The organism is Gracilimonas tropica DSM 19535, assembly GCF_000375425.1.
In the GTDB taxonomy this organism is placed as follows: Bacteria; Bacteroidota; Rhodothermia; order Balneolales; family Balneolaceae; genus Gracilimonas; species Gracilimonas tropica.
This window is the reverse complement of record NZ_AQXG01000004.1, coordinates 230,685-280,641: the sequence shown is the minus strand read 5'-3', so window position 1 is coordinate 280,641 and position 49,957 is coordinate 230,685. Positions and strand designations below refer to the sequence as shown.

The following is a 49,957-nucleotide window of genomic DNA, read 5'->3' as shown; positions in this document are numbered from 1 at the left end:
GGCTGGTCGTTAAGTTCTTCGGAAAGAGAAGCGTCGGTAACGGAAGCACATCCAAAGGAAAGGGTAACGATGGCAAAAAGGGCGAAGACAGATTTTAGTGATTTCATGATAGATAGAGTTTTTAAGTTATATTTTAGGTTAAGTACAAGAGTGTGTGTAACTCTTTTTGTTACAAACTTTTTTTACCAGCAAATTTTATTTTTTGAGCATAACAAAGCTCGACTATAAGAGTGATTTAAAAGGTATTTGTTACACATCTAATCTAAATTTTAATATTTATAGCTGCCACTAAAAGATTAAAAGAGATTAATAATTCGAAAAAAATCGCTTATTATTGAGGCTGTTGTCATATTGCTGAATTCAATAAGGCAGTTGCAAAATTTATTCTTTTGTATTTCAGGAAGGACTTTATTTTGATGATAATTTTTAATTAGTGGTTGGTTAGTTTGGCACAACTAAGAGTAGATTATTCGGAATTGGTAGATGCACTCCACAAAGGGGATGATATAAAAGCCGGTGAGCTTTTAGAAGAAGTTATTCCAAGGCTGGAAGACTATTTACGTGTTGTTATGCGAGCTGAAGCAAATGCTGCACGAGAATGTGTACAACAGGCCTTTTTGGATGTCTTTGAGCAGGTCCGAAAGGATAACATCAGAAATAGCCAATATATTTTCAGTTATTTGATCAAAGCGGCCCGGCATGAGTATATTCGATATGTGAAACGACAACACAAGTTTGACTATGATGAAGGGGCGTTCAATGAAGTGTATGAACCTGAAGAGCAATTGTCACAACTATTGGATAAGGAGCGACAGCGAATACTGGAAGAATGCTTATCTGAACTGAGAAAGAAATCACGCGAGTTTATCGAGTATTTCATGAATAAACCCGAAGCTACCACAGAAGACGCTGTAGGAGAATTTGATCTTTCCAGCGCCAATGTTAGAACGAAGAAGCACCGTATTTTAAGCCGACTGCATCATTGTTATAAGCGGAAATCCAACCAATGATCAGAAGTTAATTCTAAAACCTGAAGCGGTAAGCTCAAACTGATCGGATAGTTGAATCAGGTTGTTGGTAAGGGGAGAGTGAATTAGGTACAGCACCAAATCGAAAGCGAATAGGAATCCTCCCTGCAGAATCAATGATTTTCCATATCCTTTTAGCCTTTGAGAATCCTTCCTGATGCCCCGATCCCAAAGCCATGCTCCCGTTGCCATATAGCCAATATCGAGCCCGGCATTAAAAAGCAAAATTTTATCAAGATTTTTAAGCTCTGTAACAGATTTAGAATAACTTAGAGTGGAGATATCCATTTGACTAATACTGTAAAGGGCAAAACCTGAAATTCCAAGGTTTACAAGGTTCCAGCCCGCATTCATTTGATGGAAATATTTTGAGTCATTCTCGCTCAAGAAGTACCCGGCTGAACCAGATAAAATATTTAAGGTGGCCCAACTTCCGAGCAAAATCATTCCCTTTTTTTGGAGATTTTGTGATTTTTGTGCGTAAAATTGGGGGTCAAAAGTACCATTTTGAGCATGTAACAATTCAGTAGAGAGCAGGAAAATGAGGATAAAAAGTAAACCTGCAGAAAGCAGAAATTGGTTGTAACGCATTTTTAGTCGGGACTAAATTAATGGGGAAATATCGATCACTCTTTCCTCAACCACACCATATACCAAATCATTCTGTGCGGGCTGAATGCGATAATTTCCGGTGAAACTCCCAAAAGCAGGTAACATGCAGTGAGTTTTCCCAAAATAGAAACAGGGGATATACATTCGTTGCCGACCTTTTGTGGAAAGCTTTACAGCTGGATGTATATGTCCCGCTATGGGATAATATTCAGAACTGGTTGAATCATATTCATCATGCATAAATACAAACGGTTTCATTTCATATTGGTTCACACATTGTAAACCCATTTTTTCGTATTGAAAACGGGTTAGTATATCATGGTTTCCGATGGTCAGTATCATCTCAATATTAGCGTGTGATTTTCTCCATTCCTTGAATTGTTCAACTTCGGCATTCATTTCACTGTGGAAAAGATCACCTAAGAATAAGATTTTTTGGGGTGAAAGATGCTTGATGAGATGATCAAGTCTCTGAATATTGTTAGCATTCACGGTATCAGGAACGGCAATTCCATGTTTTCTAAAATGACCTGCTTTCCCAAAATGAACATCCGAAACCACTAAGATTTTTTGTTCTTCCCAAAACAGAGCTTTTTGAGGAAACAGTATAAGGGATTGATCTTTTATAATGATTTGTAGCCGCTCCTTCATCATTTAACGTGTTTTTCTAATTGACTTTGCATTTTCTGAATGCGATCAATGAGTTTTTCCGAACTTAGCTTTTCTCGCAATCGATCAACCATTATCGGGAAGGCATACGGTGTGAAGCGTTCGGTAAGATTGAAGACAACCTCTTGCTCAGAGATCTTTTTCAAAGCTTTTCGCAGACGTATTTCATCCAATTGAATGCTCATTACCTCATCGAAGGCTTGTTGGATAAGCAAATGATCCGGTTCGTATTCCATAAACACATCAAAGAATAAACTGCTCGACATTTGAAGATGCTTATTCGACTTGACTTGCCCGGGAAATCCCTGGAAAACCAATCCGGCGATCTGACAGATTTCTCGGAACCGCCGCTTCGCTAATTCGGCGCTGTTGATACTCGCCATAATATCTTCCACCAAATGATCTGGTGAAAACAGATCCTCTACCAGCGCTTTCTCGATGGGAATATCCTGATCCGAAAGTAACTCAAACCCATAATCATTCATGGCAATGGAAAAGGTGATGGGCATCATTTTGGACAGCCGGTGAGCGATCAATGCCGACATACCCTCATGCACATAACGGCCTTCAAACGGAAAGAAAAACACGTGGCAACCTTCACGTGAAAAAGATTTCTCAATAAGAAACTGATCTTCATCCGGTAATATTGACCAATCACGCTGAATCTCAAATAGCGGCTCCAGCGTTTTGAGCTCGATATCATCAAAATCACCGGCAACGGCCTGGTGCATTTTCTTGCGGAGAATGTGCGTCATGTTGGAAGAAAGAGACATGCGTCCGCCCATATAAGCCGGAACTTTAGATGATTTTCCCTTGGCTCTTTTTACATACACCGTCATATCTTTGATCTTCACCAACTCCAGGTTTCGCCCCGCAAACCAAAAAGTGTCACCGGTATTCAGCTGCGCAATGAACCACTCCTCAACTGCCCCAAGCGACTTCCCGCTCATATATTTAACCCGAAGCATGGCATCGCTGGCAATAGTGCCTATACTCATTCGGTGCCGCCGGGCGATCTTCCGGCTGTTCACTTTGTAGAGTCCATCTCCTTCAATGTCCACTTTCGAATATTCATTATATCGGCTCAGCGATTTTCCTCCTTGAGTGATGAATTGCAAAATCGAATTCCATTCCTTTTCCGAGAGCGTTTGATAAGCGAAGGTCTTCTTGATCTCCGGGAAGATCTCATCGGGATGAAATCCATCAGAAACGGCCAATGTGACCAAATACTGGACCAAAACATCATAAGGCTTGAGAATTGGTTCGCGACTTTCCATCTCTTCGGAATTGATAGCTGACTTTAGAGCCGCAGCTTCCACTAATTCCAGTGCGTGAGTCGGTACAAAATATATTTTACTGGTTGAGCCGGGTTGATGTCCGCTGCGCCCGGCACGCTGCATAAATCGCGCAACGCCTTTGGGACTTCCGATTTGAATCACCGTTTCCACCGGACTGAAATCAACTCCTAAATCCAAACTTGAAGTGCAAACAACGGCTTTCAATATGCCTTCATGCAGTGATGATTCCACCCAATCCCGGACTTTTCGGTCGAGAGATCCATGATGAATCGCTATAGCTCCGGCAAGATCGGGTCGAGTTTCCAGCAAGTTTTGAAACCAAATTTCAGATTGTGCCCGCGTGTTAGTGAAAATCAGTGTAGAACGGCTTTCATCAATAATGGGCAAAATTTTGGGAAGCAATTTCAGTCCTAAGTGACCGTGCCACGGAAAGTTTTCCATTTCATCAGGAAGGATGGATTCGGCCTGAATATTTTTCTGGATATTGGCTTTGATGATGACCGGTTGGTCTTCCTGATCAGGGCCGAGAAGCACATCCAAAGCTTCATCCAAATTTCCAATGGTTGCGGATATTCCCCAGATAGAGAGGTTGGGACGGAGTCCGCGAAGTCGGGATAAGCCCAGTTCAGTTTGAATACCACGTTTTGAACCGAGGAGTTCATGCCATTCATCCACAATAACTGCATCCAGGTTTTTGAAGTGTCGTTCGTACTTTTTTTGTGCCAGCAAAATGTGCACACTTTCCGGAGTCGTAATGAGAACCTCCGGCATTCTGCGGTTTTGTTTTTGTTTAACGGATTGAGAAACATCCCCGGTTCGGCGGCCAATTTCCCATTGGATGCCCAACTCGTTCACGGAATTTTGCAGGGCTTTTTGAATGTCTTTAGCCAATGCGCGCAGTGGAGTGATCCACAGAACCTTCAGTCCGTTATTCGTTTTTTCCTGGTAATCTTTCGGATGCTCATCGATCCACTTGATTAGGTTCGGCATCCAAAGAGCAAAGGTTTTTCCGCTGCCGGTTGGAGCGTTCAATAAACCATTTTTGTCCTTTAGAAAAGCATCCCAAACCTCCTGTTGAAAGGGAAAAATTTCCCAGCCTCTGGAATCGAACCATTCACGTATAACTTTCCGACCTTTCGTGGACAATGCGTTCTAATTTGATGAGAAAATATTCAGCAATAGTAAAACTGTTGCCGGAAAAATAGTTCAATTTTTGATTGAATATTTGGACTGTGAGGCATGGCTATCGCCGCTGCTTTTTGATTGTGATACCGCGATGTATCAAGACTCTTTTGCATGGACATTGGCAACTTTTTAAAGGTGGGCGAATTTATTGAACTAACAGAGAGATTTTGACTTTGAAGATGATTCATTCATATTTATAGATTCATGAGTGCAATACGAAGTGAGTGGCAGTAGCCACGTTTCGCATCGTAACATCGGGTGCGAACCCGATGGAAAACGCATGAATAAAATCCAAGTGGCAACGCCACGATCCACAAAAAAGGGGTAAAAAGGATGGCTAACACATATCACCAACTTTATATACAAGCCATATTCGGGGTAAAATTCAGAGCAGCTTTAATTCAGTCAGATTGGGAACCTAAGCTCCACTCCATAATTGGAAATTTGATAAATCAAGCAGGAGGAAAAGCCATTCTTGTGAATGGTACATCAGACCATATTCACTGTTTCTTCCATTTGAAACCATCGGTGAATATTTCTGATATCATGCAAAAGGTGAAGTCCAATTCGTCAAAATGGATAACTGAGAATAAACTGGCATCGCATCGTTTTGAATGGCAAAAGGGATTTGGCTGCTTTTCTTACGGACATTCGCAAAAGAATCAGGTGTATCAGTATGTCAAAAATCAGAAAGAGCATCATAAGAAGTATACTTTTCGAGAAGAATATCTGATGCTGTTGAAAAAATTTGATGTCAATTTTGATGAGGCTTATGTCTTTAATGAACCTGTTTAATATGGGGCGTACCTACGGCACTTAACATTTTTTCTGATTTCAGACATCGGGTTATCACCCGATGCTATGATGTTGGTCGTGGCTATTGCCACTTTTTTCTTGTACGAAACACTATTGATGCTTTTATAGCTTCTAATGATTTTTTAATTGCTCAATAGAAATACGATTCGTTAACCAGTGGAGGTTGCCACGACTAACATAGTAACCCCAGTCGAGAGCCTAAGGGAAGTAAAGAATCATACTAAAACTGAGTGGCTGAGCCACGAATCACAGTTCTTGCGTACACTCAATTCCCAAAAATGATAAAATCCATCAAAAAAGCGTTTGCACTTGATTCTCCGCCTAAAAAATCCCAACATCAAGCAAAATTATTAATCAATAAAAATTTACTATGTGGCTAAATATCAAATCATTTGAGGATTATCAGCAGACCTTTAAAGAAAGTGAAAGGGATCGGCTTAAATTTTGGGAACACGAGGCTGGAACTTTTTATTGGAGAAAGCGATGGGATAAGACTCAATCGGGCAGTTTTGAAGATGCAAATATCAAATGGTTTGAAGGCGGTAAGCTGAATGTAACTGAAAATGCGCTCGATAGGCATTTGAATACCATCGGGAATAAGACAGCTTTTATTTTTGAACCGAATCACCCCGATTCATTCCGTCGAACGCTTACCTACAAACAGTTGCATGAAGATGTATGTCGATTTGCTAATGTGCTGGAGGATAAAGGAATCAAGAAAGGTGATCGCGTAGTCATTTATATGGCGATGACACCTGAGTTGGTTATTTCTGCTTTGGCTTGTGCCCGAATTGGGGCGGTTCATTCCATTGTATTTGCAGGATTTTCTGCACAGTCGCTTTCGGAGCGAATCAATGATTGTCAGGCCAAGATGCTGATCACGAATGATGGACTTCGTCGTGGTGATAAGCACGTTCCCCTTAAAGATATTTCTGATGAAGCGCTGGAAGACTCTCCATCCGTAGAAAGTGTGATCGTTTGTCAGCGTACTAACCGAGATATTGATTGGAAAAAAGGGCGGGACGAATGGTGGCATATGCTCATCCGAAATGCTTCCAAAGAACACGAAGCTGTGGAAATGGATGCCGAAGATCCACTATTTATACTTTATACCTCCGGCTCTACCGGAAAGCCCAAAGGAGTGGTTCACACGTGTGGTGGATATATGGTGTATACGAGTTATTCATTCCGACAGGTATTCCAGGTAGGTGCCGATGACATCTATTGGTGTACCGCTGATGCAGGCTGGATCACCGGACATAGTTATATCATTTACGGTCCACTTTTCAATGGAGCAACAGGAATTATTTTTGAAGGAACGCCTACATATCCTGATGCCGGCCGCTTATGGGAAGTGGTTGAGAAATATAAAGTCACGCATTTCTATACAGCGCCAACTGCAATACGCGCATTGATGTCCTATGATCTGGATTATGTGAAAAAGTATGACCTGAGTTCTTTGAAAGTACTGGGTACAGTGGGCGAGCCGATCAATGAAGAAGCCTGGCATTGGTATCATGATCAAATCGGTGGTGGAAAATGCCCAATTGTGGATACATGGTGGCAAACGGAAACCGGTGGAATTATGATCTCGCCGCTGGCCGGAATCACCCCAACCAAACCTGGGTTTGCAACGCTTCCACTTCCGGGAGTTTTCCCGACGCTGATGGATGAGAATGGCAATGAAATTGAAGGGAATGCCGTAGAAGGAAATCTGTGTATCAAGCACCCATGGCCGGGAATTGCCCGAACGGTTTACGGTGATCACGAGCGTTACAAACAGACGTATCTTAGTGCATATAAAGGCTATTACTTCACAGGTGATGGCTGTAAACGCGATGAAGACGGCTATTATCGAATCACAGGCCGTGTTGATGATGTGCTGAATGTGTCTGGCCACCGCTTGGGAACGGCCGAGATCGAAAATGCACTTGATGAGCATCCAAAAGTGGTGGAAACGGCGGTGGTTGGTTATCCGCACGATATAAAAGGGCAGGGTGTGTATGCTTTTATGATCTGTGAAGAGGATATCAAGAATCCGGAAGAATTCAAGAAAGAACTGCTTGACCTGGTGACGAAGATCATTAGTCCTATTGCCAAACCGGATAAAATTCAGGTGGTGAAAGGACTTCCGAAAACACGTTCCGGTAAGATTATGCGCCGAATTTTGAGAAAGATTGCGGCCGATGATCTCGATAATCTTGGTGATACTTCTACACTACTTGATCCAAGCGTGGTGGATGATATCAAGAATGGGAAGGCGATATAAGGTCAAATGATGCTCAAAAGGCACTAAAGCAAGCGTCTCGCTTGTACAGTGTTTGGCAAATATGTTGGCCTGCTTAGGCCAATTCAATAAGTGAAATAAGCTACAATCCTGTCAGGTTTTAAAAATCTGACAGGATTTTTTGTTTTAAAGTCCAAGCAAATAGCCGACCGGCAAGATCAACAAACTTACCATCAACAATATCAGTCGGAAGCGGGTTTTTACGAAGCTGGGATGAAAAAATAATCCGTAGGTAAGAGGTTTTTCGTTATTCATCCAATCGTAATAGTGATGCCGGTGAACCGAACCCAGCGCCATCGTTACATGACCGTGTAAAATGGTGAGCATAAAAGGAATGGCAAAAATGAAGGCCCCGATGTACCTTATAACGATATCCAGGCCGATCAAACCTGCTCCATAAAAATAGGGCCAGGCAAAAAGCACCATCATAGGCACCGTTAGCAGCCAGTTGATGATGGAAATGCGTTTGTAATTGGATTCTGATAATTCATTCATAGGATAAGGTAGATGAATGATGATTTTTGAATGAATTTCGAAATCATCCATTATAAATCAAAAATTCTAAATTTGAGAGGCGATGAGCATTTCAATTTCACGGAAATTCATGTCAAACATTTTAGCCAGCGACTTCTTGGTGATGTGTTTTTTGTAGGAATAGGTTCCGTTTCTGAGGGCTACATTCTCCCAAAGGCATTCCTTTACGCCACCGGCATCCCCAATGGCCAGAATATAGGGAACCAATACGTTATTTAGTGCATAAGTAGCCGTTCTTGGTACATTAGCAGGAATGTTAGGCACGCAATAGTGAATGACATCATGTTCGGTATAAACCGGGTTGGAATGGGTGGTAGGTTTGCTCGTAGCTACACATCCGCCCTGATCGATCACCGTATCTACCACCACACTGCCCGACTTCATATTCATGATCATTTCTTCCGTTACCCAGCAGGGGGAACGTTCGCCTTCCGCCATGGCTGCGCCAATGATGATATCAGCAAACTTAAGTGCCGAATTCAAATATTGATGATTAGCAACCGCGGTAATAATGCGTCGGTCTAAGGCATTTTCAAGTCTGCGAAGAGCGGTCAGATCGGTATCCATTACAAAAACTTGTGCACCATAACCAAGGGCAGTGCGAGCGGCATATTCGCCGGTAATGCCGGCTCCCAAAATAACAACCGTTGCAGGAGGAACCCCCGAAATTCCACCCAACATAATACCCTGTCCGCCACTCATGCTTTCCAGGTAATGAGCCGCGATCTGCACCGACATTGACCCGGTGATCTCATGCATCATGCGTACGATGGGAAATTCCTTGTCTTCACCCCGAATAAATTCATACCCAATTCCGGTAATGGATTTTTTGGTCAGTGTTTCCAGGTATTTCTTGGTTTGACTGCCTATGTGGAGTGCAGATATCAGCGATTGATCGTCTTCCAGAAACTTGAATTCTTCTTCTGCAAGCGGTGCGATCTTCAGGATGAGGTCTGATTTTTTAAATATATCTCCGGCACTGTAAGCAATTTCAGCTCCTGAATCGGCATATTCCCGATCGCTGAAATTAGCGGCTTCACCGGCTCCTTTTTCGATAAAGATTTCGTGGCCGTTGGCCTTCAGGATAGAAACTCCACCGGGAGTCAGGGAAACACGTCGTTCATCATTGGATATCTCCTTGGGCAGCCCGATCTTCAGCGATACCTCACTCTTAGAACGCATGAGGTGCTTCTCCAGCGTCTTCAATCCAATTTGTTCTGTGTCCAGGGGTTTGATATCCATGCCGTGTTACCGTGTGGGCTTAGAGTGGTTTTTCCGAAGATAGGGAAATTTAGGGAGGAGTGAAGCAGGGAATCGAAAGTTGATTTAATACAAAAGACTCATATTCATCTGAATATGAGTCTTTCATAGGTTGAGAAAGTACTCTCAGATAAGGTTTACTTTACCAACTGCATTTTCAGTTCTTTTGTAAATACTTCACCGGATTGCCCTATGGCTTCCATACGTGCTATGTAAAAGCCACTGGGTAACTGTTCTGCATCAAATGTTAACTCATGGAAACCAGCATTCACAGAGCTGTTCAGCAGGGTACGTACCTGCTGTCCCATGACATTATAGATCTTCAAGGAGACTTCCGAGGCTTCGGGCAAAGCATAACTAATTTTTGTGGATGGGTTAAAAGGATTTGGGTAATTATTACTTAAAGAGAACTCCTGCGGCAAACTTGCAATTTTACACCCAATACATCCATCTCCAGAGGACACAATGATATTCCTGAGGCTTTGGGCCGTATTGGAGTTGTCGTCGGTTACCTGTACCCGCAACATAAAGTCATCGATGTATGTACCGCTGTAACTTTGCGAGCTTCCTGCGGGATTCCAGGTAGCACCTCCATTAAAGGAACGGGACCACTGATAACTATAGGGAGGCACTCCTCCAGAAACATTAGCCGTCCATTGCCCGCCTTGGGTGTCTTGAATAATTGTAGGGCCGTTAATAGTTACAGATAGAGGAGGTGTCCCAGGAATCCCATGTACGGTATATGCGAATTCTACATTGGATGCTGAAGTGGGGTAGGTGCCACGAAAATTTCCTTTTTGACCTAAATAATTTGTTTCCCATACATCATAAATATAGGTCCTAAGGGTAGCACTGGTATTTGTGACGGTACCAAGAACCGGTTCACAAAAACCTTGACCGTAATTTCGGGCAGAGCCTGTATTATCCTCTTCTTTGTTCCAGCCTGTTGATTCCACACCTCTGCACCATACATTCGGTTCGTCCAGATAGGAAAAACTGATATTTTTTCTTACTTCTTTTCTTTTAACCCGGTAATAGGTAGTAGCGAGTCCGCTTACATCATAAATCCACATATTGTGTTCAGAGCTGGTAGAGTATACAGACCCTCCAGTCGTCTCATTATAATTCATTACATATGGAGTCTGTAGCAATTTTAAAGCTTCATAGGCGTTTACACGGCCGTGGCCCATACCATTATCAAAACCACCACCATTTACATCTTCTGCTGAAATTTCAATTAAGTTTTCGATGTCATCATTGTATAGGTTTTGGTTTTCTGATAGTAATAAAGCGGCAATCCCTGATACGTGTGGGGCAGCAAAAGAAGTGCCTGCAATAGTTTCATAGCTAAACAACTCTTCGTATTGATCTCCATAACCGCCACCGTTAACGGAAGATGATCCATAGATGGTAGTAAATATTGCATCACCGGTACCCGGACTTTCACTACCTCCGGGCACTACCACATCAATCCAATTTCCTGTATTCGAATAAGAGGCTTTGGCATCCGTATTGGTTGTAGCACCTACTGTAATCATACCATCTTTGATTGCTGCAGGATATTTTTTACTTGAATTCCCATCATTTCCAGAGGATGTAATAAAAGTATGATTAAGCATATAAGTATCTCTGATGGCTCTCCTTCTCGTTGGGCTGTAACTTCCTCCAAAACTATAATTCATTACCCTGGCGCCCCTGTTATTTGCACTTATAAGTGCACTTGCAACATTGGAAGGGGTTGCTGAGCTGAAGCTTTCATTTATAAGGTTAGCGCCATATGCCACACCAGCTATTCCATTGCTATTATTGCCTTTAGCAGCAATAATTCCGGCAATAGCGGTGCCATGGCCGCTCTCTCCCGTATCTCCGGTTACTTTTCCACTTAGGTCTTCATGATCTGTATCAATGCCGTAATCAAGCACAGCTACCTTTACAGAACTGCTGCCTGTGTTAATATCCCATGCCTGATCGGCATCAATATCTGCATCCGGTGTTCCGCTGCCTTGTGCGGATGAGCCGGTATTTTTTAGCGCCCATTGTTTGTTAAAATACTGATCATTTGGCATAACCAGCATGTGTATAAACGGTGTGTTTCCCTGATAATATTGGGTGAAGTTTTTTAATGCGTGGTCTTCTGAAGGATCATTTACTTCCGCATAAGCTACACCTGGTAATTTTTCGAGCCGTTTAATAAGTTGTTCCCTCGAACCATTTTCAGGTATTCTCATGAGAAACGTATTGGACCAATCAGAGAGTGTAATCTGTTTTCCCTGCCTTGTTTGAACGATGCGGTCTTCCTTTTTAAAGCTTGGAATAAGTTTTCCAATAGCTTCTACACTGGCCGAATCCAGGCTGCGCCGGAGTACGCCCGATGATATGGCATAGTCAGCCAAGGCGCCCGAAGCTGCCTGCTGTTGGTGGGTCAAAACATTATCATTAAATTGAACAATAATTTCCCGTTCCGGATTTGTGGAAAAGGATTTTTGAGCATAGCTAATCTGTACGAAAAGCAGACTTAAAAGAAGTGTTGAAATGAGTATATTTGGTTTCAAAACGTTCCTGTTTTTGATTAAGAGTTAAAAACAGGAAAACAACAGCCCTGCCGGACTCTGTCTTCCCGTGGTTTATTGATCGTGTCGGATCAAACTGTTGGACGACCCCGGCGGGGCTTTTAATTTCTTAAGGCATAGTTGGCTTGAAATTCGTTAGCTGTTTCTTATTGCTTCCGTCGGCATTCATTATCCAAAGCTGTCCATTGCCCGGCCGGTCATAATATTGGTTGGAAAACACATACACGATTTTCTTTCCATCCGGGCTCCAGGCCATGTCGGAGGCCCAGTTTTTTGCAAGTACTTTCTTGCCATCTCCATCCGAATTCATAATTCTTATCGACTTATTAATCCCATCCCAGTGTTCATAGATTATTCTCCGGCTATCGGGTGAAAATTTTGGATGGTAGTTTTCACCTTTAGTTGTTAATCTTTTTAAACTGTTACCTTCACTATTTGCTATGAAAATATTCCAGTCAACTTCTACATCGTACTTTCTGAATGCAATTATATCATTTTTCTTGGACCAATCACCTTGTCTCCAGGCCCCTTGACTGCGATATTTAGTAATATCAATTATCGTGTTTTCATTAAGTTTCTTTTTTACTATACCATAGGTACCATTCGGATCCTCATAGTTCGTATCAAAAGCAATCCACTCGCCATCGCCGCTCCAGGTTGGATAAAAAGCCGGGGCTTCAAAATCGGTGATTAAGTTGATGCTGGATGTGTCATAGCGAGCAGGATGCAGAGAAGCTATCTCTACAGTATAGATTCCTCCCCCGGCGTGTACCGCTAAATGCGTGCCGTCCGGGTTCCAATCCGGGGCATCGCCAAAGGGCAGCAGTGGCTGGGTTTGGCCGCTTTGGGCATGTACCAGCCATATGCCAACAAACCAGGTATCTTTTTTTCCATCTTTATTAGTATCCACACTATCTGCGTGTTCGGCGGCTATCCACTCTCCCGCGGGATGCCAGTCAGGGCGGCTAAAGAATAATGGGTTACTACATGTTACTATACCCGGAGAATCTTCTCCTTTTTTGGTTTTCAAACAATCAGGCATTTGGTTGTTGTCGAACAGAGAGCAAGAGTTAAGCCCAAATATCAAACTTAAAGCTATTAATAGAAAAATCGAAAATTTCATATACCCCTTAACTATTTTTTTTTTTTGAGGTTAGTTCTACGTAATAGATACACAAACCAACCATTTGTTACAAAATAATTTCAGATTCTATTGTAACGGAGAAGGTAGCGAAGCAAGAGGATGGGGTGGGATGATATAGTGTTTTGGCTGTTAAAAACCTTGATAGCAGAAACAATTGAGCAAACAAATTTAGGTTTGGGCTATAGAGGAGACTGTTCAATTAAGTGTGCCATAACCACCATATCACCCAATCATTATATTACCATCACTACTCCCCAATCATTTCACGGAATGTTGCTTCGTCGAGGATTTCAACGCCCAGCTCTTTGGCCTTATCCAGCTTGCTGCCGGCCGATTCTCCGGCAAGCACATAATCTGTATTACTGCTGACAGATGAAGCCGTTTTTCCTCCGTGTTTTTCAATAAGATCGGTCGCTTCTTTACGGGTGTAAGTTGGAAGTGAACCGGTGAGCACAAATTTCTTTCCATTAAAAATATTGGAGGCTTGTTCTTCCTCTTCCTTCTCAAACTGAAGTCCATGTTCGCCCAGTCTTTTTACAATAGCCTGATTCTTTTCATTCTTGAAAAACTTGACTACAGATTCTGCAATTCTCGGACCGATGGAATCTACAGCCTCCAATTCTTCTTCAGAAACAGATTGCAATGTGTCCATGGTTTTGAAAGCTTTGGCCAGGTCTTTGGCAACGGTTTTTCCTACAAAGCGAATTCCCAATGCGTAAATAACCCGTTCAAAAGGTTGTGCTTTGCTTTTCTCAATGGCATCGATCAAATTTTGAGCACTTTTGTCAGCCATACGTTCAAGCTCTATGATCTGCTCTTTTTTGAGGTCGTAAAGATCTGCATAGGTGGAAATCAATTCAGCGGAAACCAACTGATCAACTACCGATTCGCCTAATCCTTCAATATCCATGGCATCACGGGAAGCAAAATGCTCAATTCTAATGCGTACTTGCGGCGGACAAGTAGGATTCACGCACCGCCAGGCCACTTCATCGTCATATTTAATAAGCTCAGAATTACAGGCCGGACAGTTTTCCGGGAATTTGTACGGCTCATTCCGATCGGCTCGATCGGGATTGACCACGCTGATGACTTGAGGAATAATTTCTCCGGCTTTTTCAACCACCACGGTATCGCCAATGCGAATATCCTTGCGTTGAATTTCATCTTCATTGTGGAGTGATGCCCGCTTTACCGTAGTGCCGGCTAATTCTACCGCTTCCAGCTCTGCTACCGGGGTAATGGTTCCCAATCGCCCAACTTGCAGCGTAATATCGTTGATGGTGGTGGTAGCCTGCTCGGCTTCAAACTTAAAAGCGATGGCCCAGCGGGGGAATTTTGAGGTCGTCCCAAGCTGCTCCCGCAAATCACTTTGATTTACTTTGATGACCACACCGTCGGTCTCATAGGGAAGCTCGTGCCGCAGTTCCCCCCATTCATTGATCACTGTATGCACTTCGTTAATGTTGCTGCACACTTTGTGATACTCTGATACAGGAAGCCCCAATTCCTGAAGTTTCTCAGCTTTCTCAAATTGGGTGAGGGCATTTTCTTCGTCATCCAGCAGCAGGTCGAAAGCAAAAAAACGGATGGGGCGTTGAGCTACTGCTTTAGGATCCTGCATTTTCAGGGAACCGGCTGTCGAATTTCTTGGATTGGCAAAGACATTGAGTCCTTCTTCCTCACGGCGTTCATTCATCCGGGCGAAGGCTTCGCGCTCCATGTAAGCCTCACCGCGGACTTCCACAACCGCAGGTGATTCGCCCTTCAGTTGAAGCGGAATATCACGGATGGTTTTCACGTTGGTGGTAATATCATCTCCTTTTTCTCCATCTCCACGGGTTGCGCCCAACACCAGTGCTCCGTTTTCATAACGAAGACGGATGGCAGCTCCATCAAACTTGAGCTCCACCATATAATCGTAATTCTCGTGCTCAAGGATCTTTTTTACCCGGCCATCAAAATCGTTGAGTTCTTCCTCATTGTAGGTGTTATCAAGGCTGAGAAGTGGAACCGGATGCTGTACCGTTTCAAATACGGAAGAAACTTCACCCCCTACGCGTTTAGTTGGGGATTCGGGATCGTGTAAGTCAAATTCCTCTTCCAGCTTTTCGAGCTCTTTGAGCTTTTCATCGAACTCTTTATCGCTCATAAAAGGCTGAGCTTCCTGGTAATAGGCTTGATTGGCTTTGTCAAGAAGGCCACGGAGTTCAGCTACCCGCTCTTCTGCTTCTCGCTTGTTCATGGAATAATAATTCTAAAATCTGATTCGGTAGACAGTACTGTCCGGAGGTCCCACTTCAAGAGGAAATTGTGCGGGAGGAGGAGCCAAATATTGGGGCTGATCCAGAACCTCCCGGGTTAACATGATGGAGTTAAAGGAAGGACTAAAATTATTTTGCCTTGGATTTTCGATCACATGTCCGTTGAAGAGTAACAGGAAGCGGCTGTACTGGCCACGAACCAATAAGGTATCACTGAAATCAAAATAGTAAGATTCTCCCTCTTCCATCCAAAAAGGATTGGTTCGCCAATTGAGATCACTTGTCACCCGAACCGGTTCAAGCTGACCGTAAGCTGCATAAACGGCCACGGTCAAAGTATCGCCTAACGTAATAGGTTGTTGTTGTGACTGTGTTTCCGGTTCTGATTCTGCTTGCTCTTCCGGTTCATTTTCCAATGCAGGTATTTCTGTATCGGAAGAATCGGCCGTTGTGGGAGGAATTGGAATGCCTTGATCATTATCCAAGGATTCTTGCGTCATTTCAGGTTCTGATGATCTAAACAGGGCTCCGATATCATCCCAGAAAAAGTAACTTCCTCCACCAATGGCTCCAATTATTACAAAAAGCACAATGATAAGCCACACTTTGGAGCTTTTCCCGGCCGTAGTGAAGCGGCGGCCCATATCTGCCCAGTTTACAGAGTTGATTTCAGGTGTATCATTTTCGGTTTTTTGGGGCGTCTCCGGTTTAGGAGCCGGTTTCTGTATGCTTTTTGATGGTTGATCGTCAGGATCGGGCTTTTTGGGAGATACTTCCTCAACAGGAGCGGTTATGTCGGATTGCTTTTCTTCTGATTCCTGAGACTCGGGAAACAAGTTTCCTGAATAAGTCCCTGCTTCCATTTCGTCCAGGGCGCGCACAATATCCTTATCATCAATCTTAAGAAGCTTGGCATAGCTGCGAACAAAACTGCGTATATAGGTTTTGTTGCGGTTCGGTTCTGAAAATATACTGTCATCCTCAATACTGTTGAGCGTATCAACCGGTATTTTTATAGCATTTTGGACATCCTCAAGGGTGAGGTTCTTGCTTTTTCGGATGGAGGCGAGGTCTTTTCCCAGAGACATAGGTACATTTTTAAATCTGCTTGCAAAATTATAAGAAGCTAAGTAAATAAATGTGACAGGAAAAGCAAACTTTTAGCTTTATTAAATCGGGGGAAATATGGCGTTCAAATATATAAAAGAGGGAATTTTAGAGGTTCTGTTTCCGAGGGTTTGCAGCGTATGTGGGTTGCATTTGTCGGATAATGAGCATTTTGTGTGCATGCAATGTCTAAATCATAAGTTTGAGGAAGCTTACAGACCGGGAAAATCAAATTCCGGTGATGTGATTCTGCCGGAAAGTATTTCGATACAGCACGCACTGTGGAATTTTGATAAAGGCGGGTATTTGCAAGAACTGCTCCATCAGCTTAAGTACCATCGTTTAACCGGAGTTGGCGAAGACATTGGGAGGCAGCTGGGGAAAAGTTTGTTGCAAAATCCCGCATTCATAAAATCTATTGAACGTAAGAAAGTTCGTTTGGTGCCGGTTCCTCTTCATCCTCGAAAAAGAAGAATGCGCGGCTACAACCAGGCATTTTATATCGCAAAAGGAGTGGCTGAAGTGACCAACCTAAAGATCTTGCCGAAAGATGCAGTCGTCAGAAACAGGAATACCAAAACACAGACCGGATTTTCCCTCGAAAAACGGAGGAAAAACATTCAAGGGGCATTCACGGTAAGTGACCCTGAGGTTGTCAAAGAAACCGTATGTGTTATTATTGATGATGTATTTACTACAGGAGCAACTACATTCGAACTTAGCCGTGTTCTTAAAAAAGCCGGGAGTCTGGATCTTCTGATAGCTACAGTGGCTCAGGCGTGAGTTCTTTTCACAGAATCCAAACAGCATTTAACGTGCAAAGCCTGATTAAAAGCTATTTATCGCCTATATTTAGGTATGGAAAATTTTAAAAGAGGACGATTTGAATGGCAGATGCTGGAGCTCCCCGATGGCATCACTACGAGTAATGGTAATTGGTATCATACCACGCGCGAAGGAATTGAAAAATATGTTCCCGGATTGCTGAAAAAGCGTTCGTTGGAGTATATCATCGAGGAAGCCGATGCTTGGGTAAAAAGTTCTGACGGGCTTTCGCTGATGCTGTATTTTATTCTTGTTTATGCATCTTTTGGCCCTCTTTTAGCTACTGTTATTTCCCTCATCTTTTACTTTTTCTGGTATTTTAATACCGGTGTTTTTGTGAATGTTACAGCCACACCTATTGCAAAGATATTTACCAAAGATGGGGTTGTTTACACTATTTCCGCTTTGTGCTTAATCGGGATTACCATGCAGGAAATGATTTCGGGCTTTGGGATCAGCATCGAATTTTCAGCTTTGTGGTATGGGCTTGTTTTATTTTTTCTGTATAAAGTCGGTTTGCTGAATATGGCTATTCAATATATAAGGGCTAAATTTTTCGGAAAGCCTAATGTGCCAAAAGAAGACCGAATCCTGAATATGCTGCTTATTCGTTATGGAATGAAATATGGCATCCTGACCGGAAAGGTAGAAGAAATGGAAAAAGAGCTGATCCGCTTGGCCAATTATCACAAAGAGAAGAAAAAGAGAAAGTAGGTTTTTATATATCCATGAAGCAAATATTCATCGTACGTCACGGAGAGACGGACAACAATAAAGCGGGAATTATACAAGGGAGAAGTTTGGATGCCTCCATCAATGAATTGGGAAGAATGCAGGCCCGTGCCATTTCTGAAGCACTTGAACCTTTTGATATTCAAAAAATTGTAGCCAGTGGTTTGCGGCGTACTCATGAAACGGCTCAACCCTTAGCAGAAAAACGAAAGCTATCGATCGAAAAATATTCCGAACTGGATGAGATTAATTTTGGGGTTCTGGAGGGGCGGTCGTTCACCAATATAAAAGATGAGGTCATGGAGCTTCAAAAGCAGTGGGAAAGTGGCAATTTGGATTTTGCACCTAAGAATGGAGAATCGCCCCGGCAGACCTTTACCAGGGCTAACAATAAAGTGAGAGAATTGCTGGAGACTTCAACTGAAGAAAGCATCGTTTTTGTGATCCATGGACGTTTAACACGCATCTTGCTTTCTGAATGGCTGGGCTATGGACTCCGGAATATGCACAAGATCGAGCATCAAAATGGAGCCATCAATCATCTTAGCTGGCACGAGGGATTTTTCAAAGCAGTGGAATTGAATATGACCGATCATTTACTGGAATTGGTATAGCTTTTCCTGAAAAAACGAGTCTTTGTGCTGCCAATATTTCCTTATCTTTAATGCTTCAAAAGAACCATTTCCGTTGGCTTCGTGTTGTGAGGCCAAAAGCAAAATCAATCCAAGAAAATGAGTGAAAAAGTAAGATCCATGTTCGCTGACATTGCCGATGATTATGATCGGATCAATAGTGTATTGTCGTTTGGTGTACACCACGCATGGAGAAAAAAGGCTGTACTTGAAAGCGGAGCCCATGAAGGCGACCATGTTTTGGACTGTGCAACCGGAACCGGCGACCTTGCCATCGAATTCAAAAAAGCAGTGGGGGAATCCGGCTATGTAATGGGGACCGATTTTTGCGCTCCAATGATAGAACCGGCCCCCGGAAAAGCCAAAAAAGCGGGACTCGAAATTGACTTCGAAGTAGCCGATGCCATGAATCTTCCTTACGAAGAAAATAAATTCGACATCGCCAGTATTGCATTTGGAATCCGGAATGTAGATGAACCGGTAACCGCTCTGAAAGAAATGGCCCGTGTAGTAAAACCGGGTGGGCGGGTTGTAGTGCTAGAATTCGGACAACCAAAGGGGTTGATGAAGTTTCCTTATGAATTATACAGTCAGCATATTATGCCGGCTATTGGGGGTTTCTTAAGCGGTAACCGCGAAGCATACACGTACCTTCCCCGAACGAGCGCCAAGTTTCCTGCGGGAGATAAATTTCTCGCTTTAATGGATGAATCAAATTCTTATCGAGATCGGCGGGCCGTAAAGTTAACCGGCGGAATTGCTTATGTGTATGTTGGAGTAGTTCAATAATTGTATATTCAGCATGAATTGAACCCCCTGTTATACTAAAGCAATAATCTGTTGTTTAAGGGATACTGATTTTTATTAAAAAAATGACTTATGACTATAGAAGAAATTAAAAAAGTAATTCCTCACCGCTATCCATTCTTATTGGTTGATCGCGTAGTGGAACTAGAAAAAGATCGAATTAAAGCCTACAAAAACGTAACGGCCAACGAAGAATTCTTTAACGGGCATTTCCCGGGACAGCCGATTATGCCGGGCGTGTTGCAGGTAGAAGCTCTTGCTCAGGCCGGCGCCATTATGTTGATGACCCAACACGCCAGTGACTCTGATGATAAGATCATGGTGTTCACCGGGATCAATAAGTGCAAATTCAGAAAGCAAGTTGTGCCTGGAGATCAGTTAGTGCTTGAAGTGGAATTGGGCAGCATGAAGCGGAATTTTGTGACTATGAGCGGTAAGGCAACCGTTGACGGAAAAGTAGCTTGTGAACTGGAAGCTTCTGCAGCTTTGGTTGACAAGGAGAAAGCATGAGTACCCAAAAATCATCAGAAAAGCCGGTAAAGATCACCACCCAAACAGTGGTGGATATGAAATCCAAAGGCGAAAAGATCTCAATGCTTACGGCTTATGATTTTACAATGGCTCAGATCATCGATCAGGCCGGCATCGAGGTAATTTTGGTAGGTGATTCAGCCAGTAACGTAATGGCGGGCCATGAAACCACTATTCCTATGACGCTGGATCACATGATCTATCACACTTCCTGTGTTGTTCGGGGAGTGGATCGTGCCTTGGTGATTGCTGATTTGCCTTTTATGAGCTATCAGGTGACCACGAAAGAAGCGCTGATTAGTGCGGGGCGTATGATGAAAGAAGCCGGCGCTCACGCTGTAAAATTAGAAGGTGGAAAATCTATTGTAGAAACAGTAAAACGAATTGTGGATGCCGGTATTCCGGTAATGGGACATCTTGGCCTTACTCCTCAAAGCATCTATAAATTTGGCACTTATAAAGTGCGGGCAACGGAAGATCAGGAAGCAGAGGATCTTATCCGGGATGCCAAATTACTGGAAGAAGCCGGATGTTTTTCGTTAGTGTTAGAGAAAATTCCCGCCGATCTGGCTGCCAAAGTAACCAAAGAGATTTCCATTCCAACCATCGGGATTGGTGCAGGTCCCGAATGTGACGGACAGGTATTGGTTATTCACGATATGTTGGGCTTGAATAAAGAATTCAACCCACGATTTTTACGAAGATATGCCGATTTGAATACGGAGATGACCAATGCCGTTCAAAATTATATCAAAGATGTTAAAAGCAGAGATTTTCCAAATAAAGACGAGCAGTACGGCGGATGAGTGACCCAAAACGACCTTTTATATTAGTAAGTAACGATGACGGAATTTTTTCACCGGGTATTAAAGCCCTTGCTGAAGTGGCTTCAGAATTCGGTGATGTGTACATCGTAGCGCCCGATAAAGAGCAAAGTGCAGTAGGACATTCCATCACTATTCAGGTTCCATTGCGTTCCAGTAAATTTACCGTTGCCGACAAGTTTGACGGGGAAGCAGTAAATGGAACTCCGGCCGATTGTGTGAAACTTGCACATGGCCAGCTTTTAGATCGCAAGCCGGATCTCGTGGTGAGTGGCATAAATCACGGAAGTAATGCGGGAATTAATATTATGTACTCCGGAACCGTGAGTGCAGCTACGGAAGGCACTATTTTAGGCTATCCATCCATCGCAGTCAGTTGTACGGATTTCAATGAAGATGCCAACCTCAACGGCTGTAAAGAAGCAGCCCGGCGTGTGATCAGCTTTGTGCTTAAAAATGGATTGCCAAGAGGAATCACACTAAACGTGAATGCTCCGGCCGGAGAGTTTACCGGTATTAAATGGACCCGGCAGGCCGATAGCCGTTATGTGGAAGAATATGAAAGCCGCACCGATCCTTTTAACAGAGCGTACTACTGGCTTACCGGAAAGTTTGAGTTACTGGATGAAGGCAAGGATTCTGACATTCATGTATTGAATGATGGAAAAGCTTCGGTAACACCTATTCAATATGATCTGACAGCGTATAATTTGCTGAAAAACGTAGATGATGAAAGCCTGAATAAAGGTTGAGTGATAAGCCGAAGTTTAATCCGGCTAAATTTATATCATGCTATCAAATAAAAATACATTGAGTGCTATATGAACTTTCGGGCTAATTGACTAAAATCTTATTAGTCTGTTCATAGTATTAAACATTAGCCTTAATGAAGCTTAAACTACTGTTTTTGATAGCTGCCGGATTAATTGCTTCCTGTGACAGCTCCTCTCCAACCAATAATTCCTCAGATGATCCACTAAATGATCCTCTTGCGACCGATCCTCCGGTTTCAACTGTAGACTTCACTATAGAAAGAGAGAATAGTAAACCTGTAAGTCCATTTTTCTTTGGTCAAAATTATTGGTCTTGGGTAGATGAATGGGGTGCTCAGGTTCAGGGAACGGAAGAGCTCGTGGCAGATATTCAGCTAAATATGCTCAGAATAGGAGGCACTGAAGCAGATCGTAGTTACCCACACCCATTTGATTATGATAAAGTGAAAGAAGCGATTGCCTATGCACGTGCAGTTGGTGCAGAGCCTGTGTTGCAGTTGCCTGGTCTTTATGACATGTCCGGCGAACCGGCTACAACTGAAACCGCCATGGAAATGGTTAATTATGTAAGGGATCATAACCTGGGAGTTAAATATTTTTCGATAGGGAATGAACCGGATATTTATACCGACCAGGGAGTAAAAACCTCGTACACCCCACAGGAACTAAGCATTTTTTTCAACGCCGTTAGTGATTCCATAAAAAAAATAGATCCTGATTATGTGATCTTAGGTCCGGATTTAGCTTGGAAATATTATGAAAACAACAATTGGTTGAGCCCATTTCTTTCTCAAAGCGCCCAGAAGCTGGATGTGGTTTCCATACATCGTTATCCATTTGATCCGGATGCTGCAACCAAGGAAAATGTGATGAAGGACGCCGAAAAATTCAGATCCGATATTCGAATGATCAAAGATTATCTGAGTCAGGTCTCACACTCCGAGGTGCCGATTGCAGTTACGGAAACTCATGTAAGTTACGATGGAGACCCGATGAATAGTAATTTCTCAGCATCCCCGCAAACATTCTGGGCGGGACTTTGGGTAGCTGATGTAGTTGGTGTGGCTTTAGAGGAAGAGGTTTGGAATCTTTCATTTTGGAGCATTAGTGAGGGTTGGACGCTCGGTTTTATTGATGGAGAAACCAAAGAACCACGCCCAACCTATCAAGTTTTAAAGTTATTGGCAAACCATGTTGGAGACCGGGTACTAACAGTATCAGGTACTGAAACGGATGTATCTGTTTATGCAACAGAGAATACGGATGAGAATGCCGTAATTGTCTGGTTCCTGAATAAATCAAATCAGGAAAAGGAAATATCCTGGAAGGTGAAAGAATCATCTCTAGAGCAAGATTATGATATTAATCTTGTTCCAAATTCTTTGACATTACTCATTAGAACTACAGATGGAAATATGGATCAGTGGATTTATTCAGAAGAGCAGTCGGATAAAAACAGCGAGCCGGTATTTAATTAAGGCTAAAATTGATAAAAAGTTTTGTAGTGATTCAATGCCCTTTTTCTGCTAACCGTTTTAGCACGTTCAGCCAAAAGGTATCATAGATCTTTGAAGATTCTTTATTCATTTGAAGATGCATTTGGGAAAGATGAGACAAGGGGATGGTTTCCAGGTGAGTGCCCCATTTTGCACTTTTTACCGACACAAAAGCATCATTTTCACCTTCTTTATCAAAGATCTGGTTGTTCTGAAATCTTAAAACCGGGTTGATGGGGAATTTTGTGCCTTTACCAACTGCCGCACTGTAAGAGTAATAAGAAACTTCATCTACATCAGGATGATCGGGGTTGAAGATATCCCGGGCATAACCGCAGGTGAGTTGTTCCAGAGAGCCAAGCGCATCACTTTTTGTTTTTGGATACATGTTATCCCCAAACCAGTCAAACATTTCGCTCAACTTCTCCATTACTCCATCGGGTGTTTTAAGAACCAAATCGGCAAGGCTTGAACCGTGATGGGGTGTAGCAATGGTCGTCAGGCTTTCAACAAACTCCCCTGCGTCCATCTTAGACAAAGCGCAACGCATATCAAGCCCTCCCATACTGTGGGTAACCACATTTACTTTTCGATAACCATGGTCGGTGCAAAACTTTTGGATAAGGCGAATCCAGTTTTCTGCCCTGGTTTCAATCTTGGCATAGGGAACCGTGTTAGGGGCAATGGCTACCACACCATGACTGCGAATATGCATACAAGGATCATGAAGCGGGCCTGATTTTACCACAGAACCAATGGCGCCATACCCGTGACAAAGAAAAACCGGATGCTTTAATTTCACCAATTCCGGTTGGGGAAACTCCTGCAATTCAAGGCGCTTAAGTATGTTCTTTCGGGTTGGCATATTTAGCTATGTGGGCTATTGGGTTTGCAAGCTGTCAAGCTCAGGATCCGTGGTTAACCGTATGGTACGCAATACGGATTTATCATGATAAACGTAAATATTCATGTCTCTTGAAGGAAAATGAACACGAGCGGGAGTCTCCAGGCCATAAGGAGAAAGCTGCTTATCGAGTTCAATATGGAACATTGTTTTTGAAAAGCGGGAAGGTACTTCAATCCTGTATTCTTTACGTGTCAGTACCGAATCTACATGTATGATGCTGGATTGAATTTGGGAAGGTATTATTCCGGAGTCTTGAAATTGTTGTTGAAGCAGGGAATCAAGCTGAGCAAAATCTTCTATCCGGTAAAATTTAGGAGCCGGAGTAGATGCCAAAATAATCCCACTTATGATACAGGTAAGAGCTAGTAACGCCGTTACAATTTTTTTCCCGTTCTTCATCTTAGCCTTTAACCCAAGCTTGGTTCCTTAATTTCATTAATTTACCTTCAACGCAATCTATAAACTTCTGCGCAAAGAAAGATATGCCATTTCAACTTCAGAAAGTAGAGACAAAGCACCAGGTTGAAGCCTTTCATGATCTTCCTGCCCGGTTGCACGCAGGCAATCCCTGGTACCGTCCGCCTTTCCGGTTTGAAATTGAGAACGTATTCGACCGACAAAAAAACGAACGTTTTCAAAAAGGTGGAGAATGTGAACGTTATTTGGTGCTTGACGGAACTGAAGTTGCAGGCCGCTTTGCCGTATTTTCAGATCCGGAAAAAGACGAACGCTATGACCCAAAGCTGGGAGGAATTGGGTTTATTGAAATGAAGAATGATCCTGATGTAGCTTCCACTATCATTGATTTCGCTAAAAAGTGGCATCATAAAAAAGGAAACAGCGGGTTTCGCGGCCCGATCAATTTTGGAGAAAACGACACTTTTTGGGGCATTTTGATCGACGGATTTAATGATCCTAATGTGTATGGGATGCTTTATCATCAGGTTTATTACGAGGAACTCATAGAGCAAACCGGTCCTGAAAAGTTCGATGACTTGTTCATGTATCAGCTGCCCATGGATCAACCTTTGCCTGAGCGTTTATTGCGGATCACAGAGCGGCTTAAGGCTAAAAAGAATGTTGAAATTCGTCCTATCGACAAAAAGAACCTGATGCGTGACGGAGAATTGATCCGGCAAATTTACAACCGGGCTTTTCACGATCAGGTGGTGCAGGAGCGGGAAGAGGAGTTTATTGGAATCTCCAGAGAAACCATTCGACAGATGGTCAACAAACTTAAGCCGGTATTGATGCCGGAAACTTCCCCAATTGCTTTTGTGGATGGAAAACCGGCTTCTTTTTTGGTGAGCGTACCCGACCTGCATGAGATCTCAGCTCAAACCAACGGAAAACTAAAATGGTGGCATCTGCCCAAGCTGATAGGCTTCAAGAAAAGAGCGCAAAAATTCCGCCCACTCGCTTTTGGAACCGATCCGAAATATCGGGGCAGGGGATTGGAAGCGTTGGCATTTATCGAAGGAGCCCGCTGGACCCGAAAACACTATCCCAATTTAAAAATACTGGAAGGAGGCTTTGTCAGCGAAAAGAACTGGATCATGCGCCGAAGTTTGGAGGCATTAGGATGCAAAATTGCTAAAACCTACCGGGTATATAAATGGATGGTTTAGTGATGAAGTGATTAAGTAATGAAGTGGCATAGTGGTTTGGTGGGGTAGGGTGTTTGAGAGGGAGTGTTTTGTAAAATATGTCAGTTAAAATCTGCCGTAAATGGATTTTACAGTAACTTTATCACTTCATTACTTTTCAGCGAAAAATTGTATTCAGGATCTCAATAGCGATATCTTTTTTTGGGCCCTGAAATTTTTGACTGGAATTTTTTCCGAGTAAATGAACTGTATTCGTATCAGACTCAAAACCGGCGCCTTCATCCGTAAGAGAGTTGGCGATGATAAAATCGGCATTTTTCTTTTTCAGCTTTGAAGTTGCATTTTCAATCAGATTCTCAGTCTCCATGGCAAAGCCAATGAGCGTTTGGCCTTCTCTTTTATGATCTCCCAGCCATGCTAATATATCCTGTGTTTTGGTGAGTTTGATCTCGCTATCCGCCACCGATTTCTTCACTTTATTTTTGTGTACATCAACCGGGGTGAAATCGGAAACTGCTGCAGCCATAATGATCACATCGGCATGTTGATATTCCTTGACTGCTTCAAAAAGTTCCGCTGTACTGGTAATGGAAACGGAATGAATATCGTCGGGTTTGGGAATGGAAAGAGGGCCATGTATAAGGGTAACATCCGCACCCAAACTTTGCGCTGCCTTAGCCATAGCAACTCCCATTTTTCCTGAACTTGGATTGGAGATGAAACGAACCGGGTCAATGTGTTCTCGGGTAGGGCCGGCGGTAACAACCACTTTTTTACCTTCCAGCGGTCCTTTGATTGATCCAATGATTTCGGATGCTTTTGACAGAATATCTTCTATCTCAGGAAGCCGGCCTTTTCCTTCCAGGCCGCTTGCCAGATATCCGCTTTCCGGTTCCAAAACTTGATATCCCTGTTCCTGGATGATTTTTAGATTCCTGGAAACACCCGGCGATTCATACATCTCGCCATCCATGGTGGGGCAGATCAATATAGGGGAGCGAGCGGCAAGCACTGTGCTCGTTAGCATATTATCTGAAATGCCGGAAGCAATTTTGGCGAGCGTATTGGCGGTGCAGGGAGCGATCACAAAAAGATCAGCCCATTCGCCCCAATTGATATGCCGGGTCCAGTCGCTGGATTCCCCTTGATCGGGAAAAATGTCAACGGCAACCTCATGTCCGGATAGCGAAGCAAAAGTCTCTAAACCAACAAAGCGGGTGGCCGAGGGCGTCATGGTGACGCGGACTTCAGCTCCCGCTTTTTGAAATTCTCGCAATAAGAAAGCAGCTTTATAAGCTGCAATTCCTCCGGTAACACCCAAAATGATGCGTTTACCGGAGAGCATAATTACAGTTCTTTTTCAGGGTGACGGTAGTAGATCTCGTCGTTCTCCATTTCTGTAACAGCACGTTGGGTAGGATGTGGAAGTTTCTCAAAAGCTTTTGAGATATTTTCCTGCTCTTCGTTGAATGAAAACTCATCCTCTTCTTCAAAACCTTCGAAATATTGTAATTTTTCGTCGAGTTCTAATTTCTCCTGAGCAGCAATTTGTCGGGCTCTCTTGGAAAGGATCACAAGCAGTTCGTACTTGTTTCCGGTTTTGAATTTTAATTTTTCGACATCTAATGTTTTAACTGACATAATATCAATTTTGATTCATGAATTTGACCACAGCTTTTTTTACTTCCTCATAAGCTGCATCTAAATCGTCATTAATAATTACCTGATCGAACCGATCAGCATAATCAAGTTCTTTTTCAGCTCGTGCTAACCGCAAATTGAGTGTTTCATCATTTTCAGTGCCACGGTCAACCAAGCGCTGCTTTAATACCTCGATCGAAGGGGGTTTAATGAATAGGCTGAGGCATTCATCACCGTAAATATTTTTGATATTAACGGCACCTTTTACTTCGATATCAAGCAAAACAAAATAGCCTGAATTTAGTTTTTTATCAACCTCAGAACGAAGCGTGCCATATTTCTTTCCGCCATAGAATTCTTCCCATTCAAGAAATTCTCCGGCGGCTACTTTTTGGTCAAAATCCTCATCAGAGATGAAATAATAGTGCTTTTCATCGACTTCGTAATCACGTTGGGGCCGGGTAGTTGCCGAAACAGAGAATTTTATATTATCAAAGTCTTTGAACAGCCGGCGCGCGAGGGTGCTTTTTCCTCCGCCACTGGGTGCTACAAGTATGATGACTTTACCTTTTTTGTCCATTTAAAAGAATACAATTTTTGCTCCAATGTGGAGCAAGGGATTAGGAAAGTTTTACCGGTTCCAAATGCTCTGCATTGCAACCAATTTTTTGAATTAAATTTTTATTCAACGTTTTGAACTTGCTCACGTATCTGTTCAAGCGCTTCTTTACATTTCACCACATATTGGGCGATGTCAGAATTGTTGGCTTTGGATCCAATCGTGTTTAGCTCGCGATTGATCTCCTGCGTGAGAAAATTAAGCCTTCGCCCGGCAGGTTCGGGTTGTTCAACCGCTTCCAGAAAGAATTTAAGGTGAGAACGCAGTCGAACGATCTCTTCGGTTACATCCATTTTATCTACCAGGATGGCCACTTCGAGCTCCAGGCGTTCTTCGTCAATTTTATCGTCCTCGATCAGGTTTTGAATACGTTCCAGCAGTTTGTCTCTTGTTTCACCTGCTCTTCCATTGGTTTCATTTGTGATGACCTCAATATTTTCATCAATGAATTCAATACGATCAACCAAATCATTTTTTAGCTGATTGCCTTCCTGGGTTCTCATTTTCAGGAGTGAGTTTAAAGCATCTTCCAAAGCTTTTTTTGCAACCGACCACTTTTTCTCAACTACGGTTTCATCTTCTTCCTCTTTCACAAAAACATCACCAAACTGTGTGATATTGGAAATAGTGACCGGATCATCGATTCCGGCTATTTTTCGAAGGTCGTTAAGGATTCGGGTGTACCCTTTAACCTTTTTTTCATCTATTTGGATGGAAGGTCCGGCTTCGTCAGACTCTGATATATAAACCGTGATATTCAGCTTACCGCGATTGATGGTCTTCTGAACCAACTCTTTAACCTCAAGCTCTTTATCCTGCAATTGCTGTGGAAGCCGGGTCGATAGGTCAAGATAGCGACTATTAAGAGATTTGATTTCGACTGTAGCCGTGATGCCTTCCTCTGAAGCTTCACCACGACCAAATCCTGTCATCGATATGATCATAAATTTCTTGATGATGAAAATTGAAGCAGAAAATACAAAAGTATGCGGGCTATAAGAAATTACAACTCTTAAATTTATTGGCAATAAATAGGCTTTAGATGAGTAGTGAATGCTTGTCAGGATTTACTATCTTCAGTGCCTTTAAATTGTTCTGCTATGAATATCCTTGGAATTTCAGCTTTTTATCATGATTCGGCCGCATGTATTTTGCGGGATGGACAGATAATAGCTGCAGCTCAAGAGGAGCGGTTCACCCGAAAAAAACATGATGAGCGGTTTCCGGAGCATGCTATTCGGTATTGCTTGGAAGAGGCCGGAACATCCCTGAATGAACTGGATGCGATAGCGTTCTATGACAAACCGTTGCTAAAGCTTGAACGCTTGCTGGAGACCTATCTTTCATTTGCACCTCGTGGGGTAAGATCATTTTTTACAGCAATGCCGGTTTGGCTGAAGGAAAAGATGTTCATGAAAAGGGAAATGCATGCGGGACTTCAAAAAGTGGGTGCATATGATAAAGGGAAAGTGAAATTTTTATTCCCAGAACACCATTTGAGCCACGCTGCAAGTGCATTCTATCCATCTCCATTTGAAGAGGCTGCGATACTGACAATTGATGGAGTTGGAGAGTGGGCTACGGCTTCTGTCTGTTCTGCGGATAAGGAAGAAATTACGATTCTGAGGGAACTTACATTTCCTCATTCATTGGGGCTGTTGTATTCTGCTTTTACTTATTATCTGGGTTTTAGGGTGAATTCAGGGGAGTACAAATTGATGGGTTTAGCTCCCTACGGCAATCCAAATTCAAAGCTGCTTCAGGAATACATAGAAAAGATCAAATCAACGCTGGTAGATATTCGTGAAGATGGGTCGATTTTCCTAAACCAGGATTATTTTGATTATGCAACCGGACTTAAAATGGTTCATGAGAAAAAATGGGAAGAATTATTTGGGTTTCCTAAACGGGAAGAAGAGTCAGAGCTGCAACAGCATGAGGCTGACCTGGCGTTAGCGATTCAAAAAGTAACGGAAGAGATCGTGCTGAAAATGGCCCAAGAGGCAAAAAAATTGACCGGGTCAAATAATTTGTGTTTGGCCGGTGGTGTTGCCCTTAATTGTGTGGCCAACGGAGTAATTCAGAATGAAGGTATTTTTGATAATATATTCGTCCAGCCTGCCGCAGGTGATGCGGGTGGGGCAGTTGGAGCAGCATTGGCAGCGTATCACATCTTTTTTGGGGAGAAGCGCCAAGCCCGTAAACCTGATAGTATGAAAGGGGCTTATTTAGGTCCTCATTTTCATGAATTTGAGATTAAGAAGAACTTGAAGAAATTCAAGCCGGTTTTTCAGCAGTGTACTGAAGAAGAGTTGTATCCAAAAGTGGCAAAATGGCTGGGGGAGGGTAATGTAGTCGGGTGGTTTCAGGGAAGAATGGAATTTGGTCCGCGTGCCTTGGGGAATCGCAGTATTTTAGGAGACCCTCGAAATCCGGAGATGCAGAAGAAGCTGAATTTAAAGATCAAATACCGGGAATCATTCCGGCCTTTTGCGCCTTCTGTTTTGGCAGAAGACGCTAATCAGTTTTTTGAGATGAAGTCTGATTCTCCGTACATGCTCTTGGTTCAGAATGTAAAAGAGAAATACCGCAAAGAACTTCCTGAAAATTATCACCGTCTGCCTCTCAGAGAAAAATTAGCTTTTAGCCGGTCTGAATTTCCAGCCATTACGCACATTGATTTTTCGGCCCGCATTCAAACGGTTCACCCCGAGACAAACGAAAGGTATTGGAAACTTTTGAATGCGTTTAAAGAACAGGCTGGTGTTGGGATGTTGGTGAATACCAGTTTTAACGTTAGGGGCGAACCCATTGTTTGCACACCGGAAGATGCATACCGCTGTTTTATGAATACAGAAATGGATTATCTTGTAATTGGAAATTACGTATTTGAAAAACCGGCTCAACCCAAATGGGAAAAAGAAATAAATTTTGAAATGGATTAAAAAGGTTCTAGCGCAGAGCGACAGGGACCAGAATTGTAATATGTAGAATATAAATTGCTATAAACGTCCTGCGTTGTAGCGAATAATGTGAAGATCATGGAAACACTCAAAGACCTTTGGAATTTTATGAAGCAGCGGAAGAAGTTTTGGCTGGCTCCGGTTATAATCGTCTTGCTTCTGCTTGGGTTTTTAATTGTAATAGGCGGCGGCTCCTCCATAGCGCCATTTATATATACTTTATTTTAAGCTTTGTAAGGATGATTATTCACCTCATTGCATAAATGCATATATATGTTTCAACCTAAAAAGCTTTTAGACATAGAGAAAGATCCGGCTACCCCGAAAACGCAGCTGGTGATCGTAACCGGTTTATTGGTGCTAAGCTGGATCTTCAATACGGTTTATTTGGTTTATGCGGCCGGTATCATAGGATTGCTGTCGTTTGTTTCTCCGGTCGGGAATCGAATTGTTTGGCTTTGGTATAAAGTTGCTGAAGTTTTGGGTTGGCTTAATTCAAGGGTGTTGTTGTCGCTGGTTTATTACCTGATCGTTACCCCTGTTGCATTTCTATTTCGCTTGTTCGGGAACGACCCGATGCGCTTAAAAGATAATAAAGGGAGCATGTTCGAGTTCAGGGAGCATACCTATATCAAAGGAGACTTGGAAAATCCCTGGTAAGTGATCGTGCTATTCATCAGAAAAAAATTCAACAATTTATGAAATCATTTTTAGGGTTTGTGCTGATATCAATTCTTGCATCAGCTGTTTCGTTATATGCACAGGAGACACGTTTAGAAATTTTGGCCGGACCAAATTTTTCAACTTTTGATATCAGTCAAAATGACGGATTCAAATCCGAAATGGGTGCGGGGACACATATTGGCGTGAATTTGATGTACGAACCGGCTCCTGATATCAACATCCTGATTGGATCTGCTTTCTCAGAAGTAAACTTTGATAGACGGTACAAGAGTATTAATCTCGGGAATTTATATGATGCTGATCTTCCGGATGAAATTCAGCTCTCGTATTCTTTTAAAATGATAGAATTACCGGTAGGGTTAAGGTATACGTTTCTGAAGAATGTGATTGAGATAGGGATGGGTGCGAATATTCGACCGGCTTTTATTTCCGGATATAAAGGGGAATGGTATTCTCAAAGGGTAAGTGAAAATAAATATATACAGTTTGAGATTGAGCTTACAGATGAAATTAAAGAATTTGACCTGTTTATAGAACCGGGGATAGACTTAAGATATGCCCTGGATGCAAACACAAGTATTTTAGGTGGGATTCAGTACGCGTTTGATGTTTTAGGTCTTTATGAATCAGTAAATGAAACAAGGAGACTGCATAGGGTTGAGTTGAGTGTGGGGCTGGCAATTTCCCTTTTCTAAATAGAAAGAAGTTTTTATCTGAAGTTTTAAAAGATGAAAAACACCTAAACCTAAAGCCAATAAAAAGCTAATTTAAGATCTTAAATTCTTATTCATATAAGAGAATTATCAAAAACTAATAATTGAGAATAAATACGTTGAGCTTATTTCGTTTTTTAAGTACTAAACTTGCTGTACTGTCCATTGTTATTTTTTTTGCAGCATGTTCGAATTCTAATGTTGTCATCAATGAGACAGCTTCTGTTCCGCTGGTAACATTAACCGGAAAGGCTGTTGACATAGAATCAAATGAACCTATTGCGGAAGCCGATATTTTGATTGGTGGAACAACAAAATACACTACTACAGATGATATGGGTGCTTTTTCGATTCAGCTTCCTGCCGGTTACTATGAAGTTTATGTAGATCACCCGGATTTTAAGGAATCAGAGAAGAAGGTGAATCTGATAAGAAGTAAAGGAGTTCGACAATCTGTTACCATTAATGCTGAAAAGATCCCTTCTTTTTTGCGGGATCGTGAAGTTGATGATGCTAATACAAAACGCAAAGCCAAAAACGTGGCTCACCCCCAGCAAGAAACACTAAATACTTTTGTCAACTATTACATTACAGATGATGACTTGAAATGCGGATTGGAGAATCCGGAAGATGTGCGTTTTGCGGACAATGAGGAAGAAGGGGTAACATGGGTAAACGAACCTACAGAGTTGGTAGTAATGAATTACGAGTTGGGTTATCGCATTCACGTGTTTCTTGAAGAATATGTAGCCAAAGAATACAGCCAGATCATAGGTCAAAATGTAGACGCATCCTATTTCTTTGAAGAACTTGAACCCATAAATAAGCAACAAGAAGAAGAGTGGGAGCAACGAAGAAAGGATTTCTTTGAGGGTTCGTTTCGCCACTTTTTAATTGCCATGGCTAGTGAAAAAAGTCCACTTTATTTTGGTTATAGAATATTTTCGGGGCAGGCTGTGACAAACACTACAGCGATGGCTTATTCTTCATCTTCTGTGAGTGACATTGAAAAGGAGAAGAGTGAGATCGTTATGCCAAGTTTCGAAAATGAAAATTACTTATTGCGTTCTGATGAGGAGATCAGGATAGAATATATTGAACAAGGTGTGGATGATCCGGATAGAATTATGGGGCTTCAAAATTACCGGTATCAAACTTCCTGGATATCGTTGAATGGCTGGTCGGCTGAGTTTACCAGGAACGGCCTTCTAAAAGATAAAAATTCTATTGAGCTAAAAGGATATTGGCGGTACGTGCCGGTTTGTAAAATGCTTCCGGAAGACTACCTTCCAAAAATAAACAAAGATAACAGCTGATAGCTGACATGATATTTACGTCAGTTCGGTTCAATATTTCACACGTCGAGAGTCATTTGGCGGCGTATACCCGAAACCTAATAGTTCCCCAGGATATCCACCTCTGATTTTATAGCTATATACAGATTTCTGCCTTTGCACGAATGACCACAATCGCTATGTAGTCTGTTAAGCTTGATACTTATTATGTCGAACTCACATAATTAAGATGCTGCCTGAGTTTCTACTTTTTTAAGGCTCACGGCATTAATGCAATATCGAAGTCCGCTCGGTTTTGGTCCGTCCGGAAATACGTGGCCAAGGTGGGCATCACAGGTATTACATAAGGCTTCGATGCGTACCATGCCATGGGTATAATCCATGGAGTATTTGACGGCATTTTCTTGAACAGGCTGGGTGAAAGAAGGCCATCCCGAGTTGCTTTCAAATTTGGTTGTTGCATCAAATAAATTGGTACCGCAACAAACACATTCGTATAAACCGGGATCAAATTTGTAACACATGTCACTGGAGCCCGGTCGTTCGGTTCCTTTCAGCCGGGTGATGGAAAACTGCTCATCAGTTAATTCCTTTTTCCATTCTTCATCCGATTTCTCAATCTTTTTCTTCGGTTCGGGATTTCCATTTTTGGCAAAATTCTTAAGATCATTCCAGGTAAGCATGATGAATAGGTATAAAAGTAATTATTGGTTTAATTCTACAGGCCGAGCTACCATAATTCCGGTATTACTTGAATTTGGTTTCAGAAAAGACATCAGCGGTTCCTCTGATACTTCTACTTTGAGATTCGATTGTGAGGCATGCATAAGATGGAATTCTTCTCCCACCTTAACCAAAATACCAACATGAGCAACATCAAGTCCGTCAATACTTGTAGTAAGACCTATGATATCTCCTTCTTTCAATAAATGCATTTTTTGAGGCAAAGATTCTTTGGGCACATAGAAATAAGATCGGTTCGAAATTTTGTGCTCCTGTTCTTTAACAACAGAAATAAACGCAGGGTTCTGTCGTAAATGCTTGTAGCTCTCGGGATGTGTTGACATAAAGTTGATGTCTTTTGAAAGGGGTTCCCCAAAACTGTCGGCCGGTGTTGTAACTAAACGCTCCTCTGCGTTATCATAGATCCAGTCGCTGAAATAATGAAGCCTTGTTGGATAATCTCCTTGTTTTCCATCCCGGTATCTGATTTTTTCCAGTTCCTTTACATAACGTTCAAAATTGACTTCATCTGATTTTAACGTTCGGGCAATGGCTAAAAGATTTTCAGCATAGGTCGTGCAATCAAGATCCCGAAGATTTACCACCAGTTTTTCCTCGTCCGTTACTTCCAGTGCATGTGCTACATATTCATTTCCGATAAAGTACTTTCCGATCTCTGGAATCAGCGTGGATATCGGTTGGTCTCGTTTGCCTTCAAACTGCTGAACAATATCAGAGAAAATGGCTACGTCCTGTTCAGTATAAACGATATCATCCGGAGAATTCTGGGCATGTACCGGCATTGAAATCATCAGTGCGAGTAATAAAGCAGTTGTAAAAGTGTGGGCAGTTTTCATGGATCTATGGACTGATTTTGTGGAAGTTAAAAACGTGATCAACGAAATATCATTGCTTTAGAAGGTCAAAGATCTTATTGGCAAAAGCCTCGGCGGCATCCGGAGATCTTCCTTCTGAATATAAGCGTATAATAGGTTCTGTATTCGATTTTCTTAGGTGGACCCAGCCTTCGGCAAAGTCAATTTTAACACCATCTACGGTGTTGGGTTCTAAACTTGAAAAGTGTTCCTTTACCATTTCAAGTACTTCATCGGCATCTTTACCAAGTTCATCCAGCTGGATCTTATTTTTACTCATGAAGTAATCAGGGAGTGAAGCCCGGTAGTCAGAAGAGCTCATGCCTTTTTCGGCCAAATGCTGCAAAACAAAGGCAATGCCAACCAAGGCATCACGACCATAATGCAGGTCTGGACAGATCACTCCGCCATTTCCTTCTCCGCCAATTACGGCATTTTGTGCCTGCATCACTTTTACTACGTTGATCTCTCCAACCGCAGAGCGATAGCATTTTTGGCCATGCTCGCGAGCCACATCATCCGATACGCGCGATGAAGATAGATTGGTAGCACAAGCTCCCGGTTTTTTTGAAAGAATGAAATCGAAGGCGGTGGCTTGGGTGTATTCCTCGCCAAATAATTTTCCGGTATCGTCCACTAAGGCAAGTCGGTCGGCATCAGGATCGGTGACAACGCCTAAGTCTACTTTTTTCTCTTTCACCAACTCACATATTTCGGTAAGATGTGCAGGAAGAGGTTCTGGATTATGAGGGAAGATTCCATTTGGAGTACAATGCAGTTTATGGACCGCTTTTACTCCCAATTTCTCCAGCAAACGGGGAACAGCTTTAGAGCCGGCTCCATTTACGGCATCCACTGCAACTGAGAAATTTTTGGCAGCAATCTCATCAGCATTGATGTATGGCAAATTCAGAATTTCATTGATGTGATCATCCAGTAAATCATGATCCTCCGAAATAGTACCGATCTTATCATAAGGTTGGTATGCAAATTCCCCGGATTCTGAGATTTCGATCACTTTCTTGCCCTGATCCGCATCCAGAAACTCACTTTTCTCGTTTAGTAATTTCAAAGCATTCCATTCAGCAGGATTGTGGCTTGCAGAAATGATGATTCCCCCTGCTGCTTTATGTTTCAAAACACCCATGGCTACAGTTGGGGTTGGGACGATGCCCACTTTTACTACATCGCAACCAACACTTGCAAGCGTTGCTGAAACAATATCTTCACAAAGTTGTCCTGTTACTCGGGAATCCCTGCCAACAACTACGGTTCCCCCTTTAAGCCAGGTTCCGTAAGCGGCCGTGAATTTAGAAAGATTTTGAGGAGTGAGGTCGGTACCGAAAATTCCCCGGATACCCGAGACGGAAATCATTAAAGCCATGTGTATTAGTTGTTTTGTCGGTTTAAAATTTGAATGAGTTGTGCTCTCCACTGTTGAATACCCGGAAAATTAGGGTTGAGCTCGATAACCTGATCAGCAATTTCCAGTGCTTTTTGAAATTCCTGATTAGTACCATAAGCACCCGATAGATTATAAAGCATTTGTGGATCGTTTGGATTGAGCGCTCGTGATTCTTCGAGGTATTTTATCGCTTGTTGAGTTTGCCCTTTATTGAGTTTAATTGCTCCCAGCATCTTGGTGGTAAATGCTTCTTTAGGAGCTAATTCGTAGGCTTTTTCCAGCAATGGTTCAGCATTCTTAAAATCATTTTGGTTCAGGTAAATTCGGGCTGCAAATACGTAGGGCGAATCATTCCAGGGTTGATTTCTTATCAGGCTGAAATATTCCTGAAGTGCTTTTTCCGATTCGCCTTCACGCTGATAATATTGTGCTAATTCCACCTTTGCGGCATCCCAGCGTATATCTTTATGAACAACACCAAATGCCAGAGAGTCCATAATTCCTGAGGGTTGGTAATTGAATTGGTAAGGATTCACTTGCTGGTTGATAACAAAAGGAAAGCCTTGTTTTAAGGTTCGAAGGCGATGATGAACGATCCGGTCATCAAATTCTGTGATGAACATTTCATCGAAGTAGGACTCAAATTCTGAGGGTTGATCTTCCACCAAGCCTGAACCCGAAAGTTCTTCAAGCATTTTCTTGGAAAAAGATCTTCCCATCAGGTAATATCCGGTTTGGTTGGGATGAAGGTGTTCCAGCATCAGGTTTTCCCCGATAATACCATCAGGAGATTCCATTTCCATTGTTTGATGGGTGTCTACCAAACGGACATTATCAAAATCCTGTGCCAACTGCTTAATGATCTTGTTGATACCAGAAGGAGCCCTGAATTTCAAGCCATCCAGGTCTTTGGCATATTCAAACTGCGATTTGGCAGATGCTGTATCTCCTTCGGCATAACTTTCAAGTGCTTTATTATACACCACACTGGCCGCGGGGTGATCCTCTTGTTCAACCGTCACAAAAGGGGGCTGATCTTTTACATTACTTGCAATGGTAGATAAATAAACCGGTATATCCTGATCATGAAAAGCAGAAATTATGGCTTCCATATTGCTTTGAAATTGCTTCATCGCAAGTTGATATTCCGGCCCATCCAACTCAATCGATTGATCGCTGATAATACGCTCCATCAGGGTTCCTCCGGCCGACCCGTTTGATCCGAAGATCCATTGCCCTGCATCCACGATCAGCTCCCGTAAAAACAAAAAAGTTTTGAAGCGCTGCAGTTTCAGGTAAGTGCGCACAAAGCCGGGAAAAGCACCCAGGTTTTCGTTGGATCCAACACCAAGTGCGCCATAAAATTCGTTATGCCCGGCATAGATCATAATGGCATCGGGCTTTTGCTCCAGGATCTCATCCACCTGATCAAACAGCGTGTATGTGCTGATGGCCGAAGTGGCTACGTTTACTATTTCCACTTCACGGGAAGGCATGGCATCTGCAAGCACATCATCCACTAAGCGAGAAAATGTACCATTGTATCCATAAGGATATCCCGCCGCACTTGAGCCACCCATGGCAAACACGCGATAGCTGTTTTCCGGTTTATCCTTCAAAAATACATCTACGGACGGATTGGGAATGGTCTTTGTGTAGAAGAAATAACGCGAAGCAAAATTAGGGTTAGGCATTAAATATTCTTCAGAGGGGATATTGGGATCAATGAAGAGCTCAGTGTTTCCCATATAATCAATTCCACGCAAGGTCACTTCCAGGATCACAAAGAATAGAATGGGAATAGAAACCGTGATAGCATAAAAAGCGACTTTCTTTTTGAAGGGAAGGGGTTCGCTGATCTCTTCAATAAATTCCTGTACTTCGGATTCCTCTACATTGAGATCGGAGGCAATTTTTGCCGCACTCTTTTTGGAGTAATGCTTACGTATATAATTTTTAGTTTTGTTGCTCAGCGACATCTTTATCGTTCCGGAATCCAGGTTGTTTCTTTTGTTCCGGCCTGTTTGTTTTCAAATCGGGCAAGTACAAAAAGGAAGTCAGAAAGTCGATTGATATACATAATGGCTACTTCGGAGATCTCTTCTTCATGCCGGCACTCAACAGTAATACGTTCAGCCCTACGGCAAACCGTGCGGGCAAAATGAAGTGTGGCTCCTGTTTGTGCTCCACCGGGCAAAATAAAATTCTTGAGTGGCTCCAGTTCTTCTTCCATTTCATCTATGGCCTGTTCCAGAAATTCCACTTCCTTATGGCCGATCCGCTCAATTCTGACTTCTTTAGAGGCGGGAGTCGCAAGGTCGGCTCCCAAAACGAATAATTGTTGCTGAACGGTTTCCAATAATTCCGATCCTTTTTTTGAAAGACCAAAGGAAGTTGCCATTCCTAAAATGGAGTTCAACTCATCAACAGTGCCGTATGCATCAATGCGTTTGGAACTTTTTGAAACACGCTGTCCCCCGAAGAGGGAAGTATTACCGCTGTCGCCTTTCTTGGTGTAAATTTTCATAGCCATAAATTTATTTAGAAAATAGGGGTTTGAGGGATAAGGTACATTGAGTTAATGAATCACTGAATTAAAAAAGGGTGAGTTTTGGTAGGTAGAGGAAGTCTTTTCTATTGTTAGTAAATAGTGACAGTTCATGTATAATTCCCGTTGCAGCAATAATAGCATCGGCTAACTTAAGGTTATGACTTGGACTGTATTCTTTAACTAAACCAATTGATAATTCACTTATGTTTTTTGAGATATGCCAAAAACGAAACTTTGAGATGTAGCTTTCAATTAATTCGATTTCTTTGCGGCTCGTATTCTCGCCCTGAATTAACTCTATATAGGTTATCGCAGATATCGAACAGTCATGATTTTGAAGAATTTCATGTAATTCTTCATTTCCCCGAAAAATTTCAATCAGAATATCTGTATCTACTAAGATCTTTGCCATTGTTTACGCCTTAGTTCTTTAGCCACTTCCTTGCTGGATTTTGAATTGGGCCATTTGTCCTTCCACATCCCGACTGCAGGGTGTATTTTTTTGTCTTTACTTTTTTTTGCTGTTGTTGAATTTTCGTTGCTCATTGTTATCACCTCATTTTGAATATAAACAACATGTATTCTAAATGTAAGATTTCCCAATCTCACTGAATTCAATTTTAAGGTGCTCTAGTCCGGCTAAATTTTTTTGACAGGCATCAGCGGTTTCCAGCGGACAGGCAACTTTCAATCGAACCGTTTCAAGATATTCTGATTCAGTAACTTTTAAATCAAAATCATTGATCAATTTTTGGATGGTATTTTCCTCAGAATATGAATATCTAATCTCAAAGATCTTTACGGGACGAATATCAATCAAACGTGCTGATTCCAGACAAAGCTGAGTGCTCCTTCCATAAGCTTCAATCAAACCAGGCTTCCCTAATTTTGTACCTCCATAATATCTGACTACCACCATTCCTGCATTTACCGCTTCAAATGATTTGAGTTGATTCAAAATCGGCAGCCCGGCTGTGCCTGAAGGTTCTCCGTCATCGGAACTAAATTCTTTGGGCTGAGCCGGATTTAAGCGCCATGCCCAGCAATGGTGAGTGGCATCGGGGTATCGGGATTTAAGCTGATCAAGTTGATCCTGGAAATCGTCTTCTGTTTCGACCGGAAAAAGAAACCCAATGAATTTGGATCCGCGCTCCCGGAAAGAGGTTTCGTATGTTTTTGTAATTGTTTTCAATAATCTGCTTTTGATAGATGTGGAAGGTAGTGTACAAGATCCGCAAAGTCATCTCTTATCCGCTACAACGCAGAGCGCATGTTGTGAGTGAGTCGCTCCTCGTCAGTTGGAAGTGAATGAATGGGCGGATTAAATTAAATCAAGAACGTATGGTGTGAGAGGAAGAAGAGATGTAGTTTCAAAAATAGGGGAAGTACCAGTTAGCATGATCTGCGAAATCAAATAAATCCGTGTTCATATTTAGACCTATTCTGCCTTGTTATTCAAGGAGGAAAAAGCGATTTTCTCGACGCAGCGGACTAAAAGAAAAGTGGTTTGAATTTTCAACTTTTTTTGAAACTAAGTATCACTGCCTGCTGTTAACAGATTGAAATCGGAATTTTCTAAGACGTACATCATGCCTTCATTTATAAAAGCTCTGAATTCTCAGGTTGGCCGGAAAATAATGACCGGGATCACAGGGATTGGTCTCATGCTATTTCTAATTGGTCACCTTGCAGGAAACCTAACCATTTTTGGAGAAAGTGACGCTTTTAATATCTATACCTACACACTTGAAAGTCTCGGACCACTGCTTTATGTAATTGAGGCCGGATTAGCTTTTTTCTTTCTATACCATGCAATTTTAGGTATTTCAATCTGGAGGCAACGCAAGAAAGCGCGCCCGGAGGGATATAAAAAATATCAAACCAAAGGAGGCCCCAGCCATCAATCGCTTGCTTCTCGTAGCATGATTATTTCAGGATCAGTTATTCTTTTATTTCTTGTATTCCATATTTGGCACTTTAAATTCGGCCCGACAGAAACGATCGCTCTTGAATCTGTAGGTACAACTGAGGCCAGGGATTTGAGAGCTTTGGTGATTGCAGAATTTCAGAAGCCTTTAGTTGCCTTTGGATATATCGCCGTTTTAGCACTTGCTATACTGCACCTTGCTCATGGGGCATGGAGTGCTTTCACCTCTTTGGGAATGAAGCATAATCAAACCTCAAAGAAAGTACAGATCGGAGCCTACATATTTGCGATTGTATTAATGTTAGGTTTCATCTTCATTCCGCTTTACATCTTTCTTACCGGCGGAGAAGGTTCACTCATCGCTTATTAAATAAGAGATTAAAGATTTAAGATTATAGATTTAGGATTATGAAATTAGATTCAAAAGTACCCGGCGGACCATTAGAGCAGAAATGGGATAAGCATCTTAAAGACATCAATTTGGTGGCTCCCAATAACAAGCGTAAATATGAAATTATAGTGGTGGGAACCGGATTGGCCGGTGGTGCAGCCGCAGCCAGTTTTGCGGAGCTCGGTTATAATGTGAGAAGCTTCTGTATTCAGGATTCAGCTCGACGAGCCCACAGTATTGCCGCGCAGGGTGGTATCAACGCTGCTAAAAATTATCCTAATGATGGGGATAGTATCTGGCGTCTCTTTTATGACACGATCAAAGGAGGCGATTATCGCTCTCGAGAATCAAATGTATACCGACTGGCCCAGGTTTCAAACGAAATTATTGACCAAGCCGTAGCACAGGGCGTTCCTTTTGCAAGAGAATATGGCGGAACCTTAGCAAACCGATCTTTTGGTGGAGCTCAGGTGTCGAGGACATTTTATGCTCGTGGTCAAACCGGACAGCAGTTGCTGCTTGGTGCTTATCAGGCAATGATGCGTCAGGTTCACACCGGTAAGATCAAATATCATCCACGTCATGAGATGCTGGATGTGGTTGTGATCGATGGACAAGCTCGTGGTATTATTACCAGAGATCTTGTTTCCGGTGAATTGAATCGATATGAAGCGGATGCTGTCGTACTTGCAACCGGTGGGTATGGAAACGTATTCTATCTTTCTACCAATGCAAAAAACTCAAATGTTACCGCGGCATGGCGAGCGCATAAAAAGGGAGCTGCTTTTGCAAATCCTTGTTACGTTCAGGTTCACCCCACATGTATTCCGGTATCCGGAGATTATCAATCCAAGCTGACCTTGATGTCAGAGAGTTTGAGAAATGATGGACGTGTTTGGGTTCCTCGTAAAAAAGGAGATGACCGCCATCCAAATGATATTCCTGAAGAAGAGCGGTATTATTATCTGGAAGAACGGTATCCTGCATTTGGGAACCTGGTACCGCGTGATGTGGCTTCCCGGAATGCCAAAATGGTTTGTGATGACGGACTGGGTGTAGGCGAAACCGGATTAGCGGTTTATCTCGATTTCCGTGATGCCATCAAGCGCGACGGTCGGGATACGATCGAAGCCAAATACGGGAACTTGTTCGAGATGTACGAAAACATTGCCGGAGAAAATCCCTACAAACAACCCATGAAGATCTATCCTGCGGTTCACTATACCATGGGCGGACTTTGGGTTGATTACAATCTCCAAACTACGATTCCCGGATTATACGCTGCAGGGGAGGCCAACTTCTCGGATCACGGTGCAAACCGACTTGGAGCAAGTGCTTTGATGCAGGGGCTTTCCGATGGGTACTTTGTGTTACCTTACACCATTGGCGATTACCTGGCTAAGCAAGAACCCGGTAAACGATATGGAACCGATCATGAAGCTTTCGCTGAAGCCGAAAATGCGGCTCAGTCCAAGATCGATAAACTGCTGAATGTAAACGGTAACCGAACCATTATCGATTTCCACCGAACTTTAGGTAAGATCGTTTGGGACAAGATCGGAATTGCACGCAACGCAGAAGGACTCAAATCTGCTATCGAAGAAATTCGCGAACTGCGTGAAGAATTCTGGCAGAATGTGAAAGTGCCCGGTGAGAAAAATAACTATAACAAGTACCTGGAGTTTGCCGGACGTGTAGCCGACTTCTTTGAGTTAGCAGAACTCATGGCTCAGGATGCCCTTGATAGAGAAGAGTCAGCCGGATGTCACCTGCGCGAGGAATATCAAACGGAAGAAGGGGAAGCTCTCCGAAATGACGAAGAGTACTCTTATGTAGCCGCTTGGGAATACAAAGGCCTGAACGGCAAACTTGAAGAACAACTTCACAAAGAAAATCTTGAATTTGAATTCGTTGAGCTAAAACAACGCAGTTATAAATGATGTAGCCTGATTGCTCCGACGCAGAGCGTGCGGAGCAAGGAGATTTTTCTCCGCAGACTCGCTCCTGACGCTCTGCGTCAAAGCGTAGCTTAGGCTGATCGTAAAAAAAGGAAAAGTATTATGAGCAAAGAAATGACCATTCATCTGAAATACTGGAAACAAAATGGGCCTAATGATGCCGGCCATTTTGAGGAGTACACGCTCGATAATGTGAATGAACACATGTCGTTCCTTGAAATGCTGGATGTACTCAACGAAGAGCTCATGCTGGCTGATAAAGAGCCGGTTGAGTTTGACTATGACTGCCGGGAAGGGATCTGTGGATCTTGTAACCTGGTGATCAACGGACAGGCGCACGGCCCTAAAGCTCGCGTTGCTGCTTGTCAGTTGCACATGCGAAATTACAAAGATGGCGATCACATCACCATTGAGCCACCAAGAGCTGCTGCCTTTCCGGTGATCAAAGACTTGGTAGTAGATCGTTCTGCTTTCGACCGCATTATTGAAGCCGGTGGTTATGTGTCTGTGAAAACAGGATCTGCCGGTGAAGCGAATGCTATTCTGGTCGAAAAAGAAAAAGCGGATGCAGCCTTTGATTATGCCACTTGTATTGGTTGTGGAGCGTGTGTGGCCGCTTGCCCGAATGCTTCGGCTTCCTTATTTACCGGTGCGAAAATTGCTCATCTCAACAAACTTCCACAGGGAGAAGTTGAGCGTAAGAATCGCGTGGTTGCCATGGTAGACCAAATGAAGGAAGAAGGCTTTGGCGATTGCTCCAACTTCGCAGAATGTGAAGCCGTTTGCCCGGTAGGAATTTCGATTTCTGCCATCGCTGAAATGAGAAGAGATTATATGAAGGCGGCGTTGAGAGGTGATTAATTAATCATTCAATTTTATTTAGAAAGGGACATTTGCTTTCGCATTCGTCCCTTTTTTTGTTGATATCATTATTCCCAGTCGGATTGTCATCACTCTGAAAAAGTATGAAGAAGAAATTTTATGTTTACATGCTAAGTAATATCTCCAAAATGGTACGACCTTGCTAAGGATTGGTTTTTTGGAATAGACTCTAATCTCCAGAGTGTCCGTTAGGTTGTAATAGTATTGGTAAGGTGAACGCGATGTATCTAAAGATCTGCATCAGCGAGTGGTATTGAACGTTGAGATCCCTCGCGTAAGGAATGATCAATCTGTGGCTGAATTTCGGCGACTCGGGATGACAACTCAGAAGCCTTGAATACGATTAATCCAAAATCACTGTCTTATTTCCATAAATAAACACCTTGTCATCAAGTACTAACTTGATGGCCTCCGCCATCACTTTGCTTTCAATTTCGCGGCCTGCGCGGGCCATTTGGTCGGCATCAAAACGATGGTCGACCGGAGTTGTGCTTTGGTAAATGATGGGCCCTTGATCCAGGTCATCGGTTACATAATGGGCCGTGGCCCCAATCACTTTCACCCCGCGCTGGTACGCCTGATGATAGGGCCGCGCTCCCACAAAAGCCGGTAAGAAAGAGTGATGGATGTTGATAACCTGATTTTTGTATACCTCAATAAATTCCGGCGAAAAAATGCGCATATATTTCGCAAGAATAATAAAATCCGGATTGAAATTGGCAAGTAAAGCCAGAATCTCTTTTTCATGTTCAGTGCGCTCTTTTCCTTCATGTGGAATCACATAAAAAGGGATGTCAAAACGCTCCACTAAATTTCTAAGATGTTCGTGGTTGCTGATCACACATTGAATATTAGCACGATTTTCATCGAACTCATTGCGGATCAGCAGGTCGCCAAGCACATGATGCTCTTTGGTGGCCATGATCACCACATTTTTATTCTGATCACTGCTCAGGCGAATATTGGCCTTGTCCGGTAAAGAAGACGTCAGTTTTTCAATTAACTGTTCCTTTTCAAAATCCCCTTCCAAAACCGTTCGCATGAAAAAGTGCTTACTGTTGTGTTCAACAAACTCCCGGTTCAGTACAATATTCAGATTATGCTGATAAATGATATCTGTGATTTTGTGGATCAGTCCTTTGGCATCAGCACAATCGATCAAAAGGGTGTTTTGGGGAGGATTCATGTCAAGAGAGCTTCGGTAAGTTGAGTGAGTTCGTCATGCGTATTATACACATTTGGCGAGACACGAATGGAATCACCCCGAAAAGAAACTAAAATATTTTTGTCATCAAGGGCCACTTTGATCTTATCCATATTGTGATGTTTCGCCAGTCGAATTCCAAATAAATGTGATGACCGGAAGCTTTCATCCTCAATTCGATAGCCGGCATTTCGAAGTTGCGAGATCGGTTCAGAGATCAAAGCTTTACAGTATTCTTGGATGTGATCCGGCCTCCATTCATTGAGCTGTTTGATGGCCGCTAACATCATCGGGATTAAAATAAAGTTACTGTGCTCGCCAACCTCATACCGGAGAGCTCCGGGTTGATATTTGTCATTGTAGTTTACGAGGTTAGAGAAATCCTCACTCTCAAAACGGTTAATCCAATTTTCTTCTATCGGGGAACCTTCATCCAAAGCGGGGCCGTAGTAAGCCAATCCAAGACTGTAAGGTCCCATCAGCCATTTGTAGCCGGCACAAATCAGCGCGTCGGGTTGAATTTCAGCGACATCAAAAGGCAGTGCTCCCACAGATTGAGTTCCGTCGATAGCCAGCCATGCTCCAACATCTTTAGTGAGTTGACGAATGGCTTGCAGGTTGAATCGGGTTCCATCCGCCCAATGCACATTTCCGAGTGCCACCAACTTCGTTTTTTTAGTGATGGCATTCATGATCTTCTCGTTCCACTCTTTACCGCGGTCTTTAGAATTTGGCGGGGTGATGGTGATGATTTCCGCACCTTTCTCCGAAGCCACCGATCTCCAAGGATATACATTGCTCGGAAACTGCTCGCCCACCACGATGATGTTATCGCCTTTTGAAAGCGGAAGGTTACGGGCTACGTTTGCCATCCCGTAAGAGACTGAAGGAATAACTACAATTCGCTTGGCATCAGCGGCGTGTATCAACTTAGCATATTCTTCCCGAAGTTGATCTGTTTCACCGAAGAACTCTTCAGGAGAAATTTGAAAAGGATTTCGTTTGCGCTTTAGTCCTTCTGTGCCTGCTTCTTCAACCACCTTAAGCTGTGGCGACATATAGGCACAATTCAGGTATGTGACGGAATTATCGAGCTGAAAATGTGATTTTTTACAATCCATAAGGTGGTGTTTAATAAAATGTTTGATTAAGGTTAGGGAACCTCCAAATTTTAACTCAAAAAACCAACGTCCTATTTATGAAAATTAGGTCTGCACGCAAGGATGATCTGCCGGTACTCTTAAAGCTTAATCAGGCTGCCGTTCCGCATGTAAGCAAGATCGGGATGAAGGAAATGGAGTGGTTTTTGAAAAAAGCAAAGCCTCTGTTTGTAGTTGAGGAAGACGGTGAGATCGCAGGCTTTATGATCGTACTGCAGCCGGGACTGGATTATCAAAGCCTGAACTACCGTTTTTTCTGCGGAAATTTTAAAGATTTTGATTACGTAGACCGGATTGTGATCGGGGAGAAGTTTCGGAGAAAGAAATTAGGTTCGGCATTGTATGCGCATCTTATCAAGCATTCCAAAAAGAAGGTGATTACCTGTGAGGTAAATGTTGCTCCTCCAAATCCGGATTCTATGAAATTCCATAAACAGCTGGGGTTCAGAAAAATAGCAGAACAGATCACTGAAAAGGGAAAGAAGAGAGTAGCGATGTTGGTTAAAATGATGTAAAAGAAAGAAACAAATTCTTTCAATTTGGAATGAAAGTAAGCGTTCGCGCCTTAATTAGGTGACTATTCAATCAAAAATTATAATAAATCAAATTCATCATGAGAACGCTTAATAATATAACGGGAGTATTTGCCTTGATCATAGGCCTGCTCTTTTCGACCAATACACAAGCACAAGACAGCGATATAGTAGAACTAGCTGTGCAAACAGATGATCTTTCAACCCTGGTAACTGCTGTAAAGGCAGCCGGGTTAGTGGAGACGCTACAGAGCGACGGCCCATTTACCGTTTTTGCCCCAACCAATGAAGCTTTTGAAGCCCTTCCGGAAGGAACACTGGATATGCTCCTTAAGCCCGAAAACAAAGACAAGCTTACGGCTGTACTTACTTATCATGTGGTACCAGCTGAGGTGATGTCTTCTGATCTGAAAAATGGTATGATGGCCGAAACTGTGGAAGGCAGTAAAGCCAAGATCAAGCTCAAAGACGGAATGGCTTGGGTAGATGGCGCCAAAGTAGCGATGGCTGACATTGATGCTTCTAACGGAGTGGTACATGTGATCGATAAAGTAATTTTGCCGCCAAGCATTGAAAAAGCATTAGCTTCAAACAAAAGCTACGGCGATAAAGATAAGAAGAAGAAAAAAGACTGGTAAGTCATATACCAGACAGGACCATTGCAAGCCGGTGTCGCAAGACATCGGCTTTTTTTATGGAAAGGATTTCTTTGAACGGACACTTAGATCAGGTCATTTCGCAGCGTATGCTCGAAATCTTATGGTATCCAAGACCTGCTAAATTTAACTAAGGGCAATTATATGATTCCCGTCTGCACGGGAATGACTGGTTGTTAGTAGTGGGCGAAAGCGAGATCACATTAGCCTTTATTGTCACCCTAAGCGGAACAACATATAGTTAGGTTGATATTGTATTCCGCGAAGGGTTTCAAAGTTTGAAGTACCGAATTGTCTTATCGTTTGTCCCGAGAATTCGGGATCGCGTTTAGCACAGTTTCATTATGTAAACTTCCAAGCGCTCAGGATAACAGCTTCAAAGAACTAACTTCAAAGATGAACAAGTAACCTTTCTAAGAATTCATCGTAGCTGGGGTGGAATTATGAAAAAATCGTACATTGTTTAAAAAGGAAAGATTATGGAATGGTCAACGGTCATATTTTTGGGAATGGGGATGATCAGTCTGGTAGCACTGATGACGGTCATTATTTTTGGAACTAAGAAATCTTCTGAGATGAAAGCATTAGAAAAGATGCTTGCAGAAAAGACAAAGCTCCTGAATTCAGATACCGAAAGTCTGCGGAAAGCTCTGCAAGAAAGTGAAGCCGAAAAGGAGCAAATGCTGCAGCGAATTCAAAACCTGGAAGCCATTGTAACCAGCGAAGAGTGGGGAGAGACAGAAAGCCCAAACATCCAGTTTGATTCGGAAGAAGATACCGAAGAGCTGAGTGATGCAGATAAGGTTGCTAATAGGGTTAAGCGGGTTCGTTGATTATTACCTGATTAATCAAATCAAAAACCGAAACAAATGGGGCTGATCATTCACGTATTCGTAATTGATGTTCGCTGCTTCCATTCGCTCAACCAAAGGCTCAAAATCTGCACGCTGTTTGATTTCGATTCCGATTAAGGCCGGACCTTGTTCACGACTGGTTTTCTTGGAGTATTCGAAGTGAGCGATGTCATCATCAGGTCCAAGTACTTCATTCAGAAACTCCCGTAATGCTCCCGCTCGCTGAGGGAAATCCACGATAAAATAGTGTTTCAAACCTTCGTACAACATCGAGCGTTCTTTGATCTCTGCCGTTCGGGTGATGTCGTTATTGCTGCCACTTACCACACAAACCACATTTTTGCCTTTGATCTCATCCTTCAGAGAATCCAGCGCGGCTACGGAAAGCGCTCCTGCAGGCTCGGCCACAATAGCCTGTTCGTTATAAAGCTTTAGGATGGTGCTGCAGACTTTTCCTTCGGGTACGGTGATCACTTTTTCGAGGACTTCCCGGGCAATCTCAAAGTTGAGATCGCCAACACGCTTCACAGAAGCTCCATCCACAAACTTGTCAATTTTTTCCAGGGTTACCACTTCTCCTTTTTCTAATGATTTTTGCATAGCTGGCGCACCCGCAGGTTCCACACCAATGATCTTGGTATCAGGAGATAGTACGCTGAAATACGAACCAATGCCGGATGAAAGTCCCCCCCCGCCCACCGGTACGATCACATAATCGATCGGTTCATCGGAGTCTTCCAGGATCTCTTTGCCCACGGTTCCTTGTCCTTCAATGATCTTTGGATCGTCAAAAGGAGGGATAAAGGCGGCATGTTGTTCATTACAAAAAGTCATGGCTTCAGCAAAGGAGTCGTCGAAAGTGTCGCCCACTAAACGGACATCCACAAATTTCTTACCAAACATCTTCACCTGTTTCACTTTCTGCTCGGGTGTTGGAACCGGCATAAAAATAGTGCCTTTGATCTGCTTCTTGGCGCAAGCAAAAGCCACACCTTGCGCATGATTTCCGGCACTC

At 42.7% G+C, this 49,957-nt stretch carries 48 protein-coding genes (1 of these 48 running past the window's edge); 23 read left to right on the top strand and 25 right to left on the bottom strand.

The genetic code is table 11. The features are described from left to right. Positions 1 to 446 precede the first annotated feature (446 nt). Entirely contained in the window at positions 447 to 1,010 is a 564-nt protein-coding gene (locus B151_RS0109500) for an RNA polymerase sigma factor (RefSeq protein WP_020403392.1), read from the top strand. On the opposite strand, the gene B151_RS18380 is transcribed toward B151_RS0109500, so the two are convergent. Genes B151_RS18380 through B151_RS0109485 form a run of 3 tightly spaced genes read right to left on the bottom strand, consistent with a single transcriptional unit; the run spans position 1,011 to position 4,753 of the window. After that, entirely contained in the window at positions 1,011 to 1,619 is a 609-nt protein-coding gene (locus tag B151_RS18380; RefSeq protein WP_020403391.1) for a DUF6992 family protein, read from the bottom strand. Between the two features lie 12 nt (positions 1,620 to 1,631). Next, positions 1,632 to 2,294 (bottom strand): ligase-associated DNA damage response endonuclease PdeM, encoded by a 663-nt coding sequence (pdeM, locus tag B151_RS0109490; RefSeq protein ID WP_020403390.1) that lies wholly within the window; start codon positions 2,292 to 2,294, stop codon positions 1,632 to 1,634. Continuing rightward, complete coding sequence (locus B151_RS0109485) at positions 2,291 to 4,753, bottom strand: ligase-associated DNA damage response DEXH box helicase (protein WP_020403389.1); 2,463 nt, start codon at positions 4,751 to 4,753, stop codon at positions 2,291 to 2,293. The genes pdeM and B151_RS0109485 overlap by 4 nt, the downstream gene beginning before the upstream one ends. A 372-nt stretch (positions 4,754 to 5,125) precedes the next feature. Here B151_RS0109485 and tnpA point away from each other — a divergent pair, with 372 nt between their 5' ends. Beyond that, positions 5,126 to 5,587, top strand: coding sequence for an IS200/IS605 family transposase (tnpA, locus tag B151_RS0109480; RefSeq protein WP_020403388.1), 462 nt, complete (start codon positions 5,126 to 5,128; stop codon positions 5,585 to 5,587). A 391-nt stretch (positions 5,588 to 5,978) separates the two neighbouring features. Further along, a complete protein-coding gene (acs, locus tag B151_RS0109475; RefSeq protein ID WP_020403387.1) occupies positions 5,979 to 7,877 on the top strand; it encodes an acetate--CoA ligase in 1,899 nt (632 codons plus the stop codon). A gap of 144 nt (positions 7,878 to 8,021) precedes the next feature. Here acs and B151_RS0109470 read toward each other — a convergent pair whose 3' ends face one another. From B151_RS0109470 to B151_RS0109445, 6 genes are all read right to left on the bottom strand, one after another. Continuing rightward, the gene (locus B151_RS0109470) at positions 8,022 to 8,390 is read right to left on the bottom strand and encodes a hypothetical protein (RefSeq protein ID WP_157470858.1); all 369 of its coding nucleotides are present in this window, start codon (positions 8,388 to 8,390) and stop codon (positions 8,022 to 8,024) included. 66 nt (positions 8,391 to 8,456) lie between these two features. Next, a complete protein-coding gene (locus B151_RS0109465) occupies positions 8,457 to 9,671 on the bottom strand; it encodes an alanine dehydrogenase (protein ID WP_020403385.1) in 1,215 nt (404 codons plus the stop codon). 155 nt (positions 9,672 to 9,826) lie between these two features. Beyond that, positions 9,827 to 12,241, bottom strand: a complete 2,415-nt coding sequence (locus tag B151_RS0109460) for a S8 family serine peptidase (protein ID WP_020403384.1) — start codon at positions 12,239 to 12,241, stop codon at positions 9,827 to 9,829. A gap of 127 nt (positions 12,242 to 12,368) precedes the next feature. Further along, positions 12,369 to 13,289 (bottom strand): PD40 domain-containing protein, encoded by a 921-nt coding sequence (locus tag B151_RS0109455; protein ID WP_169332204.1) that lies wholly within the window; start codon positions 13,287 to 13,289, stop codon positions 12,369 to 12,371. Positions 13,290 to 13,650: 361 nt separating this feature from the next. After that, positions 13,651 to 15,648 (bottom strand): NAD-dependent DNA ligase LigA, encoded by a 1,998-nt coding sequence (gene ligA, locus B151_RS0109450; protein WP_020403382.1) that lies wholly within the window; start codon positions 15,646 to 15,648, stop codon positions 13,651 to 13,653. Positions 15,649 to 15,660: 12 nt separating this feature from the next. Beyond that, positions 15,661 to 16,755 carry a helix-turn-helix domain-containing protein gene (locus B151_RS0109445; protein ID WP_020403381.1) on the bottom strand — a complete coding sequence of 365 codons (1,095 nt, stop codon included), beginning with the start codon at positions 16,753 to 16,755 and terminating at the stop codon, positions 15,661 to 15,663. A gap of 199 nt (positions 16,756 to 16,954) precedes the next feature. Here B151_RS0109445 and B151_RS0109440 point away from each other — a divergent pair, with 199 nt between their 5' ends. The 8 genes from B151_RS0109440 (at position 16,955) to B151_RS0109405 (ending at position 23,376) form a co-directional block, all read left to right on the top strand. Next, entirely contained in the window at positions 16,955 to 17,557 is a 603-nt protein-coding gene (locus tag B151_RS0109440) for a ComF family protein (protein ID WP_020403380.1), read from the top strand. Positions 17,558 to 17,632: 75 nt separating this feature from the next. Further along, positions 17,633 to 18,313 carry a hypothetical protein gene (locus tag B151_RS0109435; RefSeq protein ID WP_020403379.1) on the top strand — a complete coding sequence of 227 codons (681 nt, stop codon included), beginning with the start codon at positions 17,633 to 17,635 and terminating at the stop codon, positions 18,311 to 18,313. A gap of 14 nt (positions 18,314 to 18,327) precedes the next feature. Continuing rightward, the gene (locus tag B151_RS0109430; protein WP_020403378.1) at positions 18,328 to 18,945 is read left to right on the top strand and encodes a histidine phosphatase family protein; all 618 of its coding nucleotides are present in this window, start codon (positions 18,328 to 18,330) and stop codon (positions 18,943 to 18,945) included. Between the two features lie 117 nt (positions 18,946 to 19,062). Continuing rightward, positions 19,063 to 19,752 carry a bifunctional demethylmenaquinone methyltransferase/2-methoxy-6-polyprenyl-1,4-benzoquinol methylase UbiE gene (gene ubiE, locus B151_RS0109425; RefSeq protein ID WP_020403377.1) on the top strand — a complete coding sequence of 230 codons (690 nt, stop codon included), beginning with the start codon at positions 19,063 to 19,065 and terminating at the stop codon, positions 19,750 to 19,752. A gap of 90 nt (positions 19,753 to 19,842) precedes the next feature. Continuing rightward, positions 19,843 to 20,280 (top strand): 3-hydroxyacyl-ACP dehydratase FabZ, encoded by a 438-nt coding sequence (fabZ, locus tag B151_RS0109420; protein WP_020403376.1) that lies wholly within the window; start codon positions 19,843 to 19,845, stop codon positions 20,278 to 20,280. Then, entirely contained in the window at positions 20,277 to 21,107 is an 831-nt protein-coding gene (gene panB, locus B151_RS0109415) for a 3-methyl-2-oxobutanoate hydroxymethyltransferase (RefSeq protein ID WP_020403375.1), read from the top strand. The genes fabZ and panB overlap by 4 nt, the downstream gene beginning before the upstream one ends. Further along, on the top strand, positions 21,104 to 21,877 hold the full coding sequence (surE, locus tag B151_RS0109410; RefSeq protein WP_020403374.1) for a 5'/3'-nucleotidase SurE: 774 nt from the start codon (positions 21,104 to 21,106) through the stop codon (positions 21,875 to 21,877). The genes panB and surE overlap by 4 nt, the downstream gene beginning before the upstream one ends. Positions 21,878 to 22,011: 134 nt before the next feature. Next, on the top strand, positions 22,012 to 23,376 hold the full coding sequence (locus B151_RS0109405; protein WP_020403373.1) for a cellulase family glycosylhydrolase: 1,365 nt from the start codon (positions 22,012 to 22,014) through the stop codon (positions 23,374 to 23,376). A gap of 31 nt (positions 23,377 to 23,407) precedes the next feature. On the opposite strand, the gene B151_RS0109400 is transcribed toward B151_RS0109405, so the two are convergent. Beyond that, positions 23,408 to 24,259: an esterase/lipase family protein gene (locus B151_RS0109400; RefSeq protein ID WP_020403372.1), complete on the bottom strand. Its 852-nt coding sequence runs from the start codon at positions 24,257 to 24,259 to the stop codon at positions 23,408 to 23,410. A 15-nt stretch (positions 24,260 to 24,274) separates the two neighbouring features. Beyond that, positions 24,275 to 24,700 (bottom strand): hypothetical protein, encoded by a 426-nt coding sequence (locus B151_RS0109395; RefSeq protein ID WP_020403371.1) that lies wholly within the window; start codon positions 24,698 to 24,700, stop codon positions 24,275 to 24,277. 83 nt (positions 24,701 to 24,783) lie between these two features. Between B151_RS0109395 and B151_RS0109390 the strand changes: the two genes are divergently transcribed. Then, the gene (locus B151_RS0109390; RefSeq protein ID WP_020403370.1) at positions 24,784 to 25,929 is read left to right on the top strand and encodes a hypothetical protein; all 1,146 of its coding nucleotides are present in this window, start codon (positions 24,784 to 24,786) and stop codon (positions 25,927 to 25,929) included. 136 nt (positions 25,930 to 26,065) lie between these two features. On the opposite strand, the gene coaBC is transcribed toward B151_RS0109390, so the two are convergent. From coaBC to B151_RS0109370, 4 genes are all read right to left on the bottom strand, one after another. After that, positions 26,066 to 27,253 carry a bifunctional phosphopantothenoylcysteine decarboxylase/phosphopantothenate--cysteine ligase CoaBC gene (gene coaBC / locus B151_RS0109385; RefSeq protein ID WP_020403369.1) on the bottom strand — a complete coding sequence of 396 codons (1,188 nt, stop codon included), beginning with the start codon at positions 27,251 to 27,253 and terminating at the stop codon, positions 26,066 to 26,068. A gap of 2 nt (positions 27,254 to 27,255) precedes the next feature. Beyond that, entirely contained in the window at positions 27,256 to 27,549 is a 294-nt protein-coding gene (locus B151_RS0109380; RefSeq protein ID WP_020403368.1) for a DNA-directed RNA polymerase subunit omega, read from the bottom strand. Positions 27,550 to 27,553: 4 nt separating this feature from the next. Further along, entirely contained in the window at positions 27,554 to 28,129 is a 576-nt protein-coding gene (gmk, locus tag B151_RS0109375; RefSeq protein WP_020403367.1) for a guanylate kinase, read from the bottom strand. A gap of 101 nt (positions 28,130 to 28,230) precedes the next feature. Further along, entirely contained in the window at positions 28,231 to 29,112 is an 882-nt protein-coding gene (locus B151_RS0109370; RefSeq protein WP_026166597.1) for a YicC/YloC family endoribonuclease, read from the bottom strand. A 156-nt stretch (positions 29,113 to 29,268) separates the two neighbouring features. Here B151_RS0109370 and B151_RS0109365 point away from each other — a divergent pair, with 156 nt between their 5' ends. From B151_RS0109365 to B151_RS0109345, 5 genes are all read left to right on the top strand, one after another. Further along, complete coding sequence (locus B151_RS0109365; protein ID WP_020403365.1) at positions 29,269 to 31,113, top strand: carbamoyltransferase family protein; 1,845 nt, start codon at positions 29,269 to 29,271, stop codon at positions 31,111 to 31,113. 93 nt (positions 31,114 to 31,206) lie between these two features. Further along, positions 31,207 to 31,359 (top strand): DUF5989 family protein, encoded by a 153-nt coding sequence (locus B151_RS20170; RefSeq protein WP_342665928.1) that lies wholly within the window; start codon positions 31,207 to 31,209, stop codon positions 31,357 to 31,359. A gap of 45 nt (positions 31,360 to 31,404) precedes the next feature. Beyond that, positions 31,405 to 31,791, top strand: coding sequence for an SxtJ family membrane protein (locus B151_RS0109355; RefSeq protein ID WP_020403363.1), 387 nt, complete (start codon positions 31,405 to 31,407; stop codon positions 31,789 to 31,791). A 38-nt stretch (positions 31,792 to 31,829) separates the two neighbouring features. Next, on the top strand, positions 31,830 to 32,510 hold the full coding sequence (locus tag B151_RS0109350) for a hypothetical protein (protein ID WP_020403362.1): 681 nt from the start codon (positions 31,830 to 31,832) through the stop codon (positions 32,508 to 32,510). A 122-nt stretch (positions 32,511 to 32,632) separates the two neighbouring features. Further along, positions 32,633 to 33,844 carry a carboxypeptidase-like regulatory domain-containing protein gene (locus tag B151_RS0109345; RefSeq protein WP_083909893.1) on the top strand — a complete coding sequence of 404 codons (1,212 nt, stop codon included), beginning with the start codon at positions 32,633 to 32,635 and terminating at the stop codon, positions 33,842 to 33,844. Positions 33,845 to 34,047: 203 nt separating this feature from the next. On the opposite strand, the gene msrB is transcribed toward B151_RS0109345, so the two are convergent. The 7 genes from msrB to B151_RS18375 form a co-directional block, all read right to left on the bottom strand. Then, on the bottom strand, positions 34,048 to 34,506 hold the full coding sequence (gene msrB, locus B151_RS0109340; RefSeq protein WP_020403360.1) for a peptide-methionine (R)-S-oxide reductase MsrB: 459 nt from the start codon (positions 34,504 to 34,506) through the stop codon (positions 34,048 to 34,050). A gap of 21 nt (positions 34,507 to 34,527) precedes the next feature. Next, positions 34,528 to 35,403, bottom strand: coding sequence for an N-acetylmuramoyl-L-alanine amidase-like domain-containing protein (locus B151_RS0109335; protein WP_020403359.1), 876 nt, complete (start codon positions 35,401 to 35,403; stop codon positions 34,528 to 34,530). Between the two features lie 49 nt (positions 35,404 to 35,452). Continuing rightward, entirely contained in the window at positions 35,453 to 36,805 is a 1,353-nt protein-coding gene (glmM, locus tag B151_RS0109330) for a phosphoglucosamine mutase (RefSeq protein WP_020403358.1), read from the bottom strand. A gap of 5 nt (positions 36,806 to 36,810) precedes the next feature. Further along, entirely contained in the window at positions 36,811 to 38,805 is a 1,995-nt protein-coding gene (locus B151_RS0109325; protein ID WP_020403357.1) for an SGNH/GDSL hydrolase family protein, read from the bottom strand. A 2-nt stretch (positions 38,806 to 38,807) separates the two neighbouring features. Further along, a complete protein-coding gene (locus B151_RS0109320; RefSeq protein WP_026166595.1) occupies positions 38,808 to 39,353 on the bottom strand; it encodes a cob(I)yrinic acid a,c-diamide adenosyltransferase in 546 nt (181 codons plus the stop codon). A gap of 67 nt (positions 39,354 to 39,420) precedes the next feature. Beyond that, positions 39,421 to 39,789 (bottom strand): PIN domain-containing protein, encoded by a 369-nt coding sequence (locus B151_RS0109315; RefSeq protein WP_020403355.1) that lies wholly within the window; start codon positions 39,787 to 39,789, stop codon positions 39,421 to 39,423. A 171-nt stretch (positions 39,790 to 39,960) separates the two neighbouring features. Next, positions 39,961 to 40,569, bottom strand: a complete 609-nt coding sequence (locus B151_RS18375; RefSeq protein ID WP_020403353.1) for an IMPACT family protein — start codon at positions 40,567 to 40,569, stop codon at positions 39,961 to 39,963. Between the two features lie 397 nt (positions 40,570 to 40,966). Between B151_RS18375 and B151_RS0109300 the strand changes: the two genes are divergently transcribed. The 3 genes from B151_RS0109300 to B151_RS0109290 all read left to right on the top strand — a co-directional run bounded on the left by B151_RS0109300 (position 40,967) and on the right by B151_RS0109290 (position 44,514). Then, positions 40,967 to 41,674 (top strand): succinate dehydrogenase cytochrome b subunit, encoded by a 708-nt coding sequence (locus B151_RS0109300; protein WP_020403352.1) that lies wholly within the window; start codon positions 40,967 to 40,969, stop codon positions 41,672 to 41,674. 38 nt (positions 41,675 to 41,712) lie between these two features. After that, positions 41,713 to 43,635, top strand: coding sequence for a fumarate reductase/succinate dehydrogenase flavoprotein subunit (locus B151_RS0109295; RefSeq protein WP_020403351.1), 1,923 nt, complete (start codon positions 41,713 to 41,715; stop codon positions 43,633 to 43,635). 120 nt (positions 43,636 to 43,755) lie between these two features. Then, on the top strand, positions 43,756 to 44,514 hold the full coding sequence (locus B151_RS0109290) for a succinate dehydrogenase/fumarate reductase iron-sulfur subunit (RefSeq protein WP_020403350.1): 759 nt from the start codon (positions 43,756 to 43,758) through the stop codon (positions 44,512 to 44,514). 364 nt (positions 44,515 to 44,878) lie between these two features. Here the strand turns inward: B151_RS0109290 and purU are convergent, their stop codons facing one another. Both purU and B151_RS0109280 read right to left on the bottom strand, forming a co-directional pair. Then, positions 44,879 to 45,721: a formyltetrahydrofolate deformylase gene (gene purU / locus B151_RS0109285; RefSeq protein WP_020403349.1), complete on the bottom strand. Its 843-nt coding sequence runs from the start codon at positions 45,719 to 45,721 to the stop codon at positions 44,879 to 44,881. After that, positions 45,718 to 46,860, bottom strand: coding sequence for an aminotransferase class V-fold PLP-dependent enzyme (locus tag B151_RS0109280; protein ID WP_020403348.1), 1,143 nt, complete (start codon positions 46,858 to 46,860; stop codon positions 45,718 to 45,720). The genes purU and B151_RS0109280 overlap by 4 nt, the downstream gene beginning before the upstream one ends. A 77-nt stretch (positions 46,861 to 46,937) precedes the next feature. On the opposite strand from B151_RS0109280, the gene B151_RS0109275 reads away from it, so the two are divergent. The 3 genes from B151_RS0109275 (at position 46,938) to B151_RS0109265 (ending at position 48,921) form a co-directional block, all read left to right on the top strand. Further along, positions 46,938 to 47,414 carry a GNAT family N-acetyltransferase gene (locus tag B151_RS0109275; RefSeq protein ID WP_020403347.1) on the top strand — a complete coding sequence of 159 codons (477 nt, stop codon included), beginning with the start codon at positions 46,938 to 46,940 and terminating at the stop codon, positions 47,412 to 47,414. 98 nt (positions 47,415 to 47,512) lie between these two features. Continuing rightward, a complete protein-coding gene (locus B151_RS0109270) occupies positions 47,513 to 48,070 on the top strand; it encodes a fasciclin domain-containing protein (RefSeq protein WP_020403346.1) in 558 nt (185 codons plus the stop codon). Between the two features lie 497 nt (positions 48,071 to 48,567). After that, on the top strand, positions 48,568 to 48,921 hold the full coding sequence (locus B151_RS0109265) for a hypothetical protein (protein WP_020403345.1): 354 nt from the start codon (positions 48,568 to 48,570) through the stop codon (positions 48,919 to 48,921). Positions 48,922 to 48,936: 15 nt separating this feature from the next. Here B151_RS0109265 and ilvA read toward each other — a convergent pair whose 3' ends face one another. Further along, positions 48,937 to 49,957: the 3' portion of a threonine ammonia-lyase gene (ilvA, locus tag B151_RS0109260; protein ID WP_020403344.1), read on the bottom strand. The gene runs 245 nt beyond the window's last position; only the last 1,021 of its 1,266 coding nucleotides appear in the window; the start codon falls outside the window, past its right edge; the stop codon is at positions 48,937 to 48,939.

Bases quoted from the DNA above. Each gene is read 5' to 3' on its own strand.
- B151_RS18380 (WP_020403391.1), bottom strand. From the start codon at position 1,619: ATGCGTTACAACCAATTTCTGCTTTCTGCAGGTTTACTTTTTATCCTC.
- pdeM (WP_020403390.1), bottom strand. From the start codon at position 2,294: ATGATGAAGGAGCGGCTACAAATCATTATAAAAGATCAATCCCTTATA.
- tnpA (WP_020403388.1), top strand. From the start codon at position 5,126: ATGGCTAACACATATCACCAACTTTATATACAAGCCATATTCGGGGTA.
- acs (WP_020403387.1), top strand. From the start codon at position 5,979: ATGTGGCTAAATATCAAATCATTTGAGGATTATCAGCAGACCTTTAAA.
- B151_RS0109470 (WP_157470858.1), bottom strand. From the start codon at position 8,390: ATGAATGAATTATCAGAATCCAATTACAAACGCATTTCCATCATCAAC.
- B151_RS0109465 (WP_020403385.1), bottom strand. From the start codon at position 9,671: ATGGATATCAAACCCCTGGACACAGAACAAATTGGATTGAAGACGCTG.
- ligA (WP_020403382.1), bottom strand. From the start codon at position 15,648: ATGAACAAGCGAGAAGCAGAAGAGCGGGTAGCTGAACTCCGTGGCCTT.
- B151_RS0109445 (WP_020403381.1), bottom strand. From the start codon at position 16,755: ATGTCTCTGGGAAAAGACCTCGCCTCCATCCGAAAAAGCAAGAACCTC.
- B151_RS0109440 (WP_020403380.1), top strand. From the start codon at position 16,955: ATGCAATGTCTAAATCATAAGTTTGAGGAAGCTTACAGACCGGGAAAA.
- B151_RS0109435 (WP_020403379.1), top strand. From the start codon at position 17,633: ATGGAAAATTTTAAAAGAGGACGATTTGAATGGCAGATGCTGGAGCTC.
- B151_RS0109430 (WP_020403378.1), top strand. From the start codon at position 18,328: ATGAAGCAAATATTCATCGTACGTCACGGAGAGACGGACAACAATAAA.
- ubiE (WP_020403377.1), top strand. From the start codon at position 19,063: ATGAGTGAAAAAGTAAGATCCATGTTCGCTGACATTGCCGATGATTAT.
- fabZ (WP_020403376.1), top strand. From the start codon at position 19,843: ATGACTATAGAAGAAATTAAAAAAGTAATTCCTCACCGCTATCCATTC.
- panB (WP_020403375.1), top strand. From the start codon at position 20,277: ATGAGTACCCAAAAATCATCAGAAAAGCCGGTAAAGATCACCACCCAA.
- surE (WP_020403374.1), top strand. From the start codon at position 21,104: ATGAGTGACCCAAAACGACCTTTTATATTAGTAAGTAACGATGACGGA.
- B151_RS0109405 (WP_020403373.1), top strand. From the start codon at position 22,012: ATGAAGCTTAAACTACTGTTTTTGATAGCTGCCGGATTAATTGCTTCC.
- B151_RS0109400 (WP_020403372.1), bottom strand. From the start codon at position 24,259: ATGCCAACCCGAAAGAACATACTTAAGCGCCTTGAATTGCAGGAGTTT.
- B151_RS0109395 (WP_020403371.1), bottom strand. From the start codon at position 24,700: ATGAAGAACGGGAAAAAAATTGTAACGGCGTTACTAGCTCTTACCTGT.
- B151_RS0109390 (WP_020403370.1), top strand. From the start codon at position 24,784: ATGCCATTTCAACTTCAGAAAGTAGAGACAAAGCACCAGGTTGAAGCC.
- coaBC (WP_020403369.1), bottom strand. From the start codon at position 27,253: ATGCTCTCCGGTAAACGCATCATTTTGGGTGTTACCGGAGGAATTGCA.
- B151_RS0109380 (WP_020403368.1), bottom strand. From the start codon at position 27,549: ATGTCAGTTAAAACATTAGATGTCGAAAAATTAAAATTCAAAACCGGA.
- gmk (WP_020403367.1), bottom strand. From the start codon at position 28,129: ATGGACAAAAAAGGTAAAGTCATCATACTTGTAGCACCCAGTGGCGGA.
- B151_RS0109370 (WP_026166597.1), bottom strand. From the start codon at position 29,112: ATGATCATATCGATGACAGGATTTGGTCGTGGTGAAGCTTCAGAGGAA.
- B151_RS0109365 (WP_020403365.1), top strand. From the start codon at position 29,269: ATGAATATCCTTGGAATTTCAGCTTTTTATCATGATTCGGCCGCATGT.
- B151_RS0109355 (WP_020403363.1), top strand. From the start codon at position 31,405: ATGTTTCAACCTAAAAAGCTTTTAGACATAGAGAAAGATCCGGCTACC.
- B151_RS0109350 (WP_020403362.1), top strand. From the start codon at position 31,830: ATGAAATCATTTTTAGGGTTTGTGCTGATATCAATTCTTGCATCAGCT.
- msrB (WP_020403360.1), bottom strand. From the start codon at position 34,506: ATGCTTACCTGGAATGATCTTAAGAATTTTGCCAAAAATGGAAATCCC.
- B151_RS0109335 (WP_020403359.1), bottom strand. From the start codon at position 35,403: ATGAAAACTGCCCACACTTTTACAACTGCTTTATTACTCGCACTGATG.
- glmM (WP_020403358.1), bottom strand. From the start codon at position 36,805: ATGGCTTTAATGATTTCCGTCTCGGGTATCCGGGGAATTTTCGGTACC.
- B151_RS0109325 (WP_020403357.1), bottom strand. From the start codon at position 38,805: ATGTCGCTGAGCAACAAAACTAAAAATTATATACGTAAGCATTACTCC.
- B151_RS0109320 (WP_026166595.1), bottom strand. From the start codon at position 39,353: ATGAAAATTTACACCAAGAAAGGCGACAGCGGTAATACTTCCCTCTTC.
- B151_RS0109315 (WP_020403355.1), bottom strand. From the start codon at position 39,789: ATGGCAAAGATCTTAGTAGATACAGATATTCTGATTGAAATTTTTCGG.
- B151_RS0109300 (WP_020403352.1), top strand. From the start codon at position 40,967: ATGCCTTCATTTATAAAAGCTCTGAATTCTCAGGTTGGCCGGAAAATA.
- B151_RS0109295 (WP_020403351.1), top strand. From the start codon at position 41,713: ATGAAATTAGATTCAAAAGTACCCGGCGGACCATTAGAGCAGAAATGG.
- B151_RS0109290 (WP_020403350.1), top strand. From the start codon at position 43,756: ATGAGCAAAGAAATGACCATTCATCTGAAATACTGGAAACAAAATGGG.
- purU (WP_020403349.1), bottom strand. From the start codon at position 45,721: ATGAATCCTCCCCAAAACACCCTTTTGATCGATTGTGCTGATGCCAAA.
- B151_RS0109280 (WP_020403348.1), bottom strand. From the start codon at position 46,860: ATGGATTGTAAAAAATCACATTTTCAGCTCGATAATTCCGTCACATAC.
- B151_RS0109275 (WP_020403347.1), top strand. From the start codon at position 46,938: ATGAAAATTAGGTCTGCACGCAAGGATGATCTGCCGGTACTCTTAAAG.
- B151_RS0109270 (WP_020403346.1), top strand. From the start codon at position 47,513: ATGAGAACGCTTAATAATATAACGGGAGTATTTGCCTTGATCATAGGC.
- B151_RS0109265 (WP_020403345.1), top strand. From the start codon at position 48,568: ATGGAATGGTCAACGGTCATATTTTTGGGAATGGGGATGATCAGTCTG.